Below are 54,943 nucleotides of genomic sequence, written 5' to 3' on the forward strand. Positions count from 1 at the left end.
GGGGGGGTCTACGTTTTATTTTGCTGCCCCCCCCCCCGGGGGCCCCCGCCTGGGGGGGGGGGGGGGGGGGGCGGGGCCCCCCCCCCCGGGGGGGGGGGGGCCCGGGGGGGGGGGCGGGGGGGCCCCCCCCCCCCCCACGACCGGTCTCGGGCCGCACCAAGGTGCGGCAACCAGTAGACAGGGTGGCGGTACCCCGCCGCGCCTGGCCGGTTCACCCGCAAGGGACCCGGCACTGACAGCTATCCGTTCGGCAAGGCTCGCTCGGCGAGAACCAGCTCGACGACAGGAGTTCATTACATGATCCAGCAGGAGTCGCGACTTCGCGTCGCCGACAACACGGGTGCGAAGGAGATTCTCTGCATCCGTGTTCTCGGTGGTTCGGGCCGTCGCTACGCCGGAATCGGCGACGTCATCGTCGCAACCGTCAAGGACGCTATCCCCGGCGGCAACGTGAAGAAGGGCGATGTCGTGAAGGCGGTCATCGTCCGCACCGCCAAGGAGCGCCGTCGTCCGGACGGTTCCTACATCAAGTTTGACGAGAACGCGGCCGTGATCCTCAAGAACGACGGCGAGCCCCGTGGCACGCGCATCTTCGGCCCCGTGGGCCGCGAGCTGCGCGACAAGCGGTTCATGAAGATCATCTCGCTGGCTCCGGAGGTGCTCTGAACATGGCGAAGATCAAGAAGGGCGACCTGGTGGTCGTCATCTCTGGCAAGGACCGCACCCAGCAGGGTCGCGTGCTCGAGGTCCTCACGGACTCCGACCGCGTGATCGTCGAGGGCATCAACCGCGTCACGAAGCACACCAAGGTGGGTCAGTCCCAGCGTGGGACGCGTACCGGTGGCATCGAGGTCGTCGAGGCGCCGATCCACGTGAGCAACGTGATGGTCGTCGACCCGGAGACCAAGAAGGGCACCCGCGTCGGGTACCGCACCGAAGAGGTCGAGCGTGACGGCCGTACGCGTAACGTCCGCGTGCGCGTCGCCAAGCGTTCCGGTAAGGACATCTGATGAGCACTGAACTGCAAGCCCCGGAGATCGCGCGTCTCAAGCAGCGCTACCGCGACGAGATCGTCGCCGGCCTCCTCGAGGAGTTCGGCCACGAGAACGTCAACCAGGTTGCACGACTGACGAAGATCGTCGTCAACATGGGTGTCGGCGACGCGGCCAAGGACTCGAAGCTCATCGAGGGTGCCATCCGCGACCTCTCGGCCATCACCGGCCAGAAGCCGCAGGTCACCAAGGCCCGCAAGTCCATCGCTCAGTTCAAGCTGCGTGAGGGCATGCCGATCGGCGCGCACGTCACGCTGCGCGGCGAGCGCATGTGGGAGTTCCTCGACCGCCTGCTGTCCATCGCGCTGCCGCGTATCCGCGACTTCCGCGGCCTGTCGCCCAAGCAGTTCGACGGACACGGCAACTACACCTTCGGTCTCACGGAGCAGTCGATGTTCCACGAGATCGACCAGGACAAGATCGATCGCGTCCGCGGTATGGACATCACGATCGTGACGACGGCGACGACCGATGACGAGGGCCGCTCCCTGCTGCGCCGTCTCGGCTTCCCCTTCAAGGAGCAGAACTGATATGGCGAAGAAGGCCCTGGTCAACAAGGCAGCCGCAAAGCCTAAGTTCGCGGTTCGCGCCTACACTCGCTGCCAGAAGTGCGGTCGCCCGCACTCCGTGTACCGCAAGTTCGGCCTGTGCCGTATCTGCGTTCGCGAGATGGCACACCGTGGCGAGCTTCCCGGCGTCACCAAGAGCAGCTGGTAACAACTACGTCGTAGGTCTGGCACGGTTCCCCTCGGGGAACCGGCCAGATACCCCGGCGAGGAAGGGCTGAAGCCCAATGACGATGACCGACCCGATCGCAGACATGCTGACCCGTCTGCGTAACGCGAACTCGGCTTACCACGAGACGGTTCAGATGCCGTTCTCGAAGCTGAAGTCGCACATTGCTGAGATCCTGCAGGCCGAGGGCTACATCTCCGGCTGGACCGTCGAGGACGCCCCCGTGGGCAAGTACCTCACGATCCAGCTGAAGTTCGGCCCGAACCGTGAGCGCTCCCTTGCTGGTGTGCGCCGCGTGTCGAAGCCCGGCCTGCGTGTGTACGCGAAGTCGACCAACCTGCCCAAGGTTCTCGGTGGCCTCGGCGTGGCGATCCTGTCCACGTCCTCCGGCCTCCTGACCGACCGTCAGGCAGCCAAGAAGGGCGTGGGCGGAGAAGTCCTCGCCTACGTCTGGTAATCGGAAAGGAGAGATACGCCATGTCTCGTATCGGCAAGATCCCCGTTCCGGTTCCCGCCGGAGTGGATGTCACGATCAGCGGCGCACTGGTGACGGTCAAGGGCCCGAAGGGTTCCTTGGAGCACACCATCCCCGCCCCCATCGAGGTCTCCCAGGACGCCTCCACCCTCGTGGTGACGCGCCCCAACGAAGAGCGCTCGTCGCGCGCTCTGCACGGCCTGACCCGCACGCTTCTCGCAAACCTGGTGACCGGTGTCACCGAGGGCTACGAGAAGAAGCTCGAGATCGTCGGTACCGGTTACCGCGTGACCGCGAAGGGCACTGACCTGGAGTTCGCTCTGGGCTTCAGCCACCCCGTCGTGGTGTCCGCGCCCGCTGGTATCACCTTCGCTGTCGAGTCCCCGACCAAGTTCTCGGTCGCGGGCATCGACAAGCAGCAGGTCGGCGAGGTCGCTGCGAACATCCGCAAGATCCGCAAGCCCGAGCCGTACAAGGGCAAGGGTGTGCGGTACGCCGGCGAGGTCGTCCGCCGCAAGGTCGGAAAGGCTGGTAAGTAACGATGGCTCTCAAGGTTCTCGGCAAGGGCAAGGCGGTCTCGCGCAAGCGCCGCCACCTCCGCCTGCGCAAGAAGATTGCCGGCACGGCTGCTCGTCCCCGCCTCGTGGTGACGCGCTCCGCGCGCCACATCACGGCGCAGATCGTGGACGACACGATCGGCCAGACCGTTGCTTCCGCTTCGACCATCGAGGGCGACCTGCGGTCGCTCGAGGGCGACAAGAGCGCGAAGGCCCGCAAGGTCGGCGAGCTCGTCGCAGAGCGTGCCAAGGCCGCTGGTGTCGACTCGGTCGTCTTCGACCGCGGTGGCAACAAGTACCACGGCCGGGTGGCTGCAGTCGCCGACGGGGCCCGCGAAGGCGGTCTGTCCCTGTGATGATGGCCGAAACCACCACCGTGTACACGGTACGGAAGCAAAGGATTCTCTGATGGCTGCAGGGCAGCGCAGCAGCACCGGCGCCCCTACGGGTGCCGCCAACGAGTCGACCGACCGCAACTCCGGAGGCCGGGGCGACGCTCGTCGCGACGGTCGCCGTGGTGACGGTCGCCGTGGTGACGCCGCCGAGAAGAACGCCTTCGTCGAGCGCGTCGTCACCATCAACCGCGTGTCCAAGGTCGTCAAGGGCGGCCGTCGCTTCAGCTTCACCGCGCTCGTCGTGGTGGGCGATGGCGACGGTACCGTCGGCGTCGGCTACGGCAAGGCGAAGGAAGTTCCCGCGGCGATCGCCAAGGGTGTCGAGGAGGCCAAGAAGAACTTCTTCAAGGTTCCCCGCATCCAGGGCACCATTCCTCACCCCATCCAGGGCGAGGCAGCCGCCGGTGTCGTCTTCCTGCGTCCGGCCGCTCCGGGTACCGGTGTTATCGCCGGTGGTCCGGTGCGCGCCGTGCTGGAGTGCGCGGGCATCCACGACGTCCTGAGCAAGTCGCTCGGTTCGTCCAACGCGATCAACATCGTGCACGCAACGGTCGAGGCCCTGCGCAACCTGGAGCAGCCTGAGGCTGTTGCAGCGCGCCGTGGCCTGCCGCTCGAGGCAGTGGCTCCGGCCGCCCTCCTGCGTGCACGTGCAGCTGGGGTAGGTGCGTGATGGCTCGACTCAAGGTGACCCAGACGAAGTCCGCCATCGGCGGCAAGCAGAATCAGCGCGACACGCTGCGCACTCTGGGCCTCAAGCGGATCGGCGACACCGCCGTGAAGGAGGACCGCCCGGAGATCCGCGGCATGGTCGCAACGGTGGCGCACCTCGTCGCCGTTGAGGAGGTCGAGTGATCATGGCTGAGAAGGCCAAGAAGGAGACCGCGGTCGAGGCTTCGACCGACGCTCCCAAGAAGAAGGCTCCTGCCAAGAAGGCTGCTGTCGCCGAGGCCCCCAAGGCCGAGGCTCAGCAGACCGTCGGCGCTGGTGGCACCCTGAAGGTGCACCACCTCCGTCCGGCCCCCGGCGCCAAGAAGGCCAAGACCCGTGTGGGTCGTGGTGAGGCGTCGAAGGGTAAGACGGCCGGCCGTGGTACCAAGGGCCAGAAGGCTCGTTACCAGGTGCCGGAGCGTTTCGAGGGTGGTCAGATGCCGCTCCACATGCGTCTGCCCAAGCTTCGTGGCTTCAAGAACCCGTTCCGCACGGAGTACCAGGTCGTGAACCTGGACAAGCTCTCCGCGCTGTACCCCGAGGGTGGCTCCGTCACCGTCGAGGACCTGGTCGCCAAGGGAGCCGTCCGCAAGGGCGAGCTCGTCAAGGTGCTCGGCACGGGTGAGATCACCGTCAAGCTCGAGGTCGCGGTCGACGCGCTCTCTGGTTCCGCCAAGGACAAGATCCTTGCGGCCGGTGGCTCCATCTCGGAGAACTGATACGAAGGACAGGGCCGATAGCGCTATGCGCTGTCGGCCCTGTCTGCGTCTAGAGGCGTGGTAGCCGGTACCAGCCTCGCTCGGGGGAACGTAGAATCACTGCCGGTTGTCTCAAATTGCCGTCCATCGCGGCGCAGCGGCTAAGGTGCCCAGTGGCGTCCCGTGCCGGGTGCGTCACATCTCGCCGAACCCCGGCGACACGACATCCCGCCTCGAGCGGGCCAGGAGGATAGGTGCTCAGCGCATTCGCCCGGGCTTTCCGGACACCTGACCTGCGGCGCAAGCTGCTGTTCACGATCGCCATCATGGCGATCTTCCGTGTGGGCTCGTTCATCCCTACCCCCGGCGTGGACTATGCCAACGTCCAGCAGTGCATCGCGGCCCAGGGGCAGAACGACCTCCTCGGAATGGTCAACCTGTTCAGCGGTGGAGCCCTGCTCCAGCTCTCGATCTTCGCGCTCGGCATCATGCCGTACATCACCGCGAGCATCATCGTGCAGCTGCTCCGCGTGGTCATCCCTCACTTCGAGGCTCTGCACAAGGAGGGTCAGTCCGGTACCGCGAAGCTCACGCAGTACACGCGCTACCTGACCATCGCCCTCGCGATCCTGCAGTCCACGACGGTCATCACGACCGCCCGCAGCGGCTTCCTCTTCCCGAACTGCCCGGTCGAGGTCATCCCGAACGACAGCTTCATGACCTCGGCCCTCATGGTCATCACCATGACCGCCGGTACCGGTCTGATCATGTGGCTCGGTGAGCTCATCTCGGAGCGCGGCGTCGGCAACGGCATGTCGCTCCTCATCTTCACCTCGATCGCCGCCAGCTTCCCCACGGCTCTGTGGTCCATCGCAGGTGGCGCCAACGGCGCCGTGAACTTCACCATCATGATCGCGGTCATCATCCTGGTCATCGGGCTCGTCGTCTTCGTCGAGCAGTCCCAGCGCCGTGTGCCCGTGCAGTATGCGAAGCGCATGGTCGGACGCAAGATGTACGGCGGCTCCAGCACCTACATCCCGATCAAGATCAACATGTCGGGTGTCATCCCGGTCATCTTCGCGTCGTCGCTGCTCGCGGTCCCCGGTCTCATCGCCCAGTTCGGCGACGCGACGGCCGGATGGGTCCAGTGGGTCTCGAAGTACCTCGCGGACCCGGCCTCGCCGATCCACATCTCGATCTACGTGCTCCTGATCGTCTTCTTCTGCTTCTTCTACACGGCCATCACGTTCAACCCGGACGAGGTCGCCGACAACATGAAGAAGTACGGCGGCTTCATCCCCGGCATCCGTGCCGGCCGCCCGACGGCGGAGTACCTGGACTACGTCATCACCCGCATCACCTCCGCGGGTGCCATCTACCTCGCGCTCGTTGCGCTCATCCCGACGCTCGTCCTCGTCCTGCTGGGGGTGAGCACGAACATCCCGTTCGGCGGTAGCTCGATCCTCATCGTCGTGGGCGTCGGTCTCGAGACGGTCAAGCAGATCGACTCGCAGCTGCAGCAGCGTCACTACGAAGGGTTCCTCCGTTGACCTCAGAGTTGACTGCCGACGCTCAGCGTTCCGGCACGCGCTCCGCTCGCCTGATCATCATGGGTCCCCAGGGTGCAGGCAAGGGCACCCAGGCAGCTCGCCTGGCGGAGCACTACGGCATCCCTGCGATCTCCACGGGCGACATCTTCCGTGCGAACATCAAGGGCGGCACCGAGCTGGGCCGGCTCGTCCAGGAGTACACCGCAAAGGGTGAGCTCGTCCCGGACTCCGTGACGAACGAGATGGTCCGTGACCGTCTCGCCCAGGACGACGTGGCGCGCGGCTTCATCCTCGACGGCTACCCGCGCAACGCGGCGCAGGTCGTCGAGCTCGACGAGATCCTCGCGGACCTCGGCGTCCGCCTGGACGCCGTCCTCGAGCTCACCGCGGACCGTGACGAGCTCCTGGCTCGTCTGCGCAAGCGTGCGGAGATCGAGGGCCGCGAGGACGACACCGAGGAGGCCATCGCTCGGCGTCTGGACATCTACGCCGAGCAGACGGCTCCGCTGACGTCGGCCTACGCCGAGCGCGGTCTGCTCGCCCAGGTCGACGGCATCGGTGAGATCGACGACGTGACCACGCGTCTCGTCGAGGCGCTCGCGCCTCTCGTCGGCTGACCCGGGACGGTTGGAGCGAGAAGTGTTCGGCCGCGAGAAGATCGAGTACAAGACGGTCGACCAGGTGCGCACCATGCGCCGGGCGGGCCTGGTGGTCGCTGACGCGCTCGCCACGGTCCGCTCGGCGGTGCGTCCCGGCATGACGACCGCAGACCTGGACGCCCTGGCGGCGGCAGTCATCGGTGACGCCGGTGCCACCCCGTCGTTCCTGGGGTACCACGGTTACCCGGCGACGCTCTGCGTCTCGGTGAACGACGAGGTGGTGCACGGCATCCCCGGGACACGCGAGCTCCTCCCGGGCGACGTCGTCTCGGTCGACTGCGGCGCGATCGTCGACGGCTGGCACGGGGACTCCGCGTTCTCGTTCGTGCTGCCGGAGGCGGACGCCGCAGACGTCGCGCTGGTCGAGGCAACCGAACGGGCGCTCTGGGCGGGCATCGCCGCCCTGGCGACCGGCGAACGGCTCGGTGACGTCGGGAACGCGGTCGAGGACTCGATCGAGGCCTCGGCTGCCGCGGACGGCGTCGCGTACGGGATCATCGAGGAGTACGTCGGCCATGGCATCGGTACCTCGATGCACCAGCCGCCGGACGTCCTGAACTACCGGACGCGCGAGCGCGGCCCTCGGCTCAAGCCGGGCATGTGCCTCGCGATCGAGCCCATGGTGACGCGTGGCGAGCGCTTCACGCAGGTTCTCGAGGACGACTGGACGGTCGTCACCGACGACGGTGCTCGTGCTGCTCACTGGGAGCACAGCGTCGCGATCCTCGAGGACGGCATCTGGGTCCTGACGGCCCCTGACGGCGGTGCGGCCAAGCTGGCCGAGCTCGGCGTCACGATCGCCCCGCTCGACGTCTGACGGCCCGGAGAAGGCCTGAATCGAGAAGACGGCCCGTCCTGACCCCTTCCGGTCCGGGGCGGGCCGTCGCTCGTCCGCCGTGCCGGCGGCGCATGCCCGACCCCTGCAGTCCGGGGTGACCGGGTGCACAGCCCCGCGGTTCCCTCGCGGTGATCCATGCCGTAGGATAGTCCGCTGGGTGTAGTCCGCGTTTCCCGTGCGAGTCGAACTGACCGACGACGGGCCGGACCACACACGACGTCCACTCACCGGTCCTCGTAGAGCACGGGTGCGTGGGAAGCAGTTCAGACGAGAGTTAGCGGAGGATATGGCAAAGAAGGACGGTGTCATCGAGATCGAGGGCAGCGTGGTCGAGGCCTTGCCGAACGCGATGTTCCGCGTGGAGCTGGCCAACGGGCACAAGGTTCTGGCTCACATCTCGGGCAAGATGCGACAGCACTACATCCGGATCCTCCCTGAGGACCGGGTGGTGGTGGAGCTGAGCCCGTACGACCTGTCCCGTGGCCGGATCGTCTACCGCTACAAGTAGTCGTCAAGAATCCACCACTCGAAACAACTGCTGCCGCAAGCCTGGGTTCGCCTGCGCGTGCGTGCGGCGGCGGAGGAACAGACTGATGAAGGTCAAGCCCAGCGTCAAGAAGATCTGCGACAAGTGCAAGGTGATCCGCCGGCACGGTCGCGTCATGGTGATCTGCGAGAACCTGCGCCACAAGCAGCGCCAGGGCTGAGTCCCCGGCGCTCCGGCGCACGGTGATCCAGGTCCGCGAGAGCGGACCGGTCGCCGGCACCCTCGGGTGCCAACCAGCGCATCACCACGAACCTCACGGTCGGGCCGCACGGGCCCACTGAGGGGAACCCCCGGCTCGGAGGCCGGGGCCCGCAGCTCCGCGGGAAGATGGTGCGGTAGACCTCCGAACGAAGTACAGAGGAGCCGAAAGGCACATGGCACGTCTTGTCGGCGTCGACCTCCCCCGCGAGAAGCGGCTCGAGATCGCGCTCACCTACATCTACGGCGTCGGCCGTACCCGCGCCCAGCAGACGCTGGCCGCCACCGGGATCTCCCCGGACGTTCGCGTGAAGGACCTCGGTGACACCGAGCTCGTCGCGCTGCGTGACTACCTCGAGGGCAACTACAAGCTCGAGGGTGACCTCCGCCGTGAGGTGGCTGCTGACATTCGCCGCAAGGTCGAGATCGGCTGCTACGAGGGCCTGCGTCACCGCCGCGGCCTGCCCGTCCGCGGGCAGCGCACCAAGACCAACGCGCGTACCCGCAAGGGACCCAAGCGCACCGTGGCCGGCAAGAAGAAGGCCCGCTAAGCAGTAGTCCGTGGGACGCGTGCCGCTCGCCTGAACCTCGAGTTCACCCGCGCAGCGCACGCCGACCCGGTCCGAACACCTCAGACCAGGAGAGAACTCAGAAATGCCTCCCAAGACTCGCGCCACCGCGGCTCGCAAGCCGCGCCGCAAGGACAAGAAGAACGTCCCTCACGGCCAGGCTCACATCAAGAGCACGTTCAACAACACGATCGTGTCGATCACGGACCAGACCGGTGCTGTCATCGCCTGGGCCTCGGCCGGCCACGTCGGCTTCAAGGGCTCGCGCAAGTCGACCCCGTTCGCCGCGCAGCTCGCTGCCGAGTCCGCGGCTCGCCGCGCCCAGGAGCACGGCGTCAAGAAGGTCGACGTCTTCGTCAAGGGCCCGGGCTCCGGTCGCGAGACCGCGATCCGCTCGCTCACGGCGACCGGCCTCGAGGTCGGCTCGATCCAGGACGTGACGCCCCAGGCTCACAACGGCTGCCGCCCCCCGAAGCGTCGCCGCGTCTGATCTTCCGCTTCGCTCGCCGTCGCGCCGCACCCGACCTCGTCGGGTCGGCGCGGCGGCGGGCGCAGCCACCTGGGCGGGTGGACAGAGTCCCGCCCCGGCACAGCGTTGCCCGTGATGCGTCATATGGCGGACGCACACTGAAAGGAACACACCAGTGCTGATCGCACAGCGCCCCACCCTGACCGAAGAGGTCCTCTCGGAGAACCGTTCGCGCTTCTCCATCGAGCCGCTCGAGCCTGGCTTCGGCTACACCCTCGGCAACTCGCTTCGTCGCACGCTGCTCTCGTCCATCCCGGGCGCTGCAGTGACCTCGATCCGTATCGACGGTGTGCTCCACGAGTTCACCACGGTGTCCGGTGTCAAGGAAGACGTCACCGAGATCATCCTCAACATCAAGAACCTCGTGGTCTCCTCGGAGAACGACGAGCCGGTCGTGATGTACCTGCGCAAGCAGGGTGCTGGCGCGGTCACCGCCGCGGACATCGTTCCGCCGGCGGGTGTGGAGGTCCACAACCCGGACCTGCACATCGCCACCCTCAACGACAAGGGCAAGCTCGAGATCGAGCTCACGGTCGAGCGTGGACGTGGCTACGTCTCCGCCAACCAGAACAAGTCCTTCGACGCCGAGATCGGCCGTGTTCCCGTCGACTCGATCTACTCGCCGGTCCTCAAGGTCACGTACAAGGTCGAGGCGACCCGTGTCGAGCAGCGCACCGACTTCGACAAGCTGATCGTCGACGTCGAGACGAAGCAGGCGATCTCCCCGCGCGACGCGCTGGCCTCGGCCGGCAAGACGCTCGTCGAGCTCTTCGGCCTCGCCCGTGAGCTCAACGTCGAGGCCGAGGGCATCGAGATCGGCCCGTCCCCGACGGACGCCGCTCTCGCCGCGGACCTGGCGCTCCCGATCGAGGAGCTCAACCTCACGATCCGTTCGTACAACTGCCTCAAGCGCGAGGGCATCCACCAGGTCGGCGAGCTCGTCGCTCGCAGCGAAGCAGACCTGCTGGACATCCGGAACTTCGGCGCGAAGTCCATCAACGAGGTCAAGGAGAAGCTCGCTGAGCTCGGCCTGAACCTCAAGGACTCGCCGCTGGACTTCGACCCCTCGACGGCCGACTACTACGAGGCCGACGAGGACGAGGCGACGTTCTCCGACGAGCAGCAGCAGTACTGACCTTCCGTGCGAGCGGCTCGGCCGCACGCACGATCCACTTCTAAGGAGCAAGATCAATGCCTACCCCCACCAAGGGTCCGCGGCTCGGCGGTGGCCCGGCTCACGAGCGTCTCATCCTCGCGAACCTGTCCACGGCGCTCTTCGAGCACGGCCGCATCACGACCACCGAGACCAAGGCCAAGCGCCTGCGTCCGCTGGCCGAGCGTCTCATCACGTTCGCGAAGCGCGGTGACCTGTCGGCTCGCCGTCGCGTCATGACCGTCGTTCGCGACAAGTCCGTCGTGCACACGCTCTTCACCGAGATCGCCCCGCAGATGGCGGAGCGCAACGGTGGCTACACGCGCATCACGAAGGTCGGCAACCGCAAGGGCGACAACGCCCCCATGGCCGTCATCGAGCTCGTGACCGAGCCCGTCAGCCCCAAGCAGGCTGTCGTCCGCGAGGCCGAGAAGGCCACGAAGAAGACCAGCAAGCCCAAGGCCGCCAAGGTCGAGGACGCTCCTGTTGTCGAGGACGCTCCCGTCGTCGAGGACGCTCCGGCTTCCAAGGAGGACTGATCTCGCTCCGGCATAGCCGGACGGGTACCTCCTGAAGGGCCCGGCACCATCTGGTGCCGGGCCCTTCGCCATGCCCGACGGCGGAGCGGGCGTCGGGCGGTCATCGTCCCGCGGTCGACGGCGTCAGGCTGCCCCGGCCCGTCCTTCAGCGCGACGACCGAGCACGGGCCTGAGGCGTCGGGACCAACGGGCCTCGACCTCGGTGACCATGAACCGTCCACCGACCGCGTCGCGGGTCCGTTCGTCCTAGATTGGTCGACATGGCTCTCCCGGTGCTGTTCGTCCACGGCTCTCGCACGTCCCGCACCATGTGGCGTGCGCAGCTCGAGGCCATGGACCGTGCAGGTGTCGTGGCCGTCGCGCCGGACCTGCCGGGCCACGGCCGACGCATCGGCGAGCCGTTCACGCTCGAGGGTGCGGTGGCGACCGTCGCTCGTGCCGTGGACGACCTGGGCGGCCGGGCGCTCGTCGTCGGGCTCTCGCTCGGCGGGTACGTCGGGATCGAGCACCGCGCGCGGTTCCCCGAGCAGGTCGCGGGTCTCGTCGCCGCGAGCTGCTGCACAGTCCCCGGCTCGCCGCTGCGGGGAGCGTGGCGCGTCGCGGCCGACCGGATCGAGAAGCTGCCCGACAACGGCGCGGCGATCAACCAGGCGCTGGTCGACCGGACCCTGCCTGCAGCAGGGATCGTGGACATCGGGGCGGGCGGGTTCGCCCTGACGGCCATGACCGCGATCCTCGACGAGGTGGGCGCCTCGGACCCGCTCACGGCTCTGGCCGCGACCGGCTCGCCGGTGTGGTTCGTCAACGGCCGGTGGGACCACTTCCGCCTCGGCGAGCGCGAGTTCGTGGCGGCGGCCCGGGCGGGAGGGGCCACGGCCGAGCTCGTCGTGATCCCCGGGGCCAAGCACCTCGTGAGCCTGGACCGGCCCGTCGCGTTCAACCGGGCGGTCCTCGAGGCGTACGGGGAGGTCGCGGGGACGGAGTCGCAGCGGACCTGATCCCGCTGCCGGGACCGCCCGGTCCGCTCAGGCCAGGGGCAGGTCCCACGCCCGGGCCCCGCCCACGAGCGCGGCCGAGTTGGGGACGATCACGACGTCGTCGCCGAGCCGTTCGAGCGCGGACGGCGTGATCTGGCGCGAGTTGCCCCCGCCGAGGTAGAGGCGGTCCCACCAGAAGACGGGGCGCAGGCCGTCGACGAGCGCCACGACGCGCCGCGACCACAGCCCGTTCCCGAGCCTGCGTCGCTCGACCTCCCCGATGTACTCGTCGTAGTTGGTCCCGCGTCGTACCGGGGCGTGGGACCACTCGAGGTGGGGTGCGAGGCGCCCTCCGTGGAAGAGCGCGGAACCGAGGCCCGTGCCGAGGGTCAGGACGAGCTCGAGGCCAGACGCTGCGATGACCCCTGCCCCGTGGACCTCGGCGTCGTTGAGGACGAGCGCGGGGATCCCGAGGCGCTCGCTCACGGCGGCCTGGACGTCGAAGCTGGCCCACTGCTCGGCGAGCGCCGGGTCGACCCTGCTCCGCGGGCCCGAGCGCGTGATGTAGTGCGGGGTGTGCACGACGACCCCACGCCGGATCATGCCGGGCATGCCGACCGTGACACGTACGGCGGGGGGCAGGCGGTCGGCGATCTGCGCGATGACGTCGACCAGGAGTGAGGGCGGCAGCGGGTAGGGCGTGGGTACCCGCACCGCGGTCGCGTGCGCGGTCCCCGCGGCGTCGAGCACGTTGGCCTTGATGCCGCCTCCGCCGCAGTCCACCGCGAGGGTGCGCAGGTCGGCGGGGTCGGTCGCGGCGGGACGTTCGGGCATGTCTGCACACTAACGGGCGCTAGCGTAGGTGCACGTGACGAACGAGCAGCCGGTCCGCGTCCGCCTGGACCTCGCCTACCAGGGCACCGCCTTCGCGGGCTGGGCCCGACAGCCCGGTCTGCGGACCGTCGAGGGCGCCCTCGAGGACGGTCTGGGGCAGATCCTTCGCGGTGAACCGCCGCGCCTGACGGTCGCGGGGCGCACCGACGCGGGCGTGCACGCCCGCGGGCAGGTGGCCCACGTCGACCTCCCGCGGGCCGTGTGGGACGCGATGCCGGGCCGGTCGGACCGCGAGCCGGGGGAGGCGCTCGTCGCACGGCTCGGAGGAGTGCTGCCGGGGGACATCGTGGTGCACCGGGCCTCCCGGGCGCCGGAGGGGTTCGACGCGCGCTTCTCGGCCCTCTACCGCAGCTACACGTTCCGGATCGTCGACGACCCGGCCCTGCGCGACCCGCTGCGTCGCGAGTGGGTCCTGTGGAACCGCAAGCCGCTCGACGCGGACGCGATGCACGAGGCGCTGCAGCCCTTGCTCGGTGTGCGCGACTTCGCGGCCTTCTGCAAGCCGCGTCCCGGCGCGACCACGATCCGCGAGCTCCAGCACCTGTCCTGGGAGCGCGCGACCGGCGGCCCCGACGAGGGGCTCGTCGTCGCGCACGTCCGCGCGGACGCCTTCTGCCACAACATGGTCCGGGCGCTCGTCGGGGCGTCGGTCGCCGTGGGGGAGGGGCGCCGCCCCGTCTCGTGGCCGGCCGAGGTCCTGGCGGCGAGACGCCGGGACGCGGGGGCCGGCGTCGTGCCCCCGCACGGCCTGGTCCTCGAGGCCGTCACGTACCCGCCCGACGACGAGCTCGCGGCCCGCGCCGAGCGCGTGCGCGCGGTGCGCATGGACGAGGACGTGTGGGACGCGGGCACCGCGGCACCGGCCGCCGGAGCAGGGGCGTCCCCGAGCTCGTAGCGCCGGTGTCCCGCGCCCCCTGCAGGCCCGCCCCTACGGCTCCTCGACGATGTGGACCGCGGCCTCCTCGGCGCTCGCCGCGGCGCCGTCGATCCCGGCGTCGTCCGCGTACGTGTCGTTGACGCGCCCGTCGAGCGCGTCGGCGTCCGCCACGAGGCGGCCCGAGCGGGTCGTGTCGGGGCGGTCGAGAGGGTCGGTGTCCCAGTCCTCGGGCTCCTCGTCGGCGAGGCGCTGGTCGAGCGACTCGCCGTCCTCCTCGAGCCGTTCGGGGTGGGCGTAGGTCAGGGGTGCGCGCTCGGGTGGTGCGTACCCCTCGTCGAGCACGTCGTCGACGCCGCGGTCGACCAGGGTGTCGTCCCGCTGGAGCTGGTCGGAGTCGCCCTCGGTGCCGAGGGCAGGGTCTGTCCGGGTGGCCGGTGTGTCGTCGCTCATGCCTCCACACTCGCACCGGTGGCGCGTTCGTGCAGCCCACCGGGCGGATCCGGCCTCCTGCGGACTAGGCTCGGACCACGTGCGCCGCAGGACTCCCGGCGGGCGACCGTCCGAGGCGCCTGCGGTCACGTGCGTCCCGTGACGACGCCGTCCTCGACCCACGGGGCGGCCTGAACCAGGAGTCCCCATGGCATCGATCGACGACCTCCTGTCCGCCATCCCTCTCGACCAGCTCGCCGGCAGGCTCGGCGTGGACGAGGCGACCGCCCAACAGGCGGTCACGACCGCGCTCCCCGCGCTGATCGGCGGGCTCCAGGCCAACGCGCAGGACCCGGCCGGGGCCGCGTCGCTCCGCAAGGCCCTCGGGCAGCACTCTCCCTCTCTCGTCGAGGGCGGCGTGAACCTCGACGACGTCGACACGGCCGACGGCGAGAAGATCGTCCGCAACATCTTCGGCTCGAACGAGGAACAGGTGGTCGCGCAGCTCGCGGACAAGAGCGGCACGCAGTCGAACGTCCTGGCCTCGATCCTCCCGGCGCTCGCGCCCATCGCGCTGTCGTTCCTCGCCAAGCAGCTCGGGGGCAAGAGCGAGCAGCCGACCGGGACGCAGGAGGCCGCCGGGGGCGGCGGGATCGGCGACCTGCTGGGCGGGCTCCTGGGTGGCGGTCAGGGGGGCTCGGGCGGCGGTCTCGGGAGCATCCTGGGCGGGCTGGGCGGCCTGCTGGGCGGCGGCAAGCGCTGACCCCTGCCCGACGGCGGAGCGCACCCCGGGCGCACCGGCCCGCCCGGGGTGCGCCTCGCCGTCGGGCGTCGCGAGGGTGTCGCAGGCGAGCCCGCTCGCTGTCCGGGGCCCGGCGCCCGCGGCTGCCCGGGCGGAAAGGAATCGTCATCCGGGGCCTCGGGCAGGGAGGATGAGCCCGTGGGTCACATCGACATCAGCGACATCAGCTACTTCCTGCCCGACGGGCGTCCCCTCCTCGCGGGGGCCACCCTGCGCGTCGCGGACGGGGCCAAGGTCGCGCTCGTCGGACCCAACGGCGCCGGCAAGACGACGCTCCTGCGCATCGTCGCGGGCGACCTGTCGCCGCACGGCGGCACCGTGGGACGCAGCGGCGGGCTCGGCGTCATGCGCCAGTTCGTCGGCCGCATCGACGACGAGCGCACGGTCCGCGACCTGCTCGTCGACCTCGCGCAGCCCTCGATCCGCGACGCCGCGCGCGAGCTCGCCGCGGCAGAGCTCGACATCATGACGGTCGACGACACCCCCTCCCAGATGCGCTACGCCCAGGCGCTCGCCGACTGGGCCGACGCGCGCGGCTACGAGGCCGAGGCCGAGTGGGACAAGGTCACCGACGAGGTCCTGTCCATCCCGTTCGACCAGGCCCAGTTCCGCGAGGTCCGCACGCTGTCGGGCGGCGAGCAGAAGCGCCTGGTCCTCACGGCACTGTTCCGCGGCCCCGAGGAGGTCCTGCTCCTCGACGAGCCCGACAACTACCTCGACGTGCCGACCAAGCGCTGGCTCGAGGAGAAGCTCGCTGCCTCGCCCAAGACCGTGCTGTTCATCAGCCACGACCGCGAGCTCCTGGCGCGCACCGCGACCCAGGTCGCCACCGTGGAGCCCACGGCCGCGGGCGGCACGATCTGGGTGCACGGCGGCGGGTTCGGCACGTACGCCGAGGCGCGGGCCGACCGCCGCCGCCGCCTCGAGGAGCTGCTGCGCCGCTGGGAGGAGGAGCACACCAAGCTCAAGGACCTCGTCAACATGCTCAAGAACAAGTCGGCGTTCAACGACGGGCTCGCGAGCCGCTACCAGGCCGCCCAGACGCGCCTGCGCAAGTTCGAGGAGGCCGGCCCGCCGCAGGTGCTCGCCCACGAGCAGAACGTCAAGGTCCGGCTCACGGGCGGACGCACGGCCAAGCGCGCCGTGACGTGCGAGCGGCTCGAGCTCACGGGCCTCATGGAGCCGTTCGACCTCGAGGTCTTCTTCGGCGAGCGCGTCGCGATCCTGGGGTCCAACGGCTCGGGCAAGTCGCACTTCATGCGCCTGCTGGCGCGGGGTGGGTCGGACCCGGACGTGGAGCACCGGCCGGTCTACGAGTCCGCTGTGGGCGCTGTGGGCGCTGCGGGCACCGCGGGTGCTCCGGGCGACGCGGCCGTGGTCCCGCCCGTCGCGCACACGGGCCGCGCCGTGCTCGGCTCGCGCGTGCGCCCGGGGTGGTTCGCGCAGAACCACGCCCACCCCGAGTTCGAGGGCCGCACGCTCCTCGAGATCCTGCACCGCGGCGACGGTGCGCGCGACGGCATGGGGCGTGAGCCCGCGAGCAAGGCCCTCGACCGCTACGAGCTGGTCGGTCAGGCCGAGCAGCGTTTCGAGACGCTCTCGGGCGGCCAGCAGGCGCGCTTCCAGATCCTGCTCCTCGAGCTCGGGGGAGCCACGCTCCTGCTGCTCGACGAGCCGACCGACAACCTCGACCTGCACTCGGCCGAGGCGCTCGAGGCGGGCCTCCTGGCGTTCGAGGGCACGGTCATGGCCGTCACGCACGACCGGTGGTTCGCGCGCGGCTTCGACCGGTTCGTGGTCTTCGGCTCCGACGGCCGCGTCGTCGAGACCCCCGAGCCCGTGTGGGACGTCGAGCGCGTCAAGCGGCAGCGCTGACCGGCCGACCGGTGGCGCCCCGTCGTCGGGGCGCCCCCCCCCGGTCGCCGGCTCAGGGTCGGTCGGGCGACGGCGAGACATGACGGCGCCGGGACGGGCCCCACGCGAGGACGGGACGCGGTGAGGAAGACCACACGCCCCACGGAGAGCCGATAGCACGGCCTGCGCGGCGCCGTCGGGCTCCTAAAATGGAGCAATGGCTGTCCCCAAGATCGTGCTCTTCTACGCCTTCACACCGCTCGCCGACCCGCGCGCGGTGCAGCTGTGGCAACGCTCGCTCGGGGAGCAGTGGAACCTGACGGGCCGCGTCATCGTCTCCGAGCACGGCATCAACGCCACGCTCGGCGGGACGGTCGAGAACCTCAAGCAGTACGTCAAGACCACCAAGCAGTACCCGGGCTTCGCAGGGATCGACGTCAAGTGGTCGGACGGCACGGGGCGCGACTTCCCCCGCCTGTCCGTCAAGGTCCGGCCCGAGCTCGTGAGCTTCGGGGCCGTCGACGAGATCGCGGTCGACGAGGACGGCGTGGTCGACAGCGGGGTGCGCCTCGCCCCCGAGGCGCTCCACGAGCTGGTCGCCGAGCGTGGCGAGGACGTCGTGTTCTTCGACGGCCGCAACGCGTTCGAGGCCGCGATCGGCAAGTTCCGCGGTGCGGTCGTACCCGACGTCGCGACGACGCGTGACTTCGTCGCGGAGCTCGACTCGGGCGCGTACGACGACCTCAAGGGTCGTCCCGTCGTGACCTACTGCACGGGCGGCGTCCGGTGCGAGGTCCTGTCCTCGCTCATGCTCGCGCGCGGCTTCGAGGAGGTCTACCAGCTCGACGGCGGGATCGTCCGCTACGGCGAGACGTTCGGCGACCAGGGGCTGTGGGAAGGGTCGCTCTACGTGTTCGACGAGCGCATGCACGTCGAGTTCGGCGACGACACGGTCCCGCTCGGCGCGTGCTGCGAGTGCGGCGCGGCGACCGCGAAGTACGAGAACTGCGTCGACCCCGGGTGCCAGACGCTGCGCCTGTTCTGCACCGACTGCGCGGGCCTGGCGCGCACGCTCCAGTGCGACGCCTGTGCCGAACTGCGCCCGGGCGCGTATCCTCGACCTCGGGAAGACGCGATGACCGGTCTCTCCCACGACAACCACCGGGCAACCGCCTGAATCGGCTGTCTGGCACCAGAGCCCGTGCCGTCCGACGAGGCTGATCACACCGAGGTCCTTTTCGCCCTCGGTGTGACGCATCTTGTTTTGACCCTGCATGGGCCGTCCAGGTAGTCTGTTGAGTCGTTGTGCTTCCCCTTCGGTTATCTCGTCACTTGTGCGCCCACTCGCTCCGTGACGTGGACATCCGTCGACCGAAGGCCGAACGACTTGTCGGACGCAGGCTCCTGCGCCGAAGACATCGAAGACACGAAACGAAGGCTACGACCGTGCGTACGTACACCCCGAAGCCCGGCGACGTCCAGCGTGACTGGTACGTCATCGACGCGACCGACGTCGTCCTGGGCCGCCTCGCCACCCACGTGGCGACCCTGCTCCGTGGCAAGCACAAGGCCACCTTCGCGCCTCACGTCGACGGAGGTGACTTCGTCATCGTCATCAACGCCGGCAAGGTCGCCCTCACCGGCAACAAGCGCGAGCAGAAGCTTGCCTACACCCACTCCGGTTACCCGGGTGGTCTTCGGGCGGTCGCCTACAGCGACCTGCTGGAGAAGCACCCCGAGCGTGCTGTGGAGAAGGCCGTCCGCGGCATGATCCCCAAGACCTCGCTCGGCCGCGCCCAGTTCGGCAAGCTCAAGGTCTACGCAGGCTCTGAGCACCCGCACGCCGCGCAGCAGCCGAAGACTTTCGAGATCACCCAGGTCGCGCAGTAGGCTCCGCCTGCTCGTAGACGAGAACTTAGGACGCGAGGACACACCAGTGGCCGAGACCACCGTCGACATCGACGTGCTGGACGAAGAGACTCCCAGCAACTACACCTCTGAGAGCGCAGCCCCCACGGGCCGTGGCCAGAGCATCACCGCCCCCGCGCAGGCCCTGGGCCGTCGCAAGGAGGCCATCGCCCGCGTGCGCCTGGTGCCCGGCACCGGCCAGTGGAAGATCAACGGCCGCACCCTCGAGGGGTACTTCCCCAACAAGGTGCACCAGCAGCTGGTCAACTCCCCGCTGAAGCTGGTCGACGTCGAGGGTCGCTTCGACGTCATCGCCCGCATCAACGGTGGTGGCTCGTCCGGCCAGGCCGGCGCTCTGCGCCTGGGCATCGCCCGTGCGCTGAACGAGATCGACGCCGAGCACAACCGCCCGGCGCTCAAGAAGGCCGGCTTCCTGACCCGCGACGCCCGCGTCGTCGAGCGCAAGAAGGCCGGGCTCAAGAAGGCCCGTAAGGCTCCGCAGTACTCCAAGCGCTGATCCAGCGCTTGCGCACAACGGCCCCGGTGGACATCGTCCACCGGGGCCGTTGTCATTTGTCAGGGATGCTGACGAGCGACCGGACCGGTCGGCTCGCAGCGGGGGCGGTGCGGGCCTCGGTGCCGGTACCGTCCCGTTGAGGGAGGAAAACTCATGGGACGACTGTTCGGCACCGACGGTGTGCGGGGGCTGGCGAACAGGGACGTCACGGCCGAGCTCGCGCTCGGCCTGGGCGTGGCCTCGGCCAACGTGCTGGGACGCACGGGACAACCCGAAGGGCACCGCCCGCGGGCGGTGATCGGCCGCGACCCCCGGGCCTCGGGCGAGTTCCTCGGCGCGGCAGTGACCGCGGGCCTGGCGAGCGCCGGGGTCAACGTGCTCGACGTCGGCGTCCTGCCGACGCCGGCCGTCGCGTTCCTCACGAGCACGCTCGACGTGGACTTCGGCGTCATGATCTCCGCCTCGCACAACCCGATGGCCGACAACGGCATCAAGTTCCTGGCCCGTGGCGGGATCAAGCTCGAGGACTCGCTCGAGGACGAGATCGAGCGTCAGCTCGACACCGTGTGGGACCGTCCGCTCGGGGCCGACGTCGGCCGCGTCCGCACCGACACGGGCAGCGCCGGTGCGGACTACGTCGAGCACCTCATCGGGAGCATCGGCGCCACGGGCGACGCCCTGCCGCTCTCGGGGTTGCGGATCGCCGTGGACTGCGCGAACGGCGCGGCGAGCGACGTGGGACCCGCCGCGCTGCGTGCGGCAGGCGCCGACGTCGTCGTGATGAACGCGAGCCCTGACGGACGCAACATCAACGAGAAGTGCGGCTCGAACCACCCCGAGCAGCTCCAGGCCGTCGTGGTCGCCTCCGAGGCCGACTTCGGGGTCGCGTTCGACGGCGACGCCGACCGTTGCATCGCCGTGGACCACCGTGGCGTGCTCGTCGACGGCGACCAGATCATGGGCGTCCTGGCCCTCGCCGAGAAGGACAAGGGGCGACTGCACGAGGACACGCTCGTCGTCACGGTCATGAGCAACCTCGGACTGATCCTCGCGATGCGCGAGGCCGGTATCCGGACCGTCCAGACGGGCGTGGGCGACCGGTACGTCCTCGAGGAGATGCGTGCCAACGGGTACACCCTGGGCGGCGAGCAGTCGGGCCACATCATCCTGTCGCAGTTCGCGACCACGGGCGACGGCGTCCTCACGGCGCTCCAGCTCGCCGCGCGCATCCAGGAGTCGGGGGCCAAGCTCGCGGACCTCGCGGGTGCCGTGCCCAAGCTGCCGCAGACGCTGCTCAACGTCCCGGGGGTGGACAAGGCGCGTGCCGCGACCGACGAGGTCCTCCAGGAGGCCGTCGCGGCCGCCGAGTCCCGCCTCGGCGAGACGGGCCGTGTGGTCCTGCGCTCGTCGGGCACCGAGCCGCTGGTGCGCGTCATGGTCGAGGCCGCGACGCAGGCCTCTGCCGACGCCGTGGCCGAGTCGCTCGCCGCGGTGGTGCGGGACAGGCTGGCCCTGTGACGGCCGAGAGCCGCGCGCCCGGGTTCACCGGACCCGTCGACGAGGAGCTGCGCGACCAGGTCGCGAGCCATCTCGCACGCCACGAGGACGGCGTGCTGCCGATCGTCCAGGCCGGTCACCCGGTCCTGCGCCGACCCGCGGTGCCCTACACCGGCCAGCTCGGGGACCTGTTCCCCGAGCTGGTCGAGGCCATGCGTCGCACCATGCACGCGGCCCCCGGGGTCGGGCTCGCGGCTCCGCAGGTGGGCCTGGGGATCGCGGTCGCGGTGATCCAGGACGCGGGTGTCTCCGACCCCGAGGACGCGGACCTGCGCGAGCGGCGCCCCCTGCCGTTCCGCGTGCTCGTCAACCCCGCGTACGAGGCCGTGGGGGAGGAGCGTCGGGCGTTCTACGAGGGCTGCCTGAGCGTGAGCGGCTGGCAGGCCGTCGTGGCCCGGCCCCGGACCGTCCGGCTCACCGGCCAGGACGAGGCCGGACGACCCGTGGACGACGTCCTGACGGGCTGGCCCGCGCGGATCGTCCAGCACGAGACCGACCACCTGGGCGGCGGGCTCTACCTCGACCGCGCCGAGCTCCGGTCGCTCGCGTCGAACGACAGCATGATGCGGTTCTGGGGTCAGACCCCGGACCCCTCGGGGGCCGCCGAGGCCCTGGGGTTCGCGCTGCCCTGACGGCTGGCTCCGGCTGGCTCCTGACGGACCTGCCGGGCCGGGCCTGGCCTGGCTGGGCCAGGCCCGGCAGGTCAGTCCCTCGGAAGTGTCACAGCATCCTTCTGGGGGACCTCCCTAGGTGGAGATCTCCCTCCAGAGGATGACGTTCCGGTCTCGGTCGGTGCGGCAGAATCTATCGAGGAAGGTAGGGGTCGAGATCAGGGCAGACTGGGGGGTTTCCCCGATGGTGCCGGCCCCTCGTATCCGTAGGCTGGTCACAGGTGCATCTCCTGTACCTGTGACCAGCCTGGTTCGCCACACCAGCCGACGAACAGAGGACCCGTGATAGAGGCCGTCTCGACCTTCTTGGAGAACCTGGAGACCTGGGTCCTCGCACTCGCGGCGTCCGCATGGATCTACCCCGCCCTGTACGCCTTCGCGACGATCGACGGGTTCTTCCCGCCGATCCCCAGCGAGTCCGTGGTCATCACCCTCGCGGTCGCCGCCAGCGCGTCGGGCAACCCCAACCTCGTGCTCGTCCTGGCCATCGCTGCGGCCGGCGCCTGGACGGGGGACCAGATCGCCTATGCGCTCGGCAGGGGCATCGGTACCGAGCGGATCGGGTTCCTCCGCACGGTCCGCGGCCGCAAGGCCGTCGCCTGGGCAGACCAGGCGCTCAAGGCGCGGGGGGCGGCCTTCATCCTGGCGGCCCGCTACGTCCCCATCGGTCGCGTCGCGGTCAACATGACGGCCGGTGCCGTGGGCTATCCCCGCCGCCGCTTCATGCTCTACTCGGGCCTCGCGGCCGTGACGTGGGCGCTCTACTCGGTCCTCATCGGCCTCGTGGCCGCGCAGTGGCTCGGCCACCAGCCGCTCCTGGCCATGGTCCTCGGCGTGATCCTGGGGGTCCTGTCCGGGGTGGTCGTCGACCGCATCATGAACCGCATGGCCCGCAAGCGTCGCGCAGCCGAGGCTGCGCGAGCCGTCGCTGCCGGGGCAACCCCGCTCCACGGTGCGCCGACCGACCCGGCCGCCGCGCCGTCGTCGGGCACCGAGGGCCTGCAGGACGACGACGGGGCCGCGGTCCGCCGAGCCTGCTGAGATCCCGTTCCACCGCTCGCTCTCGCCGCTCTGAGCGGGCGTGAGCAGACGGCGAGGCCGCGCTGGTGCACCCACGGCGCCTTCCAAGGCCTCGCAGAGGGCGTCCCGGAGCGGCTCAGATCTTGCGCAGGCGCGCCCGCTGGACCGAGTGGTCCGAGCCCTTCGTCAGCACCAGGGTCGCCCGCCCGCGGGTCGGCAGGATGTTCTCCTCGAGGTTCGGCGCGTTGATCGAGTCCCAGATCGACTTGGCCTTCTCGATCGCCTCCTCGTCCGTGAGCGTCGCGTAGCGCTTGAAGTACGACTCGGGACGCGCGAACGCCGTCCTGCGCAGCGAGAGGAACCGGTCCACGTACCACTGGCGGATGTTGCGCGTGCGCGCGTCGACGTAGATCGAGAAGTCGAAGAAGTCGCTCACCGCGACCGTCGACTCGTCGGTCGCGCTGGGCCGTGCAGGCTGCAGGACGTTGAGGCCCTCGACGATCAGGACGTCCGGCTTGCGGACGACCGTCTCGGCCCCCGGGACGATGTCGTAGGTCAGGTGGTCGTAGACCGGGCTGCGGACCTCGGGAGCGCCCGCCTTCACGCGGGACAGGAACCGGATCAGGGCACGGCGGTCGTACGACTCCGGGAAGCCCTTGCGCTCCATGAGGCCGCGGCGCGCGAGCTCGGCGTTCGGGTAGAGGAAACCGTCGGTCGTGATGAGCTCGACGCGCGGGGTCTCGGGCCAGCGCGCGAGCATCTCGCGCAGGATGCGTGACGTCGTCGACTTGCCCACGGCGACCGACCCCGCGACACCGATCACGTACGGCGTGCGTGTCGAGTTCTCCCGCAGGAAGGTCGACGTCGCCTCGTGGAGGCCGCTCGTGGCCGTCACGTACAGGTTGAGGAGCCGGGAGATGGGGCGGTAGATCGCGTCGACCTCGGCCAGGTCGATCGGGTCGCCGAGGCCGCGGAGCTTGACGACGTCGGCGTCCGTCAGCGGCAGCGGCGTCGACTCGGAGAGCTTGCTCCACGCGGCGCGGTCCAGGTCGACGTACGGCGACGCCGTGGTGCGCTCGGGCAGCAGCCCCGCGCCGGGAGAGGCGCCCGGGTCGATCGCAGGGAGACCCTCGCGCGGAGGGACGGGCAGGTCGGAGGGAGGAACCACTCGGATGATTCTGCCGGACGCGCGCGGTGATCGAGAACCGCGAGCCGCCGGACCGCTAACAAAGAACCGCGAGATGTCGCGGTCGAGAGAGCCCGAACCGGTGCCGCTAGACTCCGGAAACATGTGTGGAATCGTGGGTTACGCAGGCCCTCTCGCAACGTCCGGGCGACCCCTGGACGTCGTCCTCGAAGGACTCGGCAGGCTCGAGTACCGCGGCTACGACTCGGCCGGGGTCGCGCTCGTCGCACCCGAGCTGAACCGTGTCGCGACGGCCAAGAAGTCCGGAAAGCTGGTCAAGCTCCTCGACGAGCTCGCCGCCAGACCGCTGCCCGCCGCGTCCGCGGCGATCGGGCACACGCGGTGGGCGACGCACGGCGCGCCCAACGACACCAACGCCCACCCGCACCTCGCGGACGACGGACGGCTCGCGGTCATCCACAACGGGATCGTCGAGAACTTCGCGGTCCTCAAGGAGGAGCTGCTGGCCGACGGCGCCACGTTCCTCTCCGAGACCGACACCGAGGTCGCGGCCCAGCTGCTCGCCCGCGCCTACCGCCGCACGGGCGACCTGACCGAGGCCATGGCCTACGTCGCCCGCCAGCTCGAAGGCACGTTCACCCTGCTCGCGGTCCACGCGGACAGCCCCACCACCGTGGTGGGTGCGCGGCACGACTCTCCGCTCGTCGTCGGGCTCGGCGAGGGCGAGAACTTCCTCGGCTCCGACGTCGCGGCCTTCATCGCCTTCACCAAGGACGCGCTCGAGCTCGGCCAGGACCAGATCGTGACCATCACCCCGGACTCGGTCGAGGTCGTCGACTTCCACGGCAACCCGGCCGAGGCCACGCGCTTCACGGTCGACTGGGACGCCGCCGCCGCGGAGAAGGGTGGCTTCGCCTCCTTCATGGACAAGGAGATCCACGACCAGCCGCAGGCCGTGGGCGACACCCTGCTGGGACGCACCGACGCCGAGGGACGCCTGATCCTCGACGACCTGCGCATCGACGAGGCCGTGCTGCGGACCATCGACAAGATCATCGTCATCGCGTGCGGCACCGCGGCCTACTCGGGGCACGTCGCCAAGTACGCGATCGAGCACTGGTGCCGCATCCCGGTCGAGGTCGAGCTCGCGCACGAGTTCCGCTACCGCGACCCGATCGTGAACGAGAAGACGCTCGTCGTGGCCGTCACGCAGTCCGGCGAGACCATGGACACGCTCATGGCGGTCCGGCACGCGCGTGAGCAGGGCGCCAAGGTCATCTCGATCGTCAACACGCACGGGTCGACCATCCCGCGCGAGTCCGACGCGGTCCTCTACACGCACGCCGGCCCGGAGATCGCGGTCGCCTCGACCAAGGCGTTCCTCTCGCAGATCACCGCGGCGTACCTGCTGGGCCTGTACCTGGCGCAGCTGCGCGGCAACAAGTTCCCCGACGAGATCCGCGAGATCCTCGACGACCTGCGCGAGATGCCGCGCAAGATCCAGACCGTGATCGAGCGCGGCGAGTACGTCAGCGCCGTGGCCCGCTCCATGAAGGACGCGACGTCGGTGCTCTTCCTGGGCCGGCACGTCGGGTTCCCGGTCGCGCTCGAGGGCGCGCTCAAGCTCAAGGAGCTCGCCTACATCCACGCCGAGGGCTTCGCCGCCGGTGAGCTCAAGCACGGGCCCATCGCCCTGATCGACGAGGGGCAGCCGGTCTTCGTCGTCGTGCCCTCGCCGCGCGGGCGCGACTCGCTGCACTCGAAGGTCATCTCCAACATCCAGGAGATCCGGGCCCGCGGGGCCCGGACCCTCGTCATCGCCGAGGACGGCGACGACGCGGTGCTGCCGTTCGCGGACGAGATCTTCTGGATCCCGCAGTCGCCCACGCTGCTCTCGCCGCTCCTGGCGGTCGTCCCGCTGCAGATCTTCGCCATGGCACTGGCCACGGCCAAGGGCCTCGACGTCGACCAGCCGCGCAACCTGGCGAAGTCCGTCACGGTCGAGTAGCCCGTGCGCTGCGCCGGTCCGGACCGAGCACGCAGCCTCACCTGCCAGAAGCCCACCGTGCCCCGGCCCGGTGGGCTTCCGGCGTCCGGGGCCCGTGCCGCACGCCACCGCTTAGGGTGAACGCATGATCATCGGGGTGGGAATCGACGTCGTGGACGTCGCGCGGTTCATGGACACGCTCGGTCGGACGCCGCGCCTGCGCGAGAAGCTGTTCACGCCGGCCGAGCGCGACCTCCCGGCGTCGTCGCTCGCGGCCCGCTTCGCGGCCAAGGAGGCCATCGCCAAGGCGCTCGGGGCGCCCGGCGGCATGAACTGGCAGGATGCCACGGTCCACCGCGTCGTCGGGGGCGCTCCCCAAGTCGAGATCACCGGGACCGTCCAGGCGCGGGCGACCGCGCTCGGGATCACGTCGTTCCACCTGTCGATCTCGCACGACGCCGGGATCGCGTCGGCCATGGTGGTCGCGGAGGGCTGAGGGGTCGTCGCCTCGTCGTGCGCTCCGCCCGGGTGAGGCGGGAGGCCGAGGGGGCTCCGTCGTCGAGCAGGTGGTCGAGTGGCCGCGAGCGGCCGTCGAGCACGAGGTTGCGGTCGTTCTCGACGTCAGAACGAACGCAACCTCGTGCTCGGCACCGGCACCGGCACCGGCACACTGCCACCCGCAGGCACCGGGGCGAGCGGAAGCAGTCAGCCCTGCAGCGCCGGCACGACCTCGCGCTCGAACAGGTCGATCCCGCTGCGGTCGTAGGCCGCCTCCGCGAAGTACGTGATGGCGTACGTCATGCCCGCGCCCTCGAGCTTCTGGAGGGTCTCGACGACCTGCTCGGGGGTGCCCACGAGCGGGCCCGAGCGGAAGTCCCGCACGGTCTGCTCGACCTTGGCCGGGACGGTTTTGGCGTAGTGCTCGCCGATCCAGCGCAGGCGGTCCTCGACGTCGGCCTCGGTCTCGCCGATGACCACGTTGTAGTTGGCCGAGCGCGTGATGTCCTCGAACGGGCGACCGATGCTCTCGCAGTGCCCCCGCAGGACGTCGGACTTGTGCGCGAACCCCTCCAGGGACCCGTCGAAGTTCGTGTACTGGGCGTGCTGCGCGGCGATGCGCAGCGTCTTCTTCTCGCCGCCGCCCGCGATCCACAGCGGGATGCTGGGGGCGCTGCCGCCTCCTGCCCCCACGCCGTCCAGGACCTGGAGCGGCTGCGGGTGGCACAGCGCGCCGTCGACCTGGAAGTACGTGCCGTCGAGCGTCGCGGAGCCTGTGCGCCACATCTGCTCCATGACCTGCACGCCCTCGTCGAGCGCGCCCAGGCGCGCTCCCGCGCCCGGGAAGCCGTAGCCGTAGGCACGCCACTCGTGCTCGTACCAGCCGGCGCCGATACCCATCTCGGTGCGGCCGCCGCTCACGATGTCGACGGTCGCCGCGACCTTGGCGAGGTAGGCCGGGTTGCGGTAGGCCATGCACGTGCACATCTGGCCCAGGCGCACGCGCTCGGTCGACGCCGCGAACGCCGCCATGAGGGTCCAGGCCTCGTGCGTGGCCTCGCCCGTGGGCTCGGGCACGGTGTGGAAGTGGTCGTAGACCCACACCGACTCCCACGCGTGCCGCGCGTCAGAGCCGGGCGCGCCGGTCGTCGCGGTGTCCGCGTGCTGAGCGAGCGACCGCATGGTCTCCCACTGTGCCGAGGGGTCGATGCCGACGAGGTCCTGTCGCCAGCCTTGCGGGATGAAGAGTCCGAATCGCATGGTCGCCAATCTAGCCCGGCCCAGCCCGGGAGCTCGGGCAACGTCCGCACGCGTCGACCGGGCACCCGGCGCTGACGTGCCCGGTCGGCGCGTGCGGATGCCGGGCCCTAGTAGTCGAACCGATCGACCGACGCGATGCGGAAGACCGCGTCCGGCGGCAGGTCCTCGTAGAAGTCGGCGGTCACCGCTGCCGACTGGCTCGGGCCGAGGTTCTCGGCGTAGGCGCTCGCGGTGCCGAGCTGGACGGTTCCGTCGGGGCTCTCGGCGACGATCTCTACGGAGTAGGTCATCTGCACCGTGCTGCTGTTCGTCACGGTGAGCGCGAGCGCCACGCCGCCGTACTCCTGCGCGACCGGAGCCCCGAGCGCGACGTCTCCGCTGAGATCCTTGAAGCCGACGTCCTCGACCGCGGCGACCTTGAGCACCGGCGCCGTCATGCCTCCGCCCATCACGGTGTCGTACGTCGTCGCACCCTCGACGATCGCGTGGACCTTCAGGACGTCGCCCACGGTGACGTCGGTCAGTACCGAGCTGTCGCCGGAGAGCAGCGTGTTGACGTCGAGCTCGAAGGGAGCTGACGGTTGCTCGGCTCCGGTGCTCGCGCGGAACGAGTCCGACCCGGTGGCGGCGTCGAACTGTGTGACCTCGGCGTAGAGGACGATCTTGTCGCCGACGTACCCTTCCGGGTCCTTGGCGATCTGCGCCCAGGCGGCGGCGTCGACCGCTGTGAACGCCGAGAGGTCCATGTCCTGCATCGACTCGCCCTCGGGCGACGTGCCGACCGTGGTGCGGTCCGGGCTCGCGGCGTCCGGAGAGTCGTCGAGGATCGCGACCAGGAGGAGAACACCCGAGACGGTGCCGACGACCGCGAGCACGATGCCCAAGATCGACCGCGTCCTCCCCACGGCGGGCGTCGATCGGCTCGCACGGCGCAGCCCGACGATCCCCAGGACGATCGCAGCGATTCCGGGGAGGAAGAACAGGTTCGCCAGGGCGGCGATGATCCCGGCGGTCAGGCTCAGGGTCGCGGGGGTGTTCTTGGTGGGAGTGGTCCACCCGCTCGGTGACGGCGCTGCACTCTGCCCGGTCCAGCCGTATGGCTCTGTGGTCGCCGAGGGGGCGTTCCCGGAGGGCCACGCCGCACCTGCGTGCCCCGTGTCGTGGTTCATCGCCTCGGTGGAGGTCGGGACGCCCTGGATGACTCCCGGCGGCGGGGGCGGCGACGAGGCTGGCACCCAGGTCCCGTCGGGAGCCAGACGCCAACCGTTGACCACGTCGCCGACGCGGTAGGAGTTCTGCGGGGAATCGGTCACGGCAACCTGCTCACGGAGAGGGACGAAAGTGCCAGAACCGTACTGGCTGGACCGGGACCGGTAGGGCGAATCTCATGCAGCGACCGGGTGAATTCCGGACGGGAGGACCGGAGGCTCTCTCAGCGGGCCGCGCCCGCGCGCGGCATCATGGCCCCATGATCGAAGCGTTCACCGCCGCCCAGGTCCGTGCCGCCGAGGAGCCGTTGCTCGCCCGGGGCGTCCCGCTCATGGAGCGCGCGGCGTTCGCGCTCGCGACGGTCGTCGCGGGCGACCTGCGGCGCACGGCCGCGCGTTGGCGGTCCGCGCGAGCGCGGGGTGCGGGGCCCGACGGCGGTGCGCGCCCCGGGCGCGTGACCGGCACGCGCGTGGTGCTCCTCGTGGGCTCGGGCAACAACGGGGGCGATGCCTTGTTCGCGGGGGCGTACCTGTCCCGGCGCGGGGTCGCGGTCGAAGCGGTCTGCACGAGCGGGCACCCTCATGCCGCAGGTCTGACGGCGCTGAGCCGTGCGGGTGGACGGGTCCTCGACCTGACCGTCCCGACCGGGCCCGCGCGGTGGGGGGACGTCGTCGAGGGCATCCTCTCGGCCGAGGTGGTCGTCGACGGGCTGGTCGGGATCGGGGCGTCGGGGGCGCTGCGGGGGCTGTCAGGGGAGCTGGTCGAGGCGCTCGCGGAGGGGACGTCGGTGCGTGCCGCTCGCGTCGTCCACGCCCCCTGGGTCGTCGCGGTCGACACACCCAGCGGGATCGGGGTCGACGACGGCTCGGTCCCCGGGCCGGTCCTGCGTGCCGACCGGACGGTCACGTTCGGAGCGCCCAAGCCCGGGCTGCTGCTGCCGCCGGCGACGCACCTCGCGGGGCTCGTCACGCCCGTCGACGTGGGCCTCGACGAGCTGGGGACTCCCGCGGTCAGGCGCCTCGAACTCGCCGACGTCGCGCGCCTGTGGCCCGTGCCCGGGGCGAGCGACCAGAAGTACACGCGCGGGGTCCTGGGAGTCGTCGCGGGCACACCGACGTTCCCGGGGGCTGCGGTCCTCGCGGTCACGGCGGCCGTGCGCGCGGGCGCCGGCATGGTGCGCTACCGCGGGCCCGACGACGTCGCGCGCGTCGTCGTCTCGGCTCGCCCCGAGGCGGTGCCCGCCGAGGGCCGGGTCCAGGCGTGGGCGCTCGGGTCAGGGGTCCCGACCGCGGGGGAGCGGTCCGGGCTGCGCGACGGCGCGAGCGAGCGGGACACGGGCTCCGGACCGGACGCCGGCCAGCACGAGCGCATCCGGTACGCGCTCGCGGTGGCGTGCGGCGAGCTGGCGCAGGACGCCTGGGACGCCTCGGCCGGCCCGCGTCCGGCGTGCGTCGTGGACGCCGGTGCGCTGTCGCTGCTGCCCGCGACCTGCCCGCCGTCGGTCGTGCTGACGCCGCACGCGGGCGAGCTCGCGACGCTCCTGCGCGCGCGCGGCGCGGACGTCGACCGGGACGGCGTCGAGGCCGAGCCGCTGCGCTGGGCGCGCACAGCGCACGAGCTCACGGGCGCGACCGTGCTGCTCAAGGGGTCGGCGACCGTGGTGGTCGGACCCGAGGGCGCGTGGTGCCAGGCCGACGGACCGGCCTGGCTCGCGACCGCGGGCGCCGGAGACGTGCTCACGGGGCTCCTGGGCGCTCTTCTGGCCGCGTACGGCGAGCGCGTGGTCCGAGAGCCCGGGCTGGCGGCAGAGCTCGCTGCCGCGGCTGCTACGGTCCACGGGTCGGCCGCTGTGCGGGCCAACCCAGGCGGACCCGTCGCCGCCATGGACGTGGCCGAGGCGGTCCCCGGGGTGGTGGCCGAGCTGCTCCGAGGGTGACGCACCGCCACGCCGACGGTGACGAGAGACGAGGTCGAAGGTGACGCACGTGCAGGTCGAGAGTGACCCGGCGCTGATCGAGGGCGACGTCGCGACGGCGCTCGCGGACCGGTGCGCAGCTCTCGTCGCGCGCGCCCGGCGCGCAGAGCCCGGCGGACGTGTCCGGGTGCTCGTCGGGATCGTCGGCGCACCCGGAGCGGGGAAGTCGACGCTCGCCGGCGACGTCCTCGCCGCGCTCACGCAGCACGCCGCACCCGCGGCCAGCGGGGCCCGGCCGACCCCGTCCACGCAGGGCGTCCGAGCGCCCGGGGTGAGCGCCGTCGTCGTGCCCATGGACGGCTTCCACCTCGCCGACGCCGAGCTCGCCCGCCTGGGCCGCCGGGACCGCAAGGGGGCCCCCGACACGTTCGACGCCCACGGGTACGTCGCGCTCCTCGAACGGCTCCGGTCGCCCCGCGACGGCGTCACGGTCTACGCGCCCGCGTTCGACCGCGAGATCGAGGAGCCCGTCGCGGGGTCGATCCCCGTCGGACCCGACATCGAGCTCGTGCTGACCGAGGGCAACTACCTGCTGCTCGGTGGTGACCAGGACCACGGGCGCTGGACCCCGGTGCGAGCGATCCTCGACGAGACCTGGTTCCTCGAGGTCCCCGAGCACGTCCGCGTCGAGCGCCTCGTGGCCCGGCACGAGCGGCACGGCAAGCCGCCTGCCGCGGCGCGCGCCTGGGCGCTCGGGCCTGACGAGACCAACGCCCGGCTGGTCGCCTCGACGCGGGACCGGGCCGACGTCGTCGTGCACCCCTCGTGACGGCCCGGGGCTGGCGCTCGGGGCGAGCGACTACCGTGGTGGCCGTGCCGACCCCCACGACCCCTCAGGTCCCGCCGCGCCGTCGGCGCATCCCGTTCCAGCCGCTCCCCGTGCGCGACGGCCTCAACGCGACCCGCGTCGTCCTGCCCCCCAACGGTGACGGCAGCGACGGCTCGCCCCGGTGGGACACCGTCCTGGACCACCTCGTCCACCGGTTTCCCGACGACGAGCGGCGTCTGCGGGAGAAGGTCGCCGCGGGAGAGGTCGTCGACCACCTGGGCCGACCGGTCGCGCCCGACACGGCCTTTGCACAGCACGCGCGCGTGTTCCTGTACCGGGACCCGCCCGTGGAGACGCGCGTCCCGTTCGAGATCGAGATCCTGTACCGCGACGACGACCTGGTCGTGGTCGACAAGCCGCACTTCCTCGCGAGCATCCCGCGCGGCGCCTTCATCGCGGAGTCCGCGCTCGTCCGGCTGCGCAGGGACCTCGACCTGCCCGAGCTCTCGCCCGCGCACCGGCTCGACCGCGTGACCGCCGGGGTGCTCGTGCTGACCGTCCGGCCCGAGGTCCGCGGCCCGTACCAGACGCTGTTCGCCGAGCGGCGCGTGACCAAGGTGTACGAGGCCGTCGCGGGCGTCGACCCTGCGCTCGACCTGCCGCGCGTCGTGCGCAGCCGCATCCACAAGGAGCGCGGCGTCATGCGCGCGTCCGAGGTGCCGGGCGAGCCGAACTCCGAGAGCCTCGTGGAGCTCGTGGACACCCGCGAGGACCCGTCCGGGACGGGCGACGGGGGCGACGGGTCCCGCGGTCGCCTGGGCCTCTACCGTCTCACCCCGCACACGGGCAAGACCCACCAGCTCCGGCTGCACATGAACTCGCTGGGCCTGCCGATCCTGCACGACAACTTCTACCCGACGTTCTACGACGTGCGCCCCGACGACTTCGGCCGGCCGCTCCAGCTCGTCTCGCGCTCGATCGAGTTCGTCGACCCGCTCAGCGGGAGACCCCGGCGGTTCGAGACGACGCGGCCCCTGCAGGAGTGGGCGTAGGCCTGGTCCTCAGCAGGCGGCCCTGTCGTCCCCGGCGGGCGGGCCCGTCACCCTCGGCCCACCCATCGGTCACCGCCGGTGAGAGAATCGGTGACCGTGAGCCCCTTCAGCGATCCCCCGCACGGTTCCACCGGCGACACCACCCCCACGCCGTCGGCCACCGGCCCCGTCCCGCCCGCCGACTACTACCCGGCGCGCGCCGTGATCGACCTGGGCGCGATCCGCTCCAACGTCGAGTCGCTCGCGCGGCACGCCGGCACGGCCCAGGTCATGGCGGTCGTCAAGGCCGACGCGTACGGCCACGGCCTGCTGCCCAGCGCCCGCGCGGCGCTCGCGGGCGGGGCCACGTGGCTCGGCACGGCGCAGATCTCGGAGGCGCTCGCGCTGCGCGCCGCGGGCATCGGCCCCGACCAGGCGCGGGTCCTGACCTGGCTCTACGCGCCGGGCGCGCCGCTCAGGGCGCTCGTGGAGGCCGAGATCGACGTCTCGGTCGCCGCACCGTGGGCCCTCGACGAGGTCGCCGCGGCGGCTCGCGCGGCCGGACGCCCCGCCCGCGTGCACCTGAAGATCGACACGGGGCTCGGGCGCAACGGGATCGTTCCCGAGCAGCTCCCGGCCGTGCTCGACGCCGCGCTGCGCGCCGAGTCCGAGGGCGTGCTGCGCGTCGTCGGGATCTGGTCGCACTTCGCCTTCGCGGACGAGCCCGAGCACCCGACCGTCCTGCACCAGGCCGACGTGTTCGACGCCGCGGTGCGCACGACCGAGGCCGCGGGTGCGCAGCTCGAGGTCCGGCACCTCGCGAACTCCGCGGCGACGCTCACCAACCCGCGCGTGCACTACGACCTGGTGCGCCCGGGCCTCGCGGTCTACGGCCTCTCGCCGGTCCCGAGCCTCGGCACGCCCGACGACTACGGGCTGGTCCCGGCCATGACGCTCGAGGCACGGCTCGCGACCGTCAAGCAGGTCGCGGGAGGCCAGGGCGTCTCCTACGCGCACGCCTACACGACGCCCCGGGCGACGAACCTCGGCGTGGTCCCGCTCGGCTACGCCGACGGCATCCCGCGGCACGCCTCGGGCGCCCTGCCCGAGCGGCCCGGTGGCCCCGTGCTGGTTGGCGGGCCGATCGACGAGGCCGGCGGCGTGGACGGCACGGGACGCGTCCTGCACGTGGCCGGCCGCGTCTGCATGGACCAGTTCGTGCTGGACCTGGGCCCCTACGCGTCCGAGCAGGCGGGCGACGTCGTGACGCTGTTCGGGCCCGGCGCGGGCCTGGCCCGCGGGGGAGCCCCGACCGCCGAGGACTGGGCGCTGGCCGCCGGGACCATCAGCTACGAGATCACGACGCGCCTGGGTGCGCGGGTTCCGCGCGTGTACGTCGACGGCGCGGACGAGGGCCCGACGACGGCGCTCGCCTCGGGCGCGTCGGCGACACCGGCGGAGCCCGCCCCCACCGCCTCGCACACCCCCCTTCACCACGACCAGGAGTGGCTGTCATGACCGACCTGACCATCGACCTGCCCGACGCCGACGCGACGCGCGCGTTCGGGCTCGCGCTGGCCCGTGAGCTGCGCGCGGGCGACCTCGTGATGCTCACGGGCGACCTGGGCGCGGGCAAGACGACCCTGACCCAGGGGATCGGCACGGGCCTGGGGGTCCGGGGGCAGGTGGCGTCGCCCACGTTCATCATCGCGCGCGTCCACCCGCCGCTCGCGGACGGGCCGTACCTGGTCCACGTCGACGCCTACCGGCTCGGCTCGCTCGACGAGGTCGAGGCGCTGGACCTCGACGCGAGCCTCGACGAGTCGGTCACGGTCGTCGAGTGGGGCCAGGACCTCGTGGAGTCCCTCGCCGAGGACCGCCTGGAGATCACGATCGAGCGCCCGCGCGGCGGGCTGGGCGTGTCCGTCGCGGGGGGCGAGCCCGACGACGGGCTCGACGCGCCCGAGGCCGGTGTCCGGCACGTGACGGTGCGGGCCGTGGGGGACCGGTGGGCCGACTTCGAGCGGGCCGCGGCCGCGTTGCGCGCGGCCGTCGTCGAGGTAGTCGAGGCGTCGGGGGATCCGGACACCCCGGTGGGCACGGACACGGGCCGACCTGACGCGCAGGCGCTGGCCGCCGACCCGTCCGCGGAAAAGTAGGCTGGGACCGTGGCAGTCCTCGCGCTCGATACGTCAGCCGCCGTCGCGGTCGCCCTCGTCGGGGAAGGCGGTGAACGGCTCGCCGTGCGCTCTGCGGACGAGAGACGTCGGCACGCCGAGACCCTGGCCCCCCTCGTCAGCGAGGTGCTCGCCGAGGCCGGCGTGGACCGGACCGCGCTGACCGCGGTCGTCGCGGGCACCGGTCCGGCTCCGTTCACGGGCCTGCGCGTCGGGCTCGTCACGGCCCGCACGCTCGCGCTCTCGCTCGGGATCCCGGCCCTCGGGGTCTCGGGGCTCGACGCGATCGCGGCGCAGGCCGTGAGCGACCTGGGCCTGACGCCGGGCGACGAGGTCCTCGCGACCGCCGACGCCCGCCGTCGGGAGGTCTACTGGGCGCGCTACCGCGTCGTGGCGCACGAGGGTCCGCACGCGACCCCGGTCGTCGAGCTCGTCGCCGGGCCCGACGTCGGTCCGGCCGCGGGGCTGGCCGACCAGGCCGCGGGCGCCGTCGTCGTGGGCGAAGGGGCCGCGCTGTACCCCGAGCACCTGCCGCTCGCCGAGGACGCGCCCCTCGTACCCGACGCGACGGTCCTCGCGCGGCTCGCGATCGCCCGCCGCGACGCGGGCGTCGAGCAGCCCACCGAGCCGCTGTACCTGCGCCGTCCCGACGTCCAGGAGCCGGCCGCACGCAAGCGGGCGAGCGACGCACCGCCCGCGGCGACCCCGAAGGGGGCCGGGGCGTGAGCGCGCACTACGAGGTCAAGCTCCGGCCGCTGCGGGCTGCGGACCTCCCGCGCGTCGTGCGCCTCGAGCAGGAGCTGTTCGGGTCGAGCGCCTGGACCTACGGCATGCTCGCCGAGGAGCTCGGGGCGCTGGGCCGGTGGTACGTCGCGGCCGAGCCCGTCCGCCTCTACGCGGCAGGCCCCCAGGAGCTCATCGGCTACGCGGGGCTGTGGTTCGACGGCGACGTCACGCAGATCATGACGATCGGCGTGGACCCGCAGTACCAGCACCTCGGCATCGGGTCGGTGCTGCTGACCGCGCTGATCGACCGTTCGCGCCAGGTCGGCGCGAGCGCGGTGCTGCTCGAGGTCCGCGTCGACAACGACGCCGCGCTGGCCATGTACGGCAAGTTCGGGTTCGAGCAGCTCGGCATCCGCAAGCGGTACTACCAGCCCGAGGACGTCGACGCGTACACCATGCGCCTCGAGCTGACCGACGACTCGGCGACGGACGACGCACCCACAGCGGAGATCCGTGACGCAGCGGTGCCCGACGAGCCGGGCGTCGCGTGAGCGCACGCGACGCGGTGCTCGTCCCGGCGCGGGCGCTGCACGACGAGATGGCGGCAGGCACGGGCGACCTGGTCCTGCTCGACGTCCGCTGGGCGCTCGGTGTCACCGACGGCCACGACCAGTACCTCGCAGGGCACCTGCCCGGCGCGGTGTACGTGGACCTCGAGACCGAGCTCGCCGCTCCGCCGTCGCCCGCGCGGGGGCGGCACCCGCTCCCGGACCTCGCCGACCTCGAGGCGGCAGCACGCCGCTGGGGCGTGCGCGCGGGCTCCCGGGTCGTCGCGTACGACGCGGTGGGTGCCACGTCGGCCGCCCGCGTCTGGTGGCTCCTGCGCTGGGCGGGTCTCGCCGACGTCCGCCTCCTCGACGGCGGCCTCGGTGCGTGGACCGGCGCGGGCTTCGCGCTCGAGCAGGGCGAGGTCGTCCCCGCCCCGGGGGACGTCGTCCTGTCGGAGGGGGACCTCCCCACGCTCACGCCCGACGACGCAGCGCACCTGGCGTCGTCGGGCGCGGGACTGCTCCTGGACGCCCGCGCGGGCGAGCGCTTCCGGGGCGAGGTCGAGCCCGTGGACCCGCGTGCGGGGCACGTGCCGGGAGCCGTGAGCGCCCCGACCGTCCAGAACCTGGGGCCCGACGGCCGGTTCCTCGGCGAGGACGCGCTGCGCGAGCGCTTCGAGGCGCTCGGGGTGCGCGCCGACGGTGAGCAGCACGTCGGTGTCTACTGCGGGTCCGGGGTCACGGCCGCGCACGAGGTCGCGGCCCTCGCCACGCTGGGGGTCGACGCCGCGCTCTACGCGGGCTCGTGGTCCCAGTGGTCCAACGACGAGACCCGCCCGGTGGCCACAGGGGCCTGACCGGACGGGTCTCGGGTCGTGCTCGGCACCGCGACGCGCGGGGCGTCGGAGCACGGGTCACGCGGTGCCGTGGGACCTCAGAGGGTCTGCGACGCCTGGTCGAACGTGAGGCGGGTCTGGCGCGGGTAGGTCGCGCCCTCGCCGGCCGGGGTGCCGACGTTGATGACGACGAGCGACTTCCAGCCGTTCTCGCCGAAGAACTCGGCGTCGATGCCGGCCGCGTCGAACCCGCCCATGGGACCGACGTGCAGACCGGCAGCGCGCAGGCCCACGATGAAGTAGCCGACCTGGATCAGCGCGGACGTGCGCGACATCCCGGCGCGCGTCTCCTCACCGGCGGCCTCGAAGTTCTCCTTGGCGCCCTCCATGTGCGGGGCGAGGACGGGGAGGTACTCGTGGAAGTTGGGGTCGGCCGCAGCGACGATGGTCAGCGGCGCGGCGAGGGTCTTGGCCTTGTTGCCGTCCGCCATGTGCTCGACCAGGCGCGCACGGGCCTCGGGGTCACGAACCACGAGGAGGCGCAGCGGGACGGTGTTCATGGCGGTCGGGCCCCAGCGGACCAGGTCGTAGGCGGCCTGGATCTTCTCGTCCGGCACGGCCTCGTCCTCGAACGCGTGGACGGTGCGGGCCTCGCGGAACAGCAGGTCGGCGGTCGAGGCGTCGATCTCGAGCAGGTCGTCGAAGGCGGCGTCGATGGGGGTGAAGGTCTCTGTGCTCATGCCTCGGTCAACAGTTGAAGGATCAATCACTCTTCCCGATCCGGGCCGTGACGTGCGACACAGCGCAGGGGGCTCCCGTCGCACGACGACCCCTGCGGCACGACTACGCTGGGAACCATGGTTTCTGGCGGTACCTCTGACAGCCTCGGCGCCCCCCTCGTCCTCGGCATCGAGTCCTCCTGCGACGAGACGGGGGTCGCGCTCGTGCGCGGTCGCGAGCTCCTCGTGGACGCGGTCGCGAGCTCGATGGACGAGCACGCCCGCTACGGCGGCATCATCCCCGAGGTCGCCTCGCGCGCCCACCTCGAGGCGATGATCCCCACGATCCAGCGCGCGCTGGGCGAGGCGGACGTCGACCTCTCGCAGATCGACGCGATCGCCGTCACGGCGGGTCCCGGGCTCGTGGGCCCGCTCACGATCGGCGCCTCGGCCGCCAAGGCGCTGTCGATCGGCCTGAACAAGCCCCTGTACGGCGTGAACCACGTGATCGGGCATGCCGCGGTCGACGAGCTGGTCCACGGTGAGTTCCCCGAGCGCGTCATGGCGCTCGTGGTCTCGGGCGGGCACTCGTCGCTGCTGCTCGTGGACGACATCGCGACCGACGTGACCGAGCTCGGCTCGACGCTCGACGACGCCGCGGGCGAGGCCTTCGACAAGGTCGGTCGCCTCCTGGGCCTGCCCTACCCCGGCGGGCCCCACGTCGACCGCCTCGCGCGCGAGGGCGACCCGACCGCGATCCGCTTCCCGCGCGGGCTCACCGCGCGCAAGGACCAGGAGAAGCACGCGTACGACTTCTCGTTCTCGGGCCTCAAGACCGCGGTCGCCCGCTGGGTCGAGGCACGCGTCGACAGCGGGCTCGAGGTGCCCCTGAACGACGTCGCGGCCTCGTTCGCCGAGGCCGTCGCGGACGTGCTCACGGCCAAGACCATCGCGGCCTGCCAGCGGCACGGCGTCGAGACGCTCGTGGTCGGGGGCGGGTTCAGCGCCAACTCGCAGCTGCGCGACATGGCCGCGAAGCGCTGCGCAGAGGCGGGGATCGACCTGCGCATCCCGCCCATCCGCTACTGCACCGACAACGGCGCCATGATCGCCGCGCTCGGCTCGGCCGTGGTGCGGGCGGGCGTCGCGCCGTCGGGCCTCGACATCCCCGTCGACTCCTCCATGCCCCTGACGACCGTCACGGTCTGAGCGGATCCGGTGCGGTCGGACCGCACCCGACCCGAGCAGAGCAGGGCGGGCCCGCGTGGCGGATCACGCCGAACGGCGCCGTCCCTCAGCGCGCGGCGCGCAGCACGAACGTGACGTCGCTCGCGTCGTGCGCGGCCGGGTGGCCGTCGTCGTCCTGGACCTCGACGACCTCGAGCCCTGCTGCCCGGGCCAGCTCCCGGAAGCCGTCGCGGGAGTACCAGTGGATGGTCCACACGCGCTCGTCGACCGTGCTCAGCCCGTCCAGGACCCGCTCGTAGCGCAGCGTGCTGCGCTGGACCCGGACGGCCTCGTCGCGTTCCTCGGTGGCGACCCCGACACGCAGGACCGCGCCGTCGTCGCGCGTCGTCTCGCGGGCACGGCCGAGCTGGTCGGCCGGTGTCGGCGACGGGACGAAGAGCGGGACGAGCGCGGTGCCGTCGGGGGTCAGGTGGGTCCGGATGCGGCGCAGCGCGGCGAGGGCGGTGTCGTCGTCCGGCAGCAGGTTGAACGTGGGTCCCGCGAGGAAGATCGAGCGGAAGCTCCGGTCGAGGTCGAGCTCCTCCATGCGCTGGTGGTGCACCACGACGTCGATCCCCTCCCGTGCCGCGAGCTCGCGGCACCGCGCGAGCATGTCGGCCGACGAGTCCACGCCCTCGACGTCGAGGTCGAGCGCGCGCAGCGCGAGGAGCGGGTCCCCGTCCCCGCACCCGAGCTCGAGGGCCGGCTCGCCCGAGTCCAGGACGAAGCGCGCGTAGCGCTCGGGGTCCTCATGACCCGACTTCAGGGGCGAGTAGAGCTCGACGACGAGTCCGGTGTAGAAGTCCGCGGGATCCATGCGCCCATGCTCTCAGCCACCGCCACCGAATTGTCCGGACCCCCGGGCGGGGCGCGCGGGTGGACTTGATACCGTGCCACCTGGCCGACGCGACCGCCGCGGGGGCAGTACGGAGAGCTCATGGACCCCGCCCGACCCGGCCCGGCAGGACCGGCGAACCCGGGCCCGCCGTCGGGGTCGGTGCCCGCGACGCCCGGCAGCGCTGCCGCCGCCTGGCAGAGCGCGCAGGCGTGGCACGCGTACGCACGCACCCAGGCCGGGCCGGCCCAGCAGCACGCCCTGGCAGCCTCGGCGCACTGGTTCGCGGTGCACCGCACGCTCGCCGCCCAGGAGTCCGCGCGAGCCGGCTGGGCGGCGCACCCGACGCCCCCTGCGGTGGCACCGACCGGGCTGGCGCCCGTACCGGGGCCCTCGTCGGCCGCCGGCCCGGCCTGGGGCACGGCCGGTCACCACGGCCCGCCGGCCCTTGCTGCGCCCCCGGGGTACCCGGCCCCCGGCGCGCCGCAGCCCCCGCGCCGCCGAGGTGCCGCGCTCGTCGGGACCTTCGTCGCGCTCGTCGGTTTCCTGGTCCTGGTCGGCATGGTCCTCGGCGTGGTGCGGTCCGTGCAGCAGGGCCTCGCCGAGGTGTTCGACAACCCCGCGCCGACCGTCCCGGCGATCGACGGCTGGGTCGCGCCCGAGCCGGTGCCGGAGCCCGCCACGGACCAGGTCCCCGCGACGGGCGACGTCGACCCGGCTCCGGGCGACCTCACCGCGGACGGGACGGGCCTCCCGCCCGGCGCGGGCATGGAGGAACGATGGAAGCAGGGCGAGTACGCGCTGCCCGTGCCGGACGACCTGCTCACGGCTGCGCCCGGTACCCCCTTCGCGCCCGGTCAGCCCGACCCGACGCGATGGCTCGTCGACCTCAACGCGGCCAACGAGGGCCTGCGCGTGGTGTTCACCGACGACAGCACCTACAACTGCGGCATGGACTGGATCGTCGAGCGCGACATGCGCGAGTCGGGCGTCGCGGGGTGCTACGACCCCGACTACCCGACGACCCTGTTCATGTACTGGGGACCCGAGGCGAGCGCCGCGGCGAAGGAGTTCGTGCTCGCGCACGAGCTCTCGCACCTCATGCAGTGGTGGCACCGGTTCGACGTCGTCCAGTCCGCGGGCGACGCGGGACTGCGGGACGACGAGGACTGGAAGACGGTCGTCGAGTCGGACGCGACCTGCCGCGTCCTGTCCTGGGGCGGCTACTCGCAGGAGGTCGCGGACGGCTCGTCGTCCCCGTGCACGGCCCCCGACTGGTCCGAGGACTGGCTCGCCGAGCAGGCTGCGGCACGCGGGGTCACGATCACGGACTACTGACCGGGCGCACCCGAGGTGCGCTCCGGCGTCGGGCACGTCGCGGCTACAGGGGGCGACCCGCCCGCATCTCCGCGACGAGCGCGCGCACCACGGCGTCCAGCTCGCCGCCGTTGCGCCGCGCCACGGCCCGCTGCCGCTGGTACGACGCGCCACGGCGCAGGATCACGCGGACGTCGTCGAGCTCCTGGAGACAGCCGAGCCGGGCCGCGACGGGCTCGAGCTCGACGAGCAGCTTGGCCACGGCCTCGGTCACGAGCTCCTCGTTGCCCGCCCGGTCGAGGATGATGATCGCGTCCATCCCGTACCGGGCCGAGCGCCACTTGTTCTCCTGGGCGAACCAGGCCGGGATGGTCGGGAGCTCCTTGCCCTGGTCGAGCAGCGTCGAGAGGTGCTCGACCAGGCAGTGGTTGAGCGCCGCGAGCGCGAGGACCTCGGTGAGGTTGGTCGCGCCGTCGCAGATGCGGGTCTCGAGCGTCCCGAACCGGGGCGACGGGCGCAGGTCCCAGCGGACCTCGTCGAACTGGTCGATCACGCCTGTGTGGATCATGTCCCCGACGTAGCCCTCGAGCTGCTCCCAGGTCTCGAACTGGAAGCCCAGGCCGGCCGTCGGCAGCTGCTGGAACATGAGCGCACGGTTCGACGCGTAGCCCGTGTCCTTGCCGCCCCAGAACGGCGACGAGGCCGAGAGCGACTGCAGGTGCGCGAAGTACCCGAGCATGGCGCGCGAGATGGGCAGCACCTTGCTGCGGTCCTCGATCCCGACGTGCACGTGCACGCCGTAGATGAGCATCTGGCGGCCCCACCACTGGGTGCGGTCGATGAGGGTCGCGTAGCGCTGCTTGTCGGTGACCTTCTGCTGCGCCCAGCGCGCGAACGGGTGCGTGCCCGCGCTCATGAGCTCGACGCGCAGCGGGTCGGTCAGGACGCGGATCTCCTCGATCGCGGCCTCGAGGTCGCGGCCGGCGTCGCCGACCGTGCGGCACACCCCGCTCACGACCTCGACCGTGTTGAGCAGCAGCTCCTGGCGGATGTGCGGGTGCTGCGAGCCGTCGGTGGGCTCGACGGCGTCGAGCACGGTCTGGGCGACCTGGCGCAGGTCGCCCGAGTCCTTGTCGACGAGCGCGAGCTCCCACTCGATGCCGACGGACGAACGCTCGGACCGGGCGAAGGGAAGGTGCACCGATCAGCCCCTTTCAGGAGGCGTGGGGGAGTCGAGGATGTTCGTGCCGTCGGGCCGGATCAACGGTTCGACGACCAGGACCTGCTGCGAGCCGGCGATCCGGGTGAGGACGACGGTCGCCTCCGCAGTGCCGCGGAGGTCGAGCTGCTTGCGGAGCTGTTCGGGCACGACGGCCGTGCCCCGCTTCTTGATGGTCAGGCGTCCCACGCCACGCTCGCGCAGGTAGGCCTTGAGCTTCTTGAGGCTGAAGGGCATGACGTCCAGGACGCGGTACCCGGTCGCGAGATCGGCACTGTCGGCGCTGCCGACCGCCGCGTGCGGAGCGGGGGAGTCCGTGGTCACGTAGGCGATGGTCCGGTCGAGCAGGCGCCCGCCCAGCTCCGCTGCGGCCTGGGCGACGAGCCCTGCGCGGATGATCGCGCCGTCGGGCTCGTACAGGTAGTGCCCGACGGCGCCCACGTCGGGGACGAGCTCGTCGTCACCCTGGGAGTGGCGCAGGGTGCGCGACGTGGTGCGGCGCGTGCCGTCGTCGTCCGTGACGGTCCGCAGGACCAGCGCGGTGCGCCCGGGCCCCTCGGGGGCGAGCGGGCCGAACCACAGCGCGGCCTCGACCACGTCGCCGTCGACCGAGACCCACTGCGTCTCGGCGTCGGTCGGCAGGCCCGCGTGCGGGATGCCGGGGCCGACCTTGATGCCGACCGCGGGCACGACCGAGCGCAGGGCCCAGACGTCGTCGAGCGGGGGAGCGTACGAGCGCGGGTCGAAGATCCGGGTGCCCGAGCGGGTGCGGCGCGCGGGGTCGGCGAACACGCCGTCGACGCCTTCGGTGGCCAGGTCGATGCTCAGGCCGTCCGCGTGACGGACCTCCGCCTCGGGGAAGTGGCGCAGGTTGACCGTGGCGATCGACGCCGTGACCTCGTCGATGTCCGTCGCGAGCACGCGCAGACCGGTCCCGGCGAACGTCATGGAGTCCGCACCGATGCCGCACGTCAGGTCGGCGACCTTGGTCACCCCGGCCGCGTGGTACCGCTGCGCGTGGCGCGCGGCGACCACGAGCCGCGTGGCCTGCTCGAGGCCGTCCTGGGTGAAGAGCATGCCGTCGGCGAACGTGTCGAACTTCAGGTGCGCCTTGGCGCGCAGGCGCGACTGGGTGAGAGCCGCCGCGGCGAGCTCCGGGTCGACCCCCTTGGCCCGCAGGCCGGTCGCGAGCACCATGGCCTGCCGCTCGTCGTACGGGGGGAGCGCGTTGAGGAGCGCCCACCCCGTGGGGCTGAGCAGCTTGGTCAGTGCCGACGCGTCCATGCGTCGATCTTTCCACGCCCGGCACGCGTTGGCACTCGCCTTGACCGAGTGCTAATGCGGACCTAGATTGTGCGTAGGACGTTCAGGCCCTCGGGCGTGGACGAACACCAGAGCGACACCCGCCGGTCCGGCACCCGCGACGACGGACGGCAGGCAGCGCTCGACACTCATCCGTTGCAGTTCTCATAGCGAAAGGGGAGGTCCGACGTGTCGGTCCCCATCAAGCCGCTCGAGGACCGGATCGTCGTGAAGGCCCTCGAGGCCGAGACCACGACCGCATCCGGCCTGGTCATTCCGGACACCGCCAAGGAGAAGCCCCAGGAGGGCGAGGTCCTGGCCGTTGGTCCGGGTCGTATCGACGACAACGGCAACCGCGTCCCCTTGGACGTCGTCGTCGGCGACAAGGTCATCTACAGCAAGTACGGCGGCACCGAGGTCAAGTACGGGGGCCAGGAGTACCTGGTGCTCTCCGCGCGCGACATCCTCGCCGTGGTCGTCGCCTGATCATCGGCTGACGGCTGGCAGCTGCCAGCACGAAGGGCCCCGCAACCTCGGTTGCGGGGCCCTTCGTCATGTCAGGGGTCTGCTGGTTCCTCGGAGTGGTGCAGGTCGTGGTGAAGCTGGTCGTGGTGCGGGCCGACCGGGGCGTGGCGACCCGCAGGTCGCGCCCGGGGCCAGGCGGTCAGGCGGTCTTCGAGACCCCGGCCAGGATCGCGGAGCGCTCGTCCTCGCTGAGGCCGCCCCAGACGCCGTACGGCTCGCGGACCTTGAGCGACTGCTCGCGGCACTGCATCAGCACGGGGCACGAGGCGCAGATGGCCTTGGCTGCTTCCGCGCGGCGTCGTCGGGTGGAGCCTCGCTCGCCCTCCGGGTGGAAGAAGAGGGTGTCGTCCGCGTCGCGGCACGAGCCCTGGTACTGCCATTCCCACAGTTCCATCACCGGTCCGGGGAGCCTCGAGATCTCTGTCATGTCGAACAACCTACAAGCGTTGCAGAAGTTGTTCAAGTAGCAGGAGTGGATGAGTTTCTGACCGGCTTTGCCTCTGTGTGCACCGATTCACGGTGAACCTGGCGCGAACTACGGCGTTGTCCACTGTGTGACAGGACACACCTGGCTCGCGGACCGAGACACGCCGCGCCCGAAGTGGCGAGGGGGTGAGCCGGTCGGCAGAATCGGTGCATGACTTCACTCCGGTCCGCCCCGACCCCCGGCGGGCCCCGACGGAAGGTGACCGAGGTTCCTGCACTCGCTGTCGCAGCCGTCGCCAAGAGGTTGGGCGTCGCCCCGGCCACCCTGCGTACCTGGGACCGTCGCTACGGTCTGGGTCCCTCCGAGCACACTGCCGGTTCGCACCGGAGATACACGGCCGACGACGTCGCGCGCCTCGTCATCATGCGTCGCCTCACGCTCGAGGGGGTCGCGCCCGTCGACGCCGCGCGCGCAGCCCTCGACGCCGACGAGGCAGAGCTCGCGCTCGAGAGCAGCCCGGTCGAGCAGACCGCCGCCACCGACGACGACTCCGCCGAGGCCGGGACCGAGGACGAACCGTCGGGTGAGACGCCCGGTGGGGGCCTGCGCCTCCTGCGCGCGGTCCCTCGCGGTGCGGACGACGAACCGGTGCGCGTCGGCGCGATCCGCGCCGCGGGCGTGTCCGACGTGGTCGACGCCGCGATCTCGTTCGACCAGAAGCGGTGCGACAGGCTCCTGCGCATCGCACCCGGTACCGATCCCGGTCAGTGGTGGTCGACCCTCGTGGAGCCCGCGCTCCACCGCATCGCCGAGCGCACGTTCCTCGCCTCGCCGGGGGAGATGCCGGAGGTCGTCTTCAGCAACGCGACCCTGGCCGCGCTGCGCGAGTACACCCAGCAGTCCGAGGCCGCGCTCGTCGCGGGCGGCGGACCTCCGCCCAACCACCCGAGCAGGATGCGGCGGATCGTCCTCATCTTCGCGGCGCCGGGGGAGCAGGTACCGCTCGCGGCCCACGCGCTCGCCGCTGCCCTGGGGGCCCAGGGGGCGATGGCCCGCATCGTGACCGGGTCGGCCACCATGCACCGCTCGCTCGAGCTCGTCGCCATGGTGCGTCCCGCGGCGGTCGCGGTCGTGACGACCCAGCCCCGGCCGGACCTCGACGTCGTGCGGACGGTGCACGAGGCGAACCCCGACCTGCCCATCTTCGTCGGGCTCCAGAACGACGAGGCGGCGACGGGCCTGCCTCTCGCGGCGACCGTCCAACGGGTGCGCAGCTTCACGGGGCTCCTCCACGAGGCGCTCGCCGTCGTCCGGTGACGCGTGGCACCTGCGCACCGGGGCGGGCCTCCCGGCTGTCCGGTGGCGGGACGGCCGGGAATATGTCAGAGGGCCTCGGCGTAGAATCTTGATGTGACCGACTCTCTCGCAGCCCCCGCACACGACCCCTTCGGATTCACCGGACTGACGTACGACGACGTCCTCCTGCTCCCGAACGAGACGGACGTCATCCCGAGCGAGGTCGATACGACCGCGCGGCTGACGCGCGAGATCTCCATGTCCTCGCCGCTGCTCTCGGCCGCGATGGACACGGTCACCGAGTCGCGCATGGCGATCGCGATGGCGCGCCAGGGCGGGATCGGGATCATCCACCGCAACCTGTCGATCGAGGCGCAGGCCAAGGAGGTCGACCTCGTCAAGCGGTCGGAGTCCGGCATGATCACCGACCCGGTCACGGTCGGCCCGGAGGCCACGCTCTCCGAGCTCGACGCCCTGTGCGGTCAGTACCGCGTCTCGGGGCTGCCCGTGGTCGACGAGACCGGCAAGCTCCTGGGCATCATCACCAACAGGGACCTGCGCTTCGTCAACCCCGCGGACTTCGCGGAGCGTCGCGTCTTCGAGATCATGACGCCCATGCCTCTCGTGACGGCCCCGATCGGCATCGCGCGCGACGACGCCGCAGCGCTGCTGGCCAAGCACAAGATCGAGAAGCTCCCCCTCATCGACGCGGAGGGCCGCCTGGGCGGGCTCATCACGGTCAAGGACTTCGTCAAGACCGAGCAGTACCCGGGCGCGACCAAGGACGACGAGGGTCGTCTGCGCGTCGGTGCCGCGATCGGCTTCTTCGGTGACGCCTGGACGCGTGCGACGGCGCTCGCCGAGGCCGGCGTCGACGTCCTCGTCGCGGACACGGCCAACGGGCACGCCCGCCTCCTGCTCGACATGATCCGCAAGCTCAAGGCGGACCCGGCGTTCAAGGACGTCCAGGTCATCGGCGGCAACATCGCGACCCGCGCAGGTGCGCAGGCGCTCGTCGACGCGGGCGCGGACGGCGTGAAGGTCGGCGTCGGGCCGGGCTCGATCTGCACGACCCGCGTCGTCGCGGGCGTCGGCGTCCCGCAGGTCACCGCGATCTACGAGGCCTCGCTCGCGTGCCGCCCGGCAGGCGTCCCGGTCATCGGCGACGGGGGCCTGCAGTACTCGGGCGACATCGCCAAGGCGCTTGTCGCCGGGGCCGACACGGTCATGCTGGGCTCGCTCCTCGCGGGCTGCGACGAGAGCCCTGGCGACCTCGTGTTCGTCAACGGCAAGCAGTACAAGCTCTACCGCGGCATGGGCTCGATCGGCGCCATGGCCTCGCGCGGCAAGAAGGCGTCCTACTCCAAGGACCGCTACTTCCAGGCGGACGTCGCGAGCGACGACAAGATCGTGCCCGAGGGCATCGAGGGCCAGGTGCCCTACCGCGGCCCGCTCGGTGCGGTCGCCCACCAGCTGGTCGGTGGCCTGCACCAGTCGATGTTCTACGTCGGCGCGCACACCATCCCCCAGCTCCAGGAGCGCGGCAAGTTCGTGCGCATCACGCCGGCCGGGCTCAAGGAGTCGCACCCGCACGACATACAGATGACGGTCGAGGCGCCCAACTACACGGGACGCTGACCCGCTCCTCCCTGACGTCAGAACGGGCGTGACCCCTGGTGGGGGTCACGCCCGTTCCGGCATGCAGAGGCGGTCAGTCGCGGAACGTCTCGATCCGTGCGCCCAGCTCGATGAGGCGCTCCTGGAGCTGCTCGTAGCCGCGCGAGATGATGTCGACGTTGCGGAGCACCGAGGTGCCCTTCGCGGCGAGCATCCCGAGCAGGATCACGACCGCGGGGCGCAGCGCGGGCGGGCAGCTGACCTCGGCGCCCGACCAGTGGGTGGGGCCCGTGATGTCGAGGCGGTGCGAGTCGAGCAGCCGGACGTCGGCCCCGAGCCGGGTCAGGTCCGTCAGGTGGATTGCCCTGCCCTCGTAGACCCAGTCGTGGATGAGCGTGTGGCCGCTCGCGCACGCGGCGATGACCGCGAAGAACGGCAGGTTGTCGATGTTGAGCCCCGGGAACGGCATGGGGTGGATCTTGTCGATCGGGGCGTGCAGCTCGCTCGGGTGGACCGTCACGTCGACGAGGCGCGTGCGTCCGTTGAGTGCGAGGTACTCGGGCGTGAGCGAGTAGCGCAGCCCCATCTCGGAGAGCGTCGCGAGCTCGATCTCCATGAACTCGATGGGCACGCGGGCCACGGTGATCTCCGAGCCGGTCACGATCCCCGCGGTCAGCAGGCTCATGGCCTCGACCGGGTCCTCGGAGACCGCGTACTCGACGTCGGCGTCGATGTCGGTGCGGCCGTGGATGCGCAGGGTCGTGGTGCCGATGCCCTCGATGCGGACCCCGACGAGCTCGAGGTAGAAGCACAGGTCCTGGACCATGTAGTTGGGGCTCGCGTTGCGGATCGTGGTGACGCCGTCGCGCGACGCGGCGGCCATGATCGCGTTCTCCGTGACGGTGTCGCCGCGCTCGGTCAGGACGACCCTCAGGTCCTCCGAGCCGCCCGGGGTCACGAGGGCCTCGTAGTTGCCCGAGGCCGCCGTGACCGACAGCCCGAACGGGCGCAGCGCGATCATGTGCGGCTCGACGGTCCGCGTGCCCAGGTCGCAGCCCCCGGCATAGGGGAGGGCGAACTCGCGCTCGAGGCCCAGGAGCGGGCCCAGGAACATGATGATCGATCGAGTGCGACGAGCCGCGTCGACGTCGATCGAGGCCAGGTCGAGCTGCTCGGGCACGACGATCTCGAGGTCACGGCCGTCGGTCGACCAGGTCGCCTGCACGCCGATGCTGCGCAGGACGTCGACGATGCGGTCGACCTCGACGATGCGGGCGACGCGCCGCAGCGTGGTCCGGCCGCGGTTGAGCAGCGACGCGCAGAGCAGGGCGACGGCCCCGTTCTTCGAGGAGTTGACCTCGATGCGTCCGGACAGCTCGTGCCCGCCGCTGACCCGCAGGTGCGAGTGCTTGGGGGCTCCGAACGTGATGATCTCGGAGTCGAGGGCTGCGCTGATCCGCGCGAGCATGTCGAGGCTCACGTTCTGCGAGCCCTGCTCGATCCGGTGGATCGCGCTCTGGCTGGTGCCGAGCCTCTCGGCGAGCTGAGCCTGGGTCAGGCCCTTGTTCTGGCGCGCGCCGCGGATGAGCGCGGCGACCTGTGCGAGGTGCTGGGGTGCTTCGTCGACCATGGTCATGGACCGACCGTAACTCATGCATGAGATATTGACGCGTCGATCCTGGCGTGTGGCGGCAGTTTCACGAGATCATCACGCCTGGCTCATCTGTTCTATGAGTTCAAGGCGGCGTGTCGCCGCTGGTCAGGACGGCCAGGCGGTGCTGGCTCCCGCCCCGACGTACCCCTGCTGCTGGCGCCAGGAGTTGAAGTTCTCCGCCCAGGCGCGGTGGGCCGTGATCTGGTGACGGTGGAGCGCGTCCAGGTCCTGGTCCACGATCTCCGGGAACGCGCGTGTCATGGCCTCGAGCACGTCGAGGGTCGCCAGGACGTCGACGTCCGCGGTGTGCAGGTTGCCGCCGTCGAACACGCCGTAGTGCGCGCACAGGTCGCCGAGCTTGCGCTTGCCCTTGCGGTAGCGGTCGAGCGAGCGGTCCAGCACGAGCGGGTCGATCACGGGGGTGACCTCGCGTCCCAGGCGCTCGCCGAGCGTCGGCAGGGCGTGCCGCGTGAGCTCGGCGTCGAGCAGCGAGAGGTCGAACGCGGCGTTGAACGCGACGACCGGTACCCCCAGCGCGAGGTCCGCGGCGATGAGCGACGCGATCTCCTCGAGCGCCGGGCCCGGGGCCTCCCCGTGCTCGACCGCGTGCTCGGTCGAGATCCCGTGGATCGCCGCGGCCTCCGCGGGGATGGGGACGCCCGGGTCGATCAGCCACGTCCGTACCTCGGTGCTCTCGCCCGGCACGCGCCGGACGAGGGCCGCGGTCACGATGCGGTCGTTGTGGACGTCCACGCCGGTGGTCTCCGTGTCGAAGCCCAGCAGGGGCCTGGTGGTCCAGCTCATCGTCGTGCTCCTTGCGGTGGTCCTGTGGACGGCGGGCCCGGCCGACTGCGCCGTGCCCGACCTGTCCTGGTCTCTGGTGGTGAGCATGCCAGCGGCCACTGACACGGGCGCCCGCGCGTGGCACGGGCGCGTGCGTGGCGTCCAGGGTGAGGCCGGGCCTCGTCCGGCACCGCGGCAGCCGTCGTCGGCCCGGCCCGTCCGGCGGGCTCCAGGGTGCCCGGGGCTGGACGTGCGGAGTCCACCCGGCGGCACGGGCGGGCGGGGGAGCGGCGTGGGCCGGTATCCTCGTCGGGTGAGCAACGAGATCGAGATCGGTCGTGGCAAGCGCGGACGGCGCGCCTTCTCCTTCGACGACATCGCCGTGGTCCCGTCCCGGCGTACGCGTGACCCGGAGGACGTGTCGGTGGGGTGGCAGATCGACGCCTACCACTTCGACCTGCCGATCCTGGCCGCACCCATGGACTCCGTCATGAGCCCGTCGACCGCGGTCGCCCTGGGCAATGCGGGCGGCCTGGGCGTCCTGGACCTCGAGGGCCTGTGGACGCGCTACGAGAACCCGGAGCCGATCCTCGCGGAGATCGCGACGCTCGACGCCGCGAGCGCGACGCGTCGCATGCAGGAGGTGTACGCCGAGCCCATCAAGGCCGAGCTGATCACCCAGCGACTCAAGGAGATCCGCGCGACGGGCGTCACGGTCGCCGGCGCGCTGTCCCCGCAGCGCACGCAGGAGTTCTACAAGACGGTCGTGGACGCCGGCGTGGACCTGTTCGTCATCCGTGGCACCACGGTCTCGGCCGAGCACGTCTCGGGCAACGCCGAGCCGCTCAACCTCAAGCGCTTCATCTACGAGCTGGACGTCCCCGTGGTCGTCGGTGGCGCCTCGACGTACACCGCGGCCCTGCACCTCATGCGTACGGGTGCCGCGGGCGTCCTCGTCGGGTTCGGGGGCGGCGCGGCGCACACGACGCGCGTGAGCCTCGGCATCCACGCCCCCATGGCGACGGCCGTCGCGGACGTCGCGGCTGCCCGCCGTGACTACCTCGACGAGTCGGGCGGCCGGTACGTGCACGTCATCGCCGACGGCGGCGTGGGCCGCTCGGGCGACCTGGTCAAGGCCGTCGCGTGCGGTGCGGACGCCGTGATGCTGGGTGCCGCCCTGGCGCGCGCCTCCGAGGCTCCCGGGCGTGGTTGGCACTGGGGTTCCGAGGCGCACCACCCGCAGCTTCCCCGCGGCGAGCGCGTGAGCGTCGGCACGGCCGGCACGCTCGACGAGATCCTGTTCGGCCCGGGTCGCCAGGCCGACGGCACGCTCAACCTCGTGGGTGCGCTCAAGCGCGCCATGGCCACGACGGGCTACTCCGACCTCAAGGAGTTCCAGCGCGTCGAGGTCGTCGTCTCGCCGTACCAGCCGCGCTGATGGCTCCGGGCCGCATCCGCGACGGGGTCGCTCTCACGAACGCCCTCGCCGCGGGTGCGCCCGACGCCGCGACCGAGCACCGGGTCGGCGGCGTGGACTTCCGTGAGATCGCCGACGACGACGTCGAGCAGGTCGTCGCCCTGTGGGACGAGTGCGGCCTGGTGCGCCCGTGGAACGACGCCCACCGGGACGTCGCGGACGCGCGGGCCAACCCGACGTCCACCGTCCTGGTCGCGCACGGCGAGGGCGGGGCCGTCGTCGCGACGGCGCTGGCCGGCTACGAGGGGCACCGCGGCTGGATCTACTACGTGGCGGTGGCGCCCGCGCTCCGGGGCGCGGGACTCGGCAGGGACGCCGTCGTGGCGGCCGAGGCGTGGCTCGTGGCAGCCGGTGCCCGCAAGGTGCGGCTCATGGTCCGCACGACCAACGCCCCCGTCCTGGGGTTCTACGAGCAGCTGGGCTACTCCGACGCCGAGTGCACGGTCCTGGGGCGAGACCTCGTCTGAGCCGGACCAGTGCGTCGGGACCGGCGCCGAGCCCGAGCGCGACCGGTCGGCTCGACCGAGCCGACCGGTCGCGCTCCGGTCCGCGCCCCTGGAAGGTGTGCCGTCAGATCGTCGACCAGCCGCCGTCCGACATCAGGAGTGCGCCGTTGACGTTGGCGGAGTCCTCGGACAGCAGCCACGTGATCGAGGCCGCGAGCTGCTCGGCGGTCGCGGGCGCGGGCACGGTCGCCTGCATGATCGGGCCCAGGCGCTGGGCGCCCAGCTCGGAGCGGAACGGCGCCTCGATGTTGGTCGCGACGGCCCCCGGGGCGACGGCGTTGACCCGCACGCCTGCCGGGCCGTAGAAGAGCGCGGTGCTCTTGGTGAGGCCGACGACCGCGTGCTTGGAGGTCGCGTAGGGCGTGCCCGACGCGCCGGCGCGGATGCTGGCCTCGCTCGCGACGTTGACGATCCGTCCGTGGCCGGCCTCGACCATCGCGGGCAGCACGGCGCGCATGAGCTTCATGGGTGCGGTCACGTTGATGCGCAGGACACGCTCCCACAGGGCGTCGTCGATCTCTGCCGTGGGGACGAACGCGTCCATGATCCCGGCGTTGTTGACGAGGCCCGTGATGCGCCCTTCGCCGACCTCGACGATCTGCGCGATCACCGTGTCGTCGGACACGTCGCCCACGACGGTCGTCAGGGGGGCGTCGCCGACCTCTACGCTGAGCGCATCGAGCCGTTCGGCGTCGAGGTCGCTCGCGATGACGCGGGCGCCCTCGGCGAGGAGCCGGGTCGCGGTGGCCTTGCCGATGCCGGAGCCTGCGCCGGTGACGACGACGGTCGCTCCTGCGAAGCGGTTCGGGATGGTCGACGTGGTCATGATGGGGTCCTTCCGCCGGATGGAGGGACCGGGTGCGGCCCCTGCTACCTTTTTAACACTGAGTGCCATAAAGAAATGCCTCGAGGAGATGTGATGTCGGAGACAACCGCGCGCCGAGGTCGGCCGGCCACCGTCGACCGGGACCGGGTGGCGGCCACGGCCCTGCGCCTCTTCACCGACGAGGGGTTCGGCAACGTGACGATGGACGACGTCGCGCAGGCGTGCGGCGTCGGCCGTCGGACCTTGTTCCGCCTGTTCCCCTCCAAGGCCGCGATGGTCTGGGGCGGGTCGGGCGAGGCCCGCGAGACCATCACGGGCGCGCTCGACGCCGCGGGCGACGTCGGGCTGCCCGAGGCCCTCGACGTGGTGCGGGACGCGTTCGTGGCGTCGTCGACCTTCCCGCCCGAGGCGCTCGAGGTCACGCGCCAGCGGCTGTGCCTCATCGCGGCGGACGAGGAGCTCCTCTCCTGGGGCACGTCGAGCATCGGGACCTCGGCCGTCCTGGTCGCGGAGTTCCTGGGCCGGGCCGAGGGGGCCGCGGAGCCCTCGTTGCGCGCCCGGTCGCTGGCCGCGGCGTGCGCCGCGGCGAACTTCGCGGCGCTCGTCTGGTGGGCGCAGCACGCCCCCGAGCGGGACCCGGCCCGGGTCGTCGAGGAAGCGCTCACGCACCTGCTCGACGGCGCGCGCACCTGGGCCGCGCAGGCCTGAGCAGCGGGGGCACCGGCTGCCGGGCCCGCCGCGCCTCCCGGCGCTGCGCCCGGACGGTGAGGCCAGGGGGATTGTGTGAAGGATGTCCTGCGTGGGGGCGGTGACGCGTAACCTGTCACGCATGGCAAGCGAACCAGCCGACGGCGGCCAGGGCGGCAGCGCCGCGATCGACGGACTCATCGACCCCGAGGACCCCTCGGCCACGTACGTCCTGGAGCCCGACGTCGTCGCTCCCCTCGTGGCCCGGATCGTCACCTCCCACACCGCGGGCGACCACCGCTCGCTCCTCCCGTTCACGGGTGCCCCGCTCGCGGCGATCCCCCTGTCTTCGGTCGAGGACGTGGCGGACGCGGTCGGGCGCGCTCGACGTGCGCAGCGCTCGTGGGCGCACACCACGGTCGCCGAGCGCGCGGCCGTGCTCCTGCGCTTCCACGACCTGGTCCTGGAGCGACAGTCCGAGGTCCTGGACCTGCTGCAGATGGAGACCGGCAAGTCGCGGCGCAGCGCGTTCGAGGAGGTCGCGGACATCGCCCAGGTCACGCGGCACTACGGCGTGCGGGCGGGCGCGTACCTCGCGGACCGTCGCGTGGGTGGCATGCTCCCGGTCCTGACCCGGGCCACGGTGCACCGCCGGCCCGTGGGGGTCGTCGGCGCCATCGCTCCCTGGAACTACCCGCTGACGCTCGGTCTCGCCGAGGCCCTGCCCGCGCTCGTGGCGGGCAACGCGGTCGTGCTCAAGCCGGACCCGCAGACGTCCCTGACCGCGCTGTGGGCCGCCGAGCTCCTCGAGGAGGCCGGGCTGCCCGGCGACCTCTTCCTCGTCGTCGCGGGCGGCGGCGACATCGGTGCCGCCCTGACCGGCCACGTCGACCACATCGCCTTCACGGGCTCGACCGCGACGGGGCGCAAGGTCGCCGCACAGGCGGGCGAGCGCCTCATCGGGACCACGCTCGAGCTGGGGGGCAAGAACCCCCTGTACGTCGCGGCGGACGCGCACGTCCCGTCGGCCGCCCAGGGCGCGGTCCGCGCCTGCTTCTCGAACAGCGGCCAGCTGTGCGTCTCGATCGAGCGCCTGATCCTCCACGAGGACATCGCCGAGGAGTTCCTCGACGCGTTCGTCCCGCTCGTGCGCGGGCTCACGCTCGGGACCGCGCTCGACTACTCGGTCGACATGGGCTCGCTCACGTCCCAGGCACAGCTCGACCGTGTGGTCGCGCACGTCGACGACGCCCTGGCGCAGGGCGCGCGGGTGCTGGCAGGCGGTGTCCACCGCGCGGACATCGGCCCCTTCTTCTACGCGCCCACGGTCCTCGACCACGTCCCGCCCACCGCGGACTGCGCCCACGAGGAGACGTTCGGCCCGGTCGTCTCGGTGACCCGCGTGCCCGACGACGCGACCGCGATCCGCGTCATGAACGACTCCGAGTACGGGCTCAGCGCGAGCATCTGGACCCAGGACACGGCCCGTGGGCGCCGCCTCGCGGCGCAGGTCGAGGCCGGCGCCGTCAACATCAACGACGGCTACGCCTCGGCGTTCGGGTCGGTCTCGGCCCCCATGGGCGGATTCAAGTCGTCGGGCCAGGGGCGCAGGCACGGACGCGAGGGCATCGAGGCGCTCACCGAGCCCCAGACGA

At 71.6% G+C, this 54,943-nt stretch carries 61 protein-coding genes (1 of these 61 running past the window's edge); 48 read left to right on the top strand and 13 right to left on the bottom strand.

What is annotated here, in order from left to right; translation table 11 throughout:
- Positions 1-297: 297 nt before the first annotated feature.
- The 20 genes from rplN (at position 298) to ACIPWA_RS01540 (ending at position 12,200) form a co-directional block, all read left to right on the top strand.
- Complete coding sequence (rplN, locus tag ACIPWA_RS01445) at positions 298-666, top strand: 50S ribosomal protein L14 (protein WP_056653778.1); 369 nt, start codon at positions 298-300, stop codon at positions 664-666.
- A gap of 2 nt (positions 667-668) precedes the next feature.
- Positions 669-1,010, top strand: a complete 342-nt coding sequence (gene rplX / locus ACIPWA_RS01450; protein WP_056653782.1) for a 50S ribosomal protein L24 — start codon at positions 669-671, stop codon at positions 1,008-1,010.
- The gene (gene rplE, locus ACIPWA_RS01455; protein ID WP_056653785.1) at positions 1,010-1,582 is read left to right on the top strand and encodes a 50S ribosomal protein L5; all 573 of its coding nucleotides are present in this window, start codon (positions 1,010-1,012) and stop codon (positions 1,580-1,582) included. Before rplX ends, rplE begins: the two co-directional genes overlap by 1 nt.
- 1 nt (position 1,583) lies before the next feature.
- Complete coding sequence (locus ACIPWA_RS01460) at positions 1,584-1,769, top strand: type Z 30S ribosomal protein S14 (RefSeq protein ID WP_012867931.1); 186 nt, start codon at positions 1,584-1,586, stop codon at positions 1,767-1,769.
- A gap of 76 nt (positions 1,770-1,845) precedes the next feature.
- Complete coding sequence (gene rpsH / locus ACIPWA_RS01465; protein ID WP_030151928.1) at positions 1,846-2,244, top strand: 30S ribosomal protein S8; 399 nt, start codon at positions 1,846-1,848, stop codon at positions 2,242-2,244.
- Positions 2,245-2,264: 20 nt separating this feature from the next.
- Entirely contained in the window at positions 2,265-2,801 is a 537-nt protein-coding gene (gene rplF, locus ACIPWA_RS01470; RefSeq protein WP_056653788.1) for a 50S ribosomal protein L6, read from the top strand.
- A gap of 2 nt (positions 2,802-2,803) precedes the next feature.
- Positions 2,804-3,175 (top strand): 50S ribosomal protein L18, encoded by a 372-nt coding sequence (rplR, locus tag ACIPWA_RS01475; RefSeq protein WP_056653792.1) that lies wholly within the window; start codon positions 2,804-2,806, stop codon positions 3,173-3,175.
- Positions 3,176-3,227: 52 nt separating this feature from the next.
- Positions 3,228-3,884, top strand: a complete 657-nt coding sequence (rpsE, locus tag ACIPWA_RS01480; RefSeq protein WP_056653795.1) for a 30S ribosomal protein S5 — start codon at positions 3,228-3,230, stop codon at positions 3,882-3,884.
- Entirely contained in the window at positions 3,884-4,066 is a 183-nt protein-coding gene (gene rpmD / locus ACIPWA_RS01485) for a 50S ribosomal protein L30 (protein WP_030151924.1), read from the top strand. The genes rpsE and rpmD overlap by 1 nt, the downstream gene beginning before the upstream one ends.
- 2 nt (positions 4,067-4,068) lie before the next feature.
- Entirely contained in the window at positions 4,069-4,641 is a 573-nt protein-coding gene (gene rplO / locus ACIPWA_RS01490; protein WP_082609121.1) for a 50S ribosomal protein L15, read from the top strand.
- Between the two features lie 233 nt (positions 4,642-4,874).
- On the top strand, positions 4,875-6,170 hold the full coding sequence (gene secY / locus ACIPWA_RS01495; RefSeq protein ID WP_056653799.1) for a preprotein translocase subunit SecY: 1,296 nt from the start codon (positions 4,875-4,877) through the stop codon (positions 6,168-6,170).
- Positions 6,167-6,787 carry an adenylate kinase gene (locus ACIPWA_RS01500; protein WP_255354269.1) on the top strand — a complete coding sequence of 207 codons (621 nt, stop codon included), beginning with the start codon at positions 6,167-6,169 and terminating at the stop codon, positions 6,785-6,787. The genes secY and ACIPWA_RS01500 overlap by 4 nt, the downstream gene beginning before the upstream one ends.
- A gap of 22 nt (positions 6,788-6,809) precedes the next feature.
- A complete protein-coding gene (map, locus tag ACIPWA_RS01505; protein ID WP_056762582.1) occupies positions 6,810-7,646 on the top strand; it encodes a type I methionyl aminopeptidase in 837 nt (278 codons plus the stop codon).
- 307 nt (positions 7,647-7,953) lie between these two features.
- Entirely contained in the window at positions 7,954-8,175 is a 222-nt protein-coding gene (gene infA / locus ACIPWA_RS01510; protein ID WP_012867920.1) for a translation initiation factor IF-1, read from the top strand.
- Positions 8,176-8,260: 85 nt separating this feature from the next.
- Positions 8,261-8,374: a 50S ribosomal protein L36 gene (gene rpmJ, locus ACIPWA_RS01515; protein ID WP_009740505.1), complete on the top strand. Its 114-nt coding sequence runs from the start codon at positions 8,261-8,263 to the stop codon at positions 8,372-8,374.
- Positions 8,375-8,588: 214 nt separating this feature from the next.
- A complete protein-coding gene (rpsM, locus tag ACIPWA_RS01520; RefSeq protein ID WP_030151919.1) occupies positions 8,589-8,963 on the top strand; it encodes a 30S ribosomal protein S13 in 375 nt (124 codons plus the stop codon).
- A gap of 103 nt (positions 8,964-9,066) precedes the next feature.
- Entirely contained in the window at positions 9,067-9,471 is a 405-nt protein-coding gene (rpsK, locus tag ACIPWA_RS01525; RefSeq protein WP_056653805.1) for a 30S ribosomal protein S11, read from the top strand.
- Positions 9,472-9,625: 154 nt separating this feature from the next.
- Positions 9,626-10,645 (top strand): DNA-directed RNA polymerase subunit alpha, encoded by a 1,020-nt coding sequence (locus ACIPWA_RS01530; RefSeq protein ID WP_056653808.1) that lies wholly within the window; start codon positions 9,626-9,628, stop codon positions 10,643-10,645.
- Between the two features lie 56 nt (positions 10,646-10,701).
- Positions 10,702-11,202 (top strand): 50S ribosomal protein L17, encoded by a 501-nt coding sequence (gene rplQ / locus ACIPWA_RS01535; RefSeq protein ID WP_191801403.1) that lies wholly within the window; start codon positions 10,702-10,704, stop codon positions 11,200-11,202.
- Between the two features lie 260 nt (positions 11,203-11,462).
- Positions 11,463-12,200 (top strand): alpha/beta fold hydrolase, encoded by a 738-nt coding sequence (locus ACIPWA_RS01540; RefSeq protein ID WP_056653815.1) that lies wholly within the window; start codon positions 11,463-11,465, stop codon positions 12,198-12,200.
- A gap of 27 nt (positions 12,201-12,227) precedes the next feature.
- Here the strand turns inward: ACIPWA_RS01540 and ACIPWA_RS01545 are convergent, their stop codons facing one another.
- Entirely contained in the window at positions 12,228-13,013 is a 786-nt protein-coding gene (locus ACIPWA_RS01545) for an ROK family protein (protein ID WP_056762577.1), read from the bottom strand.
- 34 nt (positions 13,014-13,047) lie between these two features.
- Here ACIPWA_RS01545 and truA point away from each other — a divergent pair, with 34 nt between their 5' ends.
- Positions 13,048-13,968 (top strand): tRNA pseudouridine(38-40) synthase TruA, encoded by a 921-nt coding sequence (gene truA, locus ACIPWA_RS01550; protein WP_400287821.1) that lies wholly within the window; start codon positions 13,048-13,050, stop codon positions 13,966-13,968.
- Positions 13,969-14,001: 33 nt separating this feature from the next.
- Here the strand turns inward: truA and ACIPWA_RS01555 are convergent, their stop codons facing one another.
- Positions 14,002-14,400: a DUF5709 domain-containing protein gene (locus ACIPWA_RS01555; RefSeq protein ID WP_400287822.1), complete on the bottom strand. Its 399-nt coding sequence runs from the start codon at positions 14,398-14,400 to the stop codon at positions 14,002-14,004.
- A 187-nt stretch (positions 14,401-14,587) separates the two neighbouring features.
- Between ACIPWA_RS01555 and ACIPWA_RS01560 the strand changes: the two genes are divergently transcribed.
- The 8 genes from ACIPWA_RS01560 to ACIPWA_RS01595 all read left to right on the top strand — a co-directional run bounded on the left by ACIPWA_RS01560 (position 14,588) and on the right by ACIPWA_RS01595 (position 22,729).
- The gene (locus tag ACIPWA_RS01560) at positions 14,588-15,142 is read left to right on the top strand and encodes a DUF937 domain-containing protein (protein WP_400287823.1); all 555 of its coding nucleotides are present in this window, start codon (positions 14,588-14,590) and stop codon (positions 15,140-15,142) included.
- A gap of 177 nt (positions 15,143-15,319) precedes the next feature.
- A complete protein-coding gene (locus ACIPWA_RS01565) occupies positions 15,320-17,056 on the top strand; it encodes an ATP-binding cassette domain-containing protein (RefSeq protein WP_400287824.1) in 1,737 nt (578 codons plus the stop codon).
- Between the two features lie 196 nt (positions 17,057-17,252).
- Positions 17,253-18,212 (top strand): oxygen-dependent tRNA uridine(34) hydroxylase TrhO, encoded by a 960-nt coding sequence (gene trhO, locus ACIPWA_RS01570; protein WP_082849001.1) that lies wholly within the window; start codon positions 17,253-17,255, stop codon positions 18,210-18,212.
- Between the two features lie 269 nt (positions 18,213-18,481).
- On the top strand, positions 18,482-18,925 hold the full coding sequence (gene rplM, locus ACIPWA_RS01575; protein ID WP_030151909.1) for a 50S ribosomal protein L13: 444 nt from the start codon (positions 18,482-18,484) through the stop codon (positions 18,923-18,925).
- A 46-nt stretch (positions 18,926-18,971) separates the two neighbouring features.
- Positions 18,972-19,460: a 30S ribosomal protein S9 gene (rpsI, locus tag ACIPWA_RS01580; RefSeq protein ID WP_056653832.1), complete on the top strand. Its 489-nt coding sequence runs from the start codon at positions 18,972-18,974 to the stop codon at positions 19,458-19,460.
- A 153-nt stretch (positions 19,461-19,613) separates the two neighbouring features.
- Positions 19,614-20,978 carry a phosphoglucosamine mutase gene (gene glmM, locus ACIPWA_RS01585; protein WP_056653834.1) on the top strand — a complete coding sequence of 455 codons (1,365 nt, stop codon included), beginning with the start codon at positions 19,614-19,616 and terminating at the stop codon, positions 20,976-20,978.
- Positions 20,975-21,649, top strand: a complete 675-nt coding sequence (locus tag ACIPWA_RS01590) for a peptide deformylase (protein ID WP_400287825.1) — start codon at positions 20,975-20,977, stop codon at positions 21,647-21,649. Before glmM ends, ACIPWA_RS01590 begins: the two co-directional genes overlap by 4 nt.
- A gap of 321 nt (positions 21,650-21,970) precedes the next feature.
- Positions 21,971-22,729 carry a DedA family protein gene (locus tag ACIPWA_RS01595; RefSeq protein ID WP_056653837.1) on the top strand — a complete coding sequence of 253 codons (759 nt, stop codon included), beginning with the start codon at positions 21,971-21,973 and terminating at the stop codon, positions 22,727-22,729.
- 115 nt (positions 22,730-22,844) lie between these two features.
- Here ACIPWA_RS01595 and coaA read toward each other — a convergent pair whose 3' ends face one another.
- Positions 22,845-23,825 (bottom strand): type I pantothenate kinase, encoded by a 981-nt coding sequence (gene coaA / locus ACIPWA_RS01600; RefSeq protein ID WP_139107692.1) that lies wholly within the window; start codon positions 23,823-23,825, stop codon positions 22,845-22,847.
- A 172-nt stretch (positions 23,826-23,997) separates the two neighbouring features.
- Here coaA and glmS point away from each other — a divergent pair, with 172 nt between their 5' ends.
- Together glmS and ACIPWA_RS01610 are read left to right on the top strand one after the other, a co-directional pair.
- Entirely contained in the window at positions 23,998-25,863 is a 1,866-nt protein-coding gene (gene glmS, locus ACIPWA_RS01605) for a glutamine--fructose-6-phosphate transaminase (isomerizing) (protein ID WP_068624679.1), read from the top strand.
- Between the two features lie 124 nt (positions 25,864-25,987).
- Positions 25,988-26,338 (top strand): holo-ACP synthase, encoded by a 351-nt coding sequence (locus tag ACIPWA_RS01610; protein ID WP_068624681.1) that lies wholly within the window; start codon positions 25,988-25,990, stop codon positions 26,336-26,338.
- Between the two features lie 209 nt (positions 26,339-26,547).
- Here ACIPWA_RS01610 and ACIPWA_RS01615 read toward each other — a convergent pair whose 3' ends face one another.
- Both ACIPWA_RS01615 and ACIPWA_RS01620 read right to left on the bottom strand, forming a co-directional pair.
- Positions 26,548-27,600 carry an LLM class F420-dependent oxidoreductase gene (locus ACIPWA_RS01615; protein ID WP_400287826.1) on the bottom strand — a complete coding sequence of 351 codons (1,053 nt, stop codon included), beginning with the start codon at positions 27,598-27,600 and terminating at the stop codon, positions 26,548-26,550.
- A 107-nt stretch (positions 27,601-27,707) separates the two neighbouring features.
- Positions 27,708-28,913: a DUF4190 domain-containing protein gene (locus ACIPWA_RS01620; protein WP_400287827.1), complete on the bottom strand. Its 1,206-nt coding sequence runs from the start codon at positions 28,911-28,913 to the stop codon at positions 27,708-27,710.
- A 155-nt stretch (positions 28,914-29,068) separates the two neighbouring features.
- Between ACIPWA_RS01620 and ACIPWA_RS01625 the strand changes: the two genes are divergently transcribed.
- The 8 genes from ACIPWA_RS01625 (at position 29,069) to ACIPWA_RS01660 (ending at position 36,892) form a co-directional block, all read left to right on the top strand.
- A complete protein-coding gene (locus ACIPWA_RS01625) occupies positions 29,069-30,745 on the top strand; it encodes a bifunctional ADP-dependent NAD(P)H-hydrate dehydratase/NAD(P)H-hydrate epimerase (RefSeq protein WP_400287828.1) in 1,677 nt (558 codons plus the stop codon).
- 49 nt (positions 30,746-30,794) lie between these two features.
- On the top strand, positions 30,795-31,553 hold the full coding sequence (locus tag ACIPWA_RS01630; protein ID WP_400287829.1) for a nucleoside/nucleotide kinase family protein: 759 nt from the start codon (positions 30,795-30,797) through the stop codon (positions 31,551-31,553).
- Positions 31,554-31,597: 44 nt separating this feature from the next.
- Positions 31,598-32,605, top strand: coding sequence for a pseudouridine synthase (locus ACIPWA_RS01635; RefSeq protein ID WP_231907761.1), 1,008 nt, complete (start codon positions 31,598-31,600; stop codon positions 32,603-32,605).
- A gap of 201 nt (positions 32,606-32,806) precedes the next feature.
- Positions 32,807-34,102: an alanine racemase gene (gene alr, locus ACIPWA_RS01640; RefSeq protein WP_400288442.1), complete on the top strand. Its 1,296-nt coding sequence runs from the start codon at positions 32,807-32,809 to the stop codon at positions 34,100-34,102.
- Positions 34,099-34,743, top strand: coding sequence for a tRNA (adenosine(37)-N6)-threonylcarbamoyltransferase complex ATPase subunit type 1 TsaE (gene tsaE, locus ACIPWA_RS01645; protein WP_400287830.1), 645 nt, complete (start codon positions 34,099-34,101; stop codon positions 34,741-34,743). The genes alr and tsaE overlap by 4 nt, the downstream gene beginning before the upstream one ends.
- A 9-nt stretch (positions 34,744-34,752) precedes the next feature.
- Positions 34,753-35,487, top strand: coding sequence for a tRNA (adenosine(37)-N6)-threonylcarbamoyltransferase complex dimerization subunit type 1 TsaB (tsaB, locus tag ACIPWA_RS01650; RefSeq protein ID WP_400287831.1), 735 nt, complete (start codon positions 34,753-34,755; stop codon positions 35,485-35,487).
- Positions 35,484-36,038, top strand: coding sequence for a ribosomal protein S18-alanine N-acetyltransferase (rimI, locus tag ACIPWA_RS01655; protein WP_400287832.1), 555 nt, complete (start codon positions 35,484-35,486; stop codon positions 36,036-36,038). The genes tsaB and rimI overlap by 4 nt, the downstream gene beginning before the upstream one ends.
- Positions 36,039-36,085: 47 nt before the next feature.
- Positions 36,086-36,892 (top strand): sulfurtransferase, encoded by an 807-nt coding sequence (locus ACIPWA_RS01660; RefSeq protein WP_400288444.1) that lies wholly within the window; start codon positions 36,086-36,088, stop codon positions 36,890-36,892.
- A gap of 77 nt (positions 36,893-36,969) precedes the next feature.
- On the opposite strand, the gene ACIPWA_RS01665 is transcribed toward ACIPWA_RS01660, so the two are convergent.
- A complete protein-coding gene (locus ACIPWA_RS01665; RefSeq protein WP_400287833.1) occupies positions 36,970-37,611 on the bottom strand; it encodes a malonic semialdehyde reductase in 642 nt (213 codons plus the stop codon).
- A 117-nt stretch (positions 37,612-37,728) separates the two neighbouring features.
- Here ACIPWA_RS01665 and tsaD point away from each other — a divergent pair, with 117 nt between their 5' ends.
- On the top strand, positions 37,729-38,799 hold the full coding sequence (tsaD, locus tag ACIPWA_RS01670; RefSeq protein ID WP_056653863.1) for a tRNA (adenosine(37)-N6)-threonylcarbamoyltransferase complex transferase subunit TsaD: 1,071 nt from the start codon (positions 37,729-37,731) through the stop codon (positions 38,797-38,799).
- Between the two features lie 85 nt (positions 38,800-38,884).
- On the opposite strand, the gene ACIPWA_RS01675 is transcribed toward tsaD, so the two are convergent.
- Positions 38,885-39,634, bottom strand: a complete 750-nt coding sequence (locus ACIPWA_RS01675; protein ID WP_400287834.1) for a class I SAM-dependent methyltransferase — start codon at positions 39,632-39,634, stop codon at positions 38,885-38,887.
- A gap of 120 nt (positions 39,635-39,754) precedes the next feature.
- Between ACIPWA_RS01675 and ACIPWA_RS01680 the strand changes: the two genes are divergently transcribed.
- Complete coding sequence (locus ACIPWA_RS01680) at positions 39,755-40,990, top strand: hypothetical protein (protein ID WP_400287835.1); 1,236 nt, start codon at positions 39,755-39,757, stop codon at positions 40,988-40,990.
- A gap of 43 nt (positions 40,991-41,033) precedes the next feature.
- On the opposite strand, the gene ACIPWA_RS01685 is transcribed toward ACIPWA_RS01680, so the two are convergent.
- Together ACIPWA_RS01685 and ACIPWA_RS01690 are read right to left on the bottom strand one after the other, a co-directional pair.
- Complete coding sequence (locus tag ACIPWA_RS01685; RefSeq protein ID WP_056653873.1) at positions 41,034-42,170, bottom strand: glutamate--cysteine ligase; 1,137 nt, start codon at positions 42,168-42,170, stop codon at positions 41,034-41,036.
- A 3-nt stretch (positions 42,171-42,173) separates the two neighbouring features.
- Positions 42,174-43,472: a class I SAM-dependent methyltransferase gene (locus ACIPWA_RS01690; RefSeq protein ID WP_400287836.1), complete on the bottom strand. Its 1,299-nt coding sequence runs from the start codon at positions 43,470-43,472 to the stop codon at positions 42,174-42,176.
- 207 nt (positions 43,473-43,679) lie between these two features.
- On the opposite strand from ACIPWA_RS01690, the gene groES reads away from it, so the two are divergent.
- Positions 43,680-43,976, top strand: a complete 297-nt coding sequence (gene groES / locus ACIPWA_RS01695; protein WP_056653879.1) for a co-chaperone GroES — start codon at positions 43,680-43,682, stop codon at positions 43,974-43,976.
- Between the two features lie 178 nt (positions 43,977-44,154).
- Here the strand turns inward: groES and ACIPWA_RS01700 are convergent, their stop codons facing one another.
- On the bottom strand, positions 44,155-44,442 hold the full coding sequence (locus ACIPWA_RS01700) for a WhiB family transcriptional regulator (RefSeq protein ID WP_056653881.1): 288 nt from the start codon (positions 44,440-44,442) through the stop codon (positions 44,155-44,157).
- 210 nt (positions 44,443-44,652) lie between these two features.
- Between ACIPWA_RS01700 and ACIPWA_RS01705 the strand changes: the two genes are divergently transcribed.
- Both ACIPWA_RS01705 and guaB read left to right on the top strand, forming a co-directional pair.
- Positions 44,653-45,759, top strand: coding sequence for a MerR family transcriptional regulator (locus ACIPWA_RS01705; RefSeq protein WP_068708660.1), 1,107 nt, complete (start codon positions 44,653-44,655; stop codon positions 45,757-45,759).
- 93 nt (positions 45,760-45,852) lie between these two features.
- Positions 45,853-47,376 (top strand): IMP dehydrogenase, encoded by a 1,524-nt coding sequence (gene guaB / locus ACIPWA_RS01710; RefSeq protein ID WP_400287837.1) that lies wholly within the window; start codon positions 45,853-45,855, stop codon positions 47,374-47,376.
- Between the two features lie 73 nt (positions 47,377-47,449).
- On the opposite strand, the gene ACIPWA_RS01715 is transcribed toward guaB, so the two are convergent.
- Together ACIPWA_RS01715 and ACIPWA_RS01720 are read right to left on the bottom strand one after the other, a co-directional pair.
- On the bottom strand, positions 47,450-48,991 hold the full coding sequence (locus ACIPWA_RS01715) for a UDP-N-acetylglucosamine 1-carboxyvinyltransferase (protein ID WP_400287838.1): 1,542 nt from the start codon (positions 48,989-48,991) through the stop codon (positions 47,450-47,452).
- Between the two features lie 123 nt (positions 48,992-49,114).
- Positions 49,115-49,813, bottom strand: coding sequence for an exonuclease domain-containing protein (locus ACIPWA_RS01720; protein WP_400287839.1), 699 nt, complete (start codon positions 49,811-49,813; stop codon positions 49,115-49,117).
- Positions 49,814-50,105: 292 nt separating this feature from the next.
- On the opposite strand from ACIPWA_RS01720, the gene ACIPWA_RS01725 reads away from it, so the two are divergent.
- Entirely contained in the window at positions 50,106-51,230 is a 1,125-nt protein-coding gene (locus tag ACIPWA_RS01725; RefSeq protein ID WP_056653894.1) for a GuaB3 family IMP dehydrogenase-related protein, read from the top strand.
- Entirely contained in the window at positions 51,230-51,736 is a 507-nt protein-coding gene (locus ACIPWA_RS01730) for a GNAT family acetyltransferase (protein WP_400287840.1), read from the top strand. The genes ACIPWA_RS01725 and ACIPWA_RS01730 overlap by 1 nt, the downstream gene beginning before the upstream one ends.
- Positions 51,737-51,839: 103 nt before the next feature.
- Here the strand turns inward: ACIPWA_RS01730 and ACIPWA_RS01735 are convergent, their stop codons facing one another.
- A complete protein-coding gene (locus ACIPWA_RS01735) occupies positions 51,840-52,601 on the bottom strand; it encodes an SDR family NAD(P)-dependent oxidoreductase (RefSeq protein ID WP_400287841.1) in 762 nt (253 codons plus the stop codon).
- A 93-nt stretch (positions 52,602-52,694) separates the two neighbouring features.
- Here ACIPWA_RS01735 and ACIPWA_RS01740 point away from each other — a divergent pair, with 93 nt between their 5' ends.
- On the top strand, positions 52,695-53,309 hold the full coding sequence (locus ACIPWA_RS01740; protein WP_400287842.1) for a TetR family transcriptional regulator: 615 nt from the start codon (positions 52,695-52,697) through the stop codon (positions 53,307-53,309).
- Between the two features lie 121 nt (positions 53,310-53,430).
- On the top strand, positions 53,431-54,943 hold the 5' portion of the coding sequence (locus tag ACIPWA_RS01745) for a succinic semialdehyde dehydrogenase (protein WP_056762733.1). The gene runs 125 nt beyond the window's last position; the window shows 1,513 of its 1,638 coding nt (coding positions 1-1,513); it begins with the start codon at positions 53,431-53,433; its stop codon lies beyond the right edge, outside the window.

Source organism: Oerskovia enterophila (assembly GCF_044748475.1).
In the GTDB taxonomy this organism is placed as follows: Bacteria; Actinomycetota; Actinomycetes; order Actinomycetales; family Cellulomonadaceae; genus Oerskovia; species Oerskovia enterophila.

What these genes read in the sequence shown, in the direction of transcription:
- rplN (WP_056653778.1), top strand. Translation starts at nt 298, where the DNA reads ATGATCCAGCAGGAGTCGCGACTTCGCGTCGCCGACAACACGGGTGCG.
- rplX (WP_056653782.1), top strand. Translation starts at nt 669, where the DNA reads ATGGCGAAGATCAAGAAGGGCGACCTGGTGGTCGTCATCTCTGGCAAG.
- rplE (WP_056653785.1), top strand. Translation starts at nt 1,010, where the DNA reads ATGAGCACTGAACTGCAAGCCCCGGAGATCGCGCGTCTCAAGCAGCGC.
- ACIPWA_RS01460 (WP_012867931.1), top strand. Translation starts at nt 1,584, where the DNA reads ATGGCGAAGAAGGCCCTGGTCAACAAGGCAGCCGCAAAGCCTAAGTTC.
- rpsH (WP_030151928.1), top strand. Translation starts at nt 1,846, where the DNA reads ATGACGATGACCGACCCGATCGCAGACATGCTGACCCGTCTGCGTAAC.
- rplF (WP_056653788.1), top strand. Translation starts at nt 2,265, where the DNA reads ATGTCTCGTATCGGCAAGATCCCCGTTCCGGTTCCCGCCGGAGTGGAT.
- rplR (WP_056653792.1), top strand. Translation starts at nt 2,804, where the DNA reads ATGGCTCTCAAGGTTCTCGGCAAGGGCAAGGCGGTCTCGCGCAAGCGC.
- rpsE (WP_056653795.1), top strand. Translation starts at nt 3,228, where the DNA reads ATGGCTGCAGGGCAGCGCAGCAGCACCGGCGCCCCTACGGGTGCCGCC.
- rpmD (WP_030151924.1), top strand. Translation starts at nt 3,884, where the DNA reads ATGGCTCGACTCAAGGTGACCCAGACGAAGTCCGCCATCGGCGGCAAG.
- rplO (WP_082609121.1), top strand. Translation starts at nt 4,069, where the DNA reads ATGGCTGAGAAGGCCAAGAAGGAGACCGCGGTCGAGGCTTCGACCGAC.
- infA (WP_012867920.1), top strand. Translation starts at nt 7,954, where the DNA reads ATGGCAAAGAAGGACGGTGTCATCGAGATCGAGGGCAGCGTGGTCGAG.
- rpmJ (WP_009740505.1), top strand. Translation starts at nt 8,261, where the DNA reads ATGAAGGTCAAGCCCAGCGTCAAGAAGATCTGCGACAAGTGCAAGGTG.
- rpsM (WP_030151919.1), top strand. Translation starts at nt 8,589, where the DNA reads ATGGCACGTCTTGTCGGCGTCGACCTCCCCCGCGAGAAGCGGCTCGAG.
- rpsK (WP_056653805.1), top strand. Translation starts at nt 9,067, where the DNA reads ATGCCTCCCAAGACTCGCGCCACCGCGGCTCGCAAGCCGCGCCGCAAG.
- rplQ (WP_191801403.1), top strand. Translation starts at nt 10,702, where the DNA reads ATGCCTACCCCCACCAAGGGTCCGCGGCTCGGCGGTGGCCCGGCTCAC.
- ACIPWA_RS01540 (WP_056653815.1), top strand. Translation starts at nt 11,463, where the DNA reads ATGGCTCTCCCGGTGCTGTTCGTCCACGGCTCTCGCACGTCCCGCACC.
- ACIPWA_RS01545 (WP_056762577.1), bottom strand. Translation starts at nt 13,013, where the DNA reads ATGCCCGAACGTCCCGCCGCGACCGACCCCGCCGACCTGCGCACCCTC.
- ACIPWA_RS01555 (WP_400287822.1), bottom strand. Translation starts at nt 14,400, where the DNA reads ATGAGCGACGACACACCGGCCACCCGGACAGACCCTGCCCTCGGCACC.
- ACIPWA_RS01560 (WP_400287823.1), top strand. Translation starts at nt 14,588, where the DNA reads ATGGCATCGATCGACGACCTCCTGTCCGCCATCCCTCTCGACCAGCTC.
- trhO (WP_082849001.1), top strand. Translation starts at nt 17,253, where the DNA reads ATGGCTGTCCCCAAGATCGTGCTCTTCTACGCCTTCACACCGCTCGCC.
- glmM (WP_056653834.1), top strand. Translation starts at nt 19,614, where the DNA reads ATGGGACGACTGTTCGGCACCGACGGTGTGCGGGGGCTGGCGAACAGG.
- glmS (WP_068624679.1), top strand. Translation starts at nt 23,998, where the DNA reads ATGTGTGGAATCGTGGGTTACGCAGGCCCTCTCGCAACGTCCGGGCGA.
- ACIPWA_RS01610 (WP_068624681.1), top strand. Translation starts at nt 25,988, where the DNA reads ATGATCATCGGGGTGGGAATCGACGTCGTGGACGTCGCGCGGTTCATG.
- ACIPWA_RS01615 (WP_400287826.1), bottom strand. Translation starts at nt 27,600, where the DNA reads ATGCGATTCGGACTCTTCATCCCGCAAGGCTGGCGACAGGACCTCGTC.
- ACIPWA_RS01625 (WP_400287828.1), top strand. Translation starts at nt 29,069, where the DNA reads ATGATCGAAGCGTTCACCGCCGCCCAGGTCCGTGCCGCCGAGGAGCCG.
- tsaE (WP_400287830.1), top strand. Translation starts at nt 34,099, where the DNA reads ATGACCGACCTGACCATCGACCTGCCCGACGCCGACGCGACGCGCGCG.
- ACIPWA_RS01660 (WP_400288444.1), top strand. Translation starts at nt 36,086, where the DNA reads ATGGCGGCAGGCACGGGCGACCTGGTCCTGCTCGACGTCCGCTGGGCG.
- ACIPWA_RS01665 (WP_400287833.1), bottom strand. Translation starts at nt 37,611, where the DNA reads ATGAGCACAGAGACCTTCACCCCCATCGACGCCGCCTTCGACGACCTG.
- tsaD (WP_056653863.1), top strand. Translation starts at nt 37,729, where the DNA reads ATGGTTTCTGGCGGTACCTCTGACAGCCTCGGCGCCCCCCTCGTCCTC.
- ACIPWA_RS01675 (WP_400287834.1), bottom strand. Translation starts at nt 39,634, where the DNA reads ATGGATCCCGCGGACTTCTACACCGGACTCGTCGTCGAGCTCTACTCG.
- ACIPWA_RS01680 (WP_400287835.1), top strand. Translation starts at nt 39,755, where the DNA reads ATGGACCCCGCCCGACCCGGCCCGGCAGGACCGGCGAACCCGGGCCCG.
- ACIPWA_RS01690 (WP_400287836.1), bottom strand. Translation starts at nt 43,472, where the DNA reads ATGGACGCGTCGGCACTGACCAAGCTGCTCAGCCCCACGGGGTGGGCG.
- ACIPWA_RS01700 (WP_056653881.1), bottom strand. Translation starts at nt 44,442, where the DNA reads ATGACAGAGATCTCGAGGCTCCCCGGACCGGTGATGGAACTGTGGGAA.
- ACIPWA_RS01705 (WP_068708660.1), top strand. Translation starts at nt 44,653, where the DNA reads ATGACTTCACTCCGGTCCGCCCCGACCCCCGGCGGGCCCCGACGGAAG.
- ACIPWA_RS01715 (WP_400287838.1), bottom strand. Translation starts at nt 48,991, where the DNA reads ATGACCATGGTCGACGAAGCACCCCAGCACCTCGCACAGGTCGCCGCG.
- ACIPWA_RS01720 (WP_400287839.1), bottom strand. Translation starts at nt 49,813, where the DNA reads ATGAGCTGGACCACCAGGCCCCTGCTGGGCTTCGACACGGAGACCACC.
- ACIPWA_RS01730 (WP_400287840.1), top strand. Translation starts at nt 51,230, where the DNA reads ATGGCTCCGGGCCGCATCCGCGACGGGGTCGCTCTCACGAACGCCCTC.
- ACIPWA_RS01735 (WP_400287841.1), bottom strand. Translation starts at nt 52,601, where the DNA reads ATGACCACGTCGACCATCCCGAACCGCTTCGCAGGAGCGACCGTCGTC.
- ACIPWA_RS01740 (WP_400287842.1), top strand. Translation starts at nt 52,695, where the DNA reads ATGTCGGAGACAACCGCGCGCCGAGGTCGGCCGGCCACCGTCGACCGG.